The sequence below is a fragment of the Amycolatopsis sp. NPDC023774 genome (assembly GCF_040639695.1).
In the GTDB taxonomy this organism is placed as follows: Bacteria; Actinomycetota; Actinomycetes; order Mycobacteriales; family Pseudonocardiaceae; genus Amycolatopsis.
In genome coordinates, this window is the sequence record NZ_JBFAAJ010000011.1 from 119326 (window position 1) to 167755 (window position 48430).

General features: G+C 71.6%; 42 protein-coding genes and 1 riboswitch (1 of these 43 cut by a window edge). Of the genes, 28 read left to right on the top strand and 14 right to left on the bottom strand.

Going from position 1 to position 48430, the window contains the following annotated elements:
* Positions 1–445, top strand: partial view of a folylpolyglutamate synthase/dihydrofolate synthase family protein gene (locus AB0F91_RS23440; RefSeq protein ID WP_360600656.1) — the 3' end only. It extends 1208 nt beyond the left edge of the window; 445 of the gene's 1653 nt are visible here — the last part of the coding sequence; its start codon lies off the left edge, out of view; its stop codon occupies positions 443–445.
* Positions 442–849, top strand: a complete 408-nt coding sequence (locus AB0F91_RS23445) for a DUF4233 domain-containing protein (protein ID WP_360600418.1) — start codon at positions 442–444, stop codon at positions 847–849. The genes AB0F91_RS23440 and AB0F91_RS23445 overlap by 4 nt, the downstream gene beginning before the upstream one ends.
* Before the next feature lie 497 nt (positions 850–1346).
* Here AB0F91_RS23445 and AB0F91_RS23450 read toward each other — a convergent pair whose 3' ends face one another.
* Positions 1347–1721 carry a hypothetical protein gene (locus tag AB0F91_RS23450; protein WP_360600420.1) on the bottom strand — a complete coding sequence of 125 codons (375 nt, stop codon included), beginning with the start codon at positions 1719–1721 and terminating at the stop codon, positions 1347–1349.
* Positions 1722–1731: 10 nt separating this feature from the next.
* On the opposite strand from AB0F91_RS23450, the gene AB0F91_RS23455 reads away from it, so the two are divergent.
* The 8 genes from AB0F91_RS23455 (at position 1732) to AB0F91_RS23490 (ending at position 11767) form a co-directional block, all read left to right on the top strand.
* The gene (locus tag AB0F91_RS23455) at positions 1732–2364 is read left to right on the top strand and encodes an alkaline phosphatase D family protein (RefSeq protein WP_360600422.1); all 633 of its coding nucleotides are present in this window, start codon (positions 1732–1734) and stop codon (positions 2362–2364) included.
* 80 nt (positions 2365–2444) lie between these two features.
* Positions 2445–2855, top strand: a complete 411-nt coding sequence (ndk, locus tag AB0F91_RS23460) for a nucleoside-diphosphate kinase (protein ID WP_220242889.1) — start codon at positions 2445–2447, stop codon at positions 2853–2855.
* 77 nt (positions 2856–2932) lie between these two features.
* The gene (locus tag AB0F91_RS23465; protein ID WP_360600424.1) at positions 2933–3649 is read left to right on the top strand and encodes a maleylpyruvate isomerase family mycothiol-dependent enzyme; all 717 of its coding nucleotides are present in this window, start codon (positions 2933–2935) and stop codon (positions 3647–3649) included.
* A gap of 111 nt (positions 3650–3760) precedes the next feature.
* The gene (locus AB0F91_RS23470; protein WP_360600426.1) at positions 3761–7120 is read left to right on the top strand and encodes a phosphodiester glycosidase family protein; all 3360 of its coding nucleotides are present in this window, start codon (positions 3761–3763) and stop codon (positions 7118–7120) included.
* A 53-nt stretch (positions 7121–7173) separates the two neighbouring features.
* On the top strand, positions 7174–8115 hold the full coding sequence (locus AB0F91_RS23475) for an ABC transporter ATP-binding protein (protein WP_360600428.1): 942 nt from the start codon (positions 7174–7176) through the stop codon (positions 8113–8115).
* Positions 8115–8918, top strand: coding sequence for an ABC transporter permease (locus tag AB0F91_RS23480; protein WP_360600430.1), 804 nt, complete (start codon positions 8115–8117; stop codon positions 8916–8918). Before AB0F91_RS23475 ends, AB0F91_RS23480 begins: the two co-directional genes overlap by 1 nt.
* On the top strand, positions 8918–9751 hold the full coding sequence (locus AB0F91_RS23485; RefSeq protein ID WP_360600432.1) for an ABC transporter permease: 834 nt from the start codon (positions 8918–8920) through the stop codon (positions 9749–9751). The genes AB0F91_RS23480 and AB0F91_RS23485 overlap by 1 nt, the downstream gene beginning before the upstream one ends.
* A gap of 84 nt (positions 9752–9835) precedes the next feature.
* Complete coding sequence (locus AB0F91_RS23490) at positions 9836–11767, top strand: hypothetical protein (protein ID WP_360600434.1); 1932 nt, start codon at positions 9836–9838, stop codon at positions 11765–11767.
* 55 nt (positions 11768–11822) lie between these two features.
* Here the strand turns inward: AB0F91_RS23490 and AB0F91_RS23495 are convergent, their stop codons facing one another.
* Together AB0F91_RS23495 and AB0F91_RS23500 are read right to left on the bottom strand one after the other, a co-directional pair.
* Positions 11823–12785: a helix-turn-helix domain-containing protein gene (locus tag AB0F91_RS23495; RefSeq protein WP_360600436.1), complete on the bottom strand. Its 963-nt coding sequence runs from the start codon at positions 12783–12785 to the stop codon at positions 11823–11825.
* 62 nt (positions 12786–12847) lie between these two features.
* Complete coding sequence (locus AB0F91_RS23500; protein WP_360600438.1) at positions 12848–14290, bottom strand: S8 family serine peptidase; 1443 nt, start codon at positions 14288–14290, stop codon at positions 12848–12850.
* A 506-nt stretch (positions 14291–14796) separates the two neighbouring features.
* On the opposite strand from AB0F91_RS23500, the gene AB0F91_RS23505 reads away from it, so the two are divergent.
* The 5 genes from AB0F91_RS23505 to proB all read left to right on the top strand — a co-directional run bounded on the left by AB0F91_RS23505 (position 14797) and on the right by proB (position 21396).
* A complete protein-coding gene (locus AB0F91_RS23505) occupies positions 14797–17859 on the top strand; it encodes a translation initiation factor IF-2 N-terminal domain-containing protein (RefSeq protein WP_360600440.1) in 3063 nt (1020 codons plus the stop codon).
* Between the two features lie 181 nt (positions 17860–18040).
* Positions 18041–18355: a 50S ribosomal protein L21 gene (rplU, locus tag AB0F91_RS23510; protein WP_009081084.1), complete on the top strand. Its 315-nt coding sequence runs from the start codon at positions 18041–18043 to the stop codon at positions 18353–18355.
* A 40-nt stretch (positions 18356–18395) separates the two neighbouring features.
* Positions 18396–18662: a 50S ribosomal protein L27 gene (gene rpmA, locus AB0F91_RS23515; protein ID WP_360600442.1), complete on the top strand. Its 267-nt coding sequence runs from the start codon at positions 18396–18398 to the stop codon at positions 18660–18662.
* Between the two features lie 119 nt (positions 18663–18781).
* On the top strand, positions 18782–20293 hold the full coding sequence (gene obgE, locus AB0F91_RS23520; protein WP_360600444.1) for a GTPase ObgE: 1512 nt from the start codon (positions 18782–18784) through the stop codon (positions 20291–20293).
* Positions 20290–21396: a glutamate 5-kinase gene (gene proB / locus AB0F91_RS23525; protein WP_360600446.1), complete on the top strand. Its 1107-nt coding sequence runs from the start codon at positions 20290–20292 to the stop codon at positions 21394–21396. Before obgE ends, proB begins: the two co-directional genes overlap by 4 nt.
* Positions 21397–22704: 1308 nt before the next feature.
* Here proB and AB0F91_RS23530 read toward each other — a convergent pair.
* Complete coding sequence (locus AB0F91_RS23530) at positions 22705–23319, bottom strand: TetR family transcriptional regulator (protein WP_360600448.1); 615 nt, start codon at positions 23317–23319, stop codon at positions 22705–22707.
* Positions 23320–23409: 90 nt separating this feature from the next.
* Between AB0F91_RS23530 and AB0F91_RS23535 the strand changes: the two genes are divergently transcribed.
* Positions 23410–24603 carry an NAD(P)/FAD-dependent oxidoreductase gene (locus AB0F91_RS23535; protein ID WP_360600450.1) on the top strand — a complete coding sequence of 398 codons (1194 nt, stop codon included), beginning with the start codon at positions 23410–23412 and terminating at the stop codon, positions 24601–24603.
* A gap of 28 nt (positions 24604–24631) precedes the next feature.
* Here the strand turns inward: AB0F91_RS23535 and argS are convergent, their stop codons facing one another.
* From argS to AB0F91_RS23550, 3 genes are all read right to left on the bottom strand, one after another.
* Complete coding sequence (argS, locus tag AB0F91_RS23540; RefSeq protein WP_360600452.1) at positions 24632–26359, bottom strand: arginine--tRNA ligase; 1728 nt, start codon at positions 26357–26359, stop codon at positions 24632–24634.
* Positions 26360–26429: 70 nt separating this feature from the next.
* Positions 26430–27719 (bottom strand): MFS transporter, encoded by a 1290-nt coding sequence (locus AB0F91_RS23545; RefSeq protein ID WP_360600454.1) that lies wholly within the window; start codon positions 27717–27719, stop codon positions 26430–26432.
* A 533-nt stretch (positions 27720–28252) separates the two neighbouring features.
* Positions 28253–30361, bottom strand: a complete 2109-nt coding sequence (locus AB0F91_RS23550; RefSeq protein ID WP_360600456.1) for a RecQ family ATP-dependent DNA helicase — start codon at positions 30359–30361, stop codon at positions 28253–28255.
* A 413-nt stretch (positions 30362–30774) separates the two neighbouring features.
* On the opposite strand from AB0F91_RS23550, the gene nadD reads away from it, so the two are divergent.
* Genes nadD through AB0F91_RS23575 form a run of 5 tightly spaced genes read left to right on the top strand, consistent with a single transcriptional unit; the run spans position 30775 to position 34035 of the window.
* Positions 30775–31374 carry a nicotinate-nucleotide adenylyltransferase gene (nadD, locus tag AB0F91_RS23555; protein WP_360600458.1) on the top strand — a complete coding sequence of 200 codons (600 nt, stop codon included), beginning with the start codon at positions 30775–30777 and terminating at the stop codon, positions 31372–31374.
* Positions 31375–31419: 45 nt separating this feature from the next.
* Positions 31420–31839, top strand: coding sequence for a ribosome silencing factor (rsfS, locus tag AB0F91_RS23560; protein WP_360600460.1), 420 nt, complete (start codon positions 31420–31422; stop codon positions 31837–31839).
* Positions 31836–32450 (top strand): histidine phosphatase family protein, encoded by a 615-nt coding sequence (locus AB0F91_RS23565; RefSeq protein ID WP_360600462.1) that lies wholly within the window; start codon positions 31836–31838, stop codon positions 32448–32450. The genes rsfS and AB0F91_RS23565 overlap by 4 nt, the downstream gene beginning before the upstream one ends.
* Before the next feature lie 3 nt (positions 32451–32453).
* Positions 32454–33182, top strand: coding sequence for a diglucosylglycerate octanoyltransferase (gene octT / locus AB0F91_RS23570; RefSeq protein ID WP_360600464.1), 729 nt, complete (start codon positions 32454–32456; stop codon positions 33180–33182).
* A gap of 4 nt (positions 33183–33186) precedes the next feature.
* The gene (locus AB0F91_RS23575; RefSeq protein ID WP_360600466.1) at positions 33187–34035 is read left to right on the top strand and encodes a DegV family protein; all 849 of its coding nucleotides are present in this window, start codon (positions 33187–33189) and stop codon (positions 34033–34035) included.
* Positions 34036–34057: 22 nt separating this feature from the next.
* Here AB0F91_RS23575 and AB0F91_RS23580 read toward each other — a convergent pair whose 3' ends face one another.
* From AB0F91_RS23580 to AB0F91_RS23590, 3 genes are read right to left on the bottom strand one after another with little or no spacing between them, the layout of a single operon-like run.
* Positions 34058–34621, bottom strand: a complete 564-nt coding sequence (locus AB0F91_RS23580) for a helix-turn-helix domain-containing protein (RefSeq protein ID WP_360600468.1) — start codon at positions 34619–34621, stop codon at positions 34058–34060.
* A gap of 13 nt (positions 34622–34634) precedes the next feature.
* Positions 34635–35459, bottom strand: a complete 825-nt coding sequence (locus tag AB0F91_RS23585) for an oxidoreductase (protein ID WP_360600470.1) — start codon at positions 35457–35459, stop codon at positions 34635–34637.
* Positions 35460–35498: 39 nt separating this feature from the next.
* Entirely contained in the window at positions 35499–35945 is a 447-nt protein-coding gene (locus AB0F91_RS23590) for a nuclear transport factor 2 family protein (RefSeq protein WP_360600472.1), read from the bottom strand.
* A gap of 182 nt (positions 35946–36127) precedes the next feature.
* On the opposite strand from AB0F91_RS23590, the gene AB0F91_RS23595 reads away from it, so the two are divergent.
* A complete protein-coding gene (locus tag AB0F91_RS23595) occupies positions 36128–36877 on the top strand; it encodes a ComEA family DNA-binding protein (RefSeq protein WP_360600474.1) in 750 nt (249 codons plus the stop codon).
* Entirely contained in the window at positions 36877–39273 is a 2397-nt protein-coding gene (locus tag AB0F91_RS23600) for a ComEC/Rec2 family competence protein (protein WP_360600658.1), read from the top strand. Before AB0F91_RS23595 ends, AB0F91_RS23600 begins: the two co-directional genes overlap by 1 nt.
* A 24-nt stretch (positions 39274–39297) precedes the next feature.
* On the opposite strand, the gene thrC is transcribed toward AB0F91_RS23600, so the two are convergent.
* Entirely contained in the window at positions 39298–40563 is a 1266-nt protein-coding gene (gene thrC, locus AB0F91_RS23605; RefSeq protein ID WP_360600476.1) for a threonine synthase, read from the bottom strand.
* Between the two features lie 13 nt (positions 40564–40576).
* A riboswitch (SAM riboswitch) is annotated at positions 40577–40710 on the bottom strand.
* A gap of 133 nt (positions 40711–40843) precedes the next feature.
* Between thrC and holA the strand changes: the two genes are divergently transcribed.
* Positions 40844–41815, top strand: coding sequence for a DNA polymerase III subunit delta (gene holA / locus AB0F91_RS23610; protein ID WP_360600478.1), 972 nt, complete (start codon positions 40844–40846; stop codon positions 41813–41815).
* Between the two features lie 416 nt (positions 41816–42231).
* Here the strand turns inward: holA and rpsT are convergent, their stop codons facing one another.
* Positions 42232–42492 (bottom strand): 30S ribosomal protein S20, encoded by a 261-nt coding sequence (gene rpsT, locus AB0F91_RS23615; RefSeq protein ID WP_220242854.1) that lies wholly within the window; start codon positions 42490–42492, stop codon positions 42232–42234.
* Between the two features lie 367 nt (positions 42493–42859).
* Here rpsT and AB0F91_RS23620 point away from each other — a divergent pair, with 367 nt between their 5' ends.
* Together AB0F91_RS23620 and AB0F91_RS23625 are read left to right on the top strand one after the other, a co-directional pair.
* Positions 42860–43723, top strand: coding sequence for an EamA family transporter (locus tag AB0F91_RS23620; RefSeq protein WP_360600481.1), 864 nt, complete (start codon positions 42860–42862; stop codon positions 43721–43723).
* A 22-nt stretch (positions 43724–43745) separates the two neighbouring features.
* Complete coding sequence (locus AB0F91_RS23625) at positions 43746–44120, top strand: VOC family protein (protein ID WP_360600483.1); 375 nt, start codon at positions 43746–43748, stop codon at positions 44118–44120.
* Here AB0F91_RS23625 and AB0F91_RS23630 read toward each other — a convergent pair.
* The gene (locus AB0F91_RS23630) at positions 44117–44713 is read right to left on the bottom strand and encodes a class I SAM-dependent methyltransferase (RefSeq protein ID WP_360600485.1); all 597 of its coding nucleotides are present in this window, start codon (positions 44711–44713) and stop codon (positions 44117–44119) included. The two genes, AB0F91_RS23625 and AB0F91_RS23630, sit on opposite strands and share 4 nt — an antisense overlap.
* Positions 44714–44830: 117 nt before the next feature.
* On the opposite strand from AB0F91_RS23630, the gene lepA reads away from it, so the two are divergent.
* Complete coding sequence (lepA, locus tag AB0F91_RS23635) at positions 44831–46681, top strand: translation elongation factor 4 (RefSeq protein WP_360600487.1); 1851 nt, start codon at positions 44831–44833, stop codon at positions 46679–46681.
* A gap of 45 nt (positions 46682–46726) precedes the next feature.
* Here the strand turns inward: lepA and AB0F91_RS23640 are convergent, their stop codons facing one another.
* Positions 46727–47173, bottom strand: a complete 447-nt coding sequence (locus tag AB0F91_RS23640) for a pyridoxamine 5'-phosphate oxidase (protein ID WP_360600489.1) — start codon at positions 47171–47173, stop codon at positions 46727–46729.
* A gap of 74 nt (positions 47174–47247) precedes the next feature.
* Here AB0F91_RS23640 and AB0F91_RS23645 point away from each other — a divergent pair, with 74 nt between their 5' ends.
* Positions 47248–48297 (top strand): nitronate monooxygenase, encoded by a 1050-nt coding sequence (locus tag AB0F91_RS23645; protein ID WP_360600491.1) that lies wholly within the window; start codon positions 47248–47250, stop codon positions 48295–48297.
* Positions 48298–48430: the final 133 nt, after the last annotated feature.

Below are 48430 nucleotides of genomic sequence, written 5' to 3' on the forward strand. Positions count from 1 at the left end.
GGGCCGGCTGGAGCGCGTTCGCGCCGCCCCGACCGTGCTGCTCGACGCGGCGCACAACCCCATGGGCGCCCAGGCGCTCGCCGCCACCGTCACCGACGAGTTCGCCTTCCGCCGCCTGGTCGCGGTCGTCGCGGTGATGGCAGACAAGGACGCGCGCGGCATCCTCGACGCGCTCGAGCCCGTCGTGTCGGACATCGTGGTCACGCGCAACTCGGCCCCGCGGTCGATGGAGCTGGCAGACCTCAACGAGCTGGCCATCTCCATCTTCGGCGAGGACCGCGTGCTCGCCGAGCCCGACCTGGAGACGGCCGTCGAGACGGCCATCGGCCTCGTCGAGCAGTCCGACGACCCGGAGGAACCCCTCGCCGGCGGCGGTGTGCTGGTCACCGGCTCCGTGGTCACCGCGGGCGAGGCCCGCACCCTGTTCGGGAAGGAACCGGTATGAGCCAGACGCCTCCACCTCCTCCCAAAGACCCCATGAAGGGCTTCCGCGGCGTCCTCTCGGGCACGCTGATCATGGAAGCCATCACGGTCGCCCTCGCCCTGCCGGTCGTCAACAAGCTCGGCGGCGGCATCACGTCGGCGACGGGCTGGACGGTCATCGGCATCGCCGTCGCGCTACTCGTGCTGTGCGGCCTGCTCAAGCACGTCTGGGCGGTGCCGGTGGTGCTGGTGCTGCAAGTCGCGCTGATCGCGATGGTGTTCGTGTTGCCGGCGATCGCGATCATCGGGGTGCTGTTCCTGGCCGCGTTCGTGTGGTTCCTGTACCTGCGCCGCGAGGTGGCGCGGAGGATGGCGGCGGGGACGTTGCCGAGTCAGCAGCAGCAGTCTTCGCAGCAACAGCGCTGAGACAGCTGCACCTCGGCAGCTACTCTGCGTCGTTCCACACGACCGGCAGCGCGCCGCGCGTATCCCGTGCCGAGCCGTGCTGACCGCGTCGGCAGCGTCGACCCAGTTCACCGCCACGTCGCCGAGAGCTGTCCGACCAGCCGCCGCGGCGGGTTCGAACGTCCGGCATGACCGAATCGACCCACTCCCGCCGCACGCTGTTCGAGGCTGGTTCCGCCGCGTCGGCCGTCGTGGGCGGGGCGTTGCTCCTGCCCGAGGGCATTTCGGCCGCGTGATGTGGCCCCGGGTCCGGCATCCTCTGGTCGCGGACCGACCGGCCGGCGCGGTTGGTCGCCGAGATCGTGCGCGACGAGTCCTTCCGCCACGCCCGCAGAGTCACCAGGGACATCACCACCCGACACCGGCGGCACCGGCAAAGGTGCGCGTCGCCCGCCTGCCGCCGGGACCGAGTACCACATACCGCGGCACAACCGTGGCCCTCGACGGCCACGCCAGAACTACGGCATCAACCCCGCGTTCGGCGGCATGACCATCTCATCCACCATGGCCTGCACAGCGGCGACACGGTTCACGCCGACGGCCCGCTCACCGACACCGTCACGCCGCCCGGCGACGGCGGCACCTGGCACAACATCGTCTCGCCGGAGAAGGCGAAGATCACCGAGACCATCGACGAGTTCCGGGGCCGGCGCTCCTACAACCGCGTCGACAAGAGCTTCCTTGGGCTTTGCCGCGCAGGTCCCATCTACGTCTAATGGGACGACCACGAGGTCCTCAACAACTGGTACCTCGGGGAAATCCTCAACGACCGTCCCGAATACACCGAGAAGCGCCTCGACGTGCTGGCCCCGCAGGCGTACCGGGCCGTCCACGGGCGGGTGGGTGTTCCGCAGCTTCCGCTACCGCAGCCGCGTCGAGGTGTTCGGGCTCGACTTGCGCAACTACTGCAACGCCAACACCGCGGACCAGACCAAGCCCGGCTACGTCCTCGGCGACAAGCAGGCCTGCTGGCTCGCCAACGCGCTGGACCGCCGCACCGCGACGTGGAAGATCGTTCAGGCGGACCTGCCGGTCGGCCTGGTGGTGCCGGACGGCACGGCCATCGAGGCCGTCGCCGACAACCTGCCGGGCGCGCGCCGGCGGCCGCGAGGCGGAGCTGGCCTGGGTGCTGCGCGAGGTGGCGCGCCGGCGCGTGCGCAACGTCGTGTGGCTGACCGCCCGATGTCCACTACTGCGCCGCGCGCCACTACTCGCCCGACCGCGCGGCCTTCAAGGACTTCGACCCGTTCCCGGAGGGTCCGGCCCGCTCACTGCGGGCGCGTTCGAGCCGTGCGCCCTCGACCCGACGTGCGGCCCCAAAGCGGTGTTCGTGCACGCGCCGACGACGCAGAACTCCTCGTCCGCGCAAGGGTTCAGCACTTCGGCGAGCTGCACGTCGACGGCGGCAGCGGAGACCTGCGCGACGCCACGGGCAAGTCCCGGTGGTCCAAGACCCTGCACCCGCAGGGCCGCTGACCCCGCCGAAACTCCCCGCACGCGCGGGTCGGCTAGGCTCGCGCCCGATAACACGAATCCGCACAAGGAGAAACACCGTCGTGACTGAACGCACGCTGGTCCTCGTCAAGCCCGATGGCGTCGCGCGCGGCCTCGTCGGCGAGGTCGTCTCGCGCATCGAGCGCAAGGGCCTGAAGCTGGCCGCCCTCGAGCTGCGCACCGTCGAGCGCTCGCTGGCCGAGGAGCACTACGCCGAGCACAAGGAACGTTCGTTCTTCGGCGACCTGCTGGAGTTCATCACGTCGGGTCCGCTCGTCGCGATCGCCGTGGAGGGGCCGCGCGCCATTGCCGCGTTCCGTCAGCTGGCCGGCGGCACCGACCCGGTCGAGAAGGCCACGCCGGGTACCCTGCGCGGCGACTTCGCGCTGGAGACCCAGTTCAACCTGGTGCACGGCTCCGACTCCCCGGAGTCGGCCGAGCGTGAGCTGAAGCTGTGGTTCCCGGACCTGTGAGCCGGGCTTGAGAGCCGGGGCAGAGCCGCGCGGCTCCGCCCCGGCTTTTCCCTTTTCCGCCAACACTTCGAGGTGTCATGACCCTGTCCGCCGAGGACTGCCTGGCGCACCTGCGCACGCTCACGACCGAGTTCGCGCAGGCTGCGAACTCCGGTGCGGCGAACGCGTCGGTGCCGGACTGCGCCGGCTGGACGCGCGCCGACCTCGTGACCCACCTCGGCGAGATCCACCGCTGGTCGGCGGAGATCGTGCGCACCGGCGAGCCGCAGCAGCGCGCCGCCGCGGAGGTGCCCGGTGATCTGGCCGCGTGGTACGCCGAGAGCGCCGCGGTGCTGCTGGCCAGCCTCGAAGCAGCCAACCCCGCCGACAAGTGCTGGCACTTCGGCGGAACACCCAAGACCAAGGCCTTCTGGTTCCACCGTCAGCTGCACGAGACGGCCGTGCACCTGATCGACCTCCACAGCGGCGCGGGCACCACACCGGTCCTTGACCCGCTCGTGGCCGCCGACGGCGTCGACGAGGTGCTCACCGCGCTGCTGTCGCGCATCACCCGCTGGCACGACGTGCCGCCGCTGCCCGCGCCGCTCACGCTGCGGGCCACCGACACCGGGCACGAGTGGACGGTCGTGCCGGGGGAGCCGCCCGCGGTGGGCGAAGGCGAGGCCGTCGCCACCGTCGAGGCGAGCGCGCAGGAGCTGCTGATGCTGTTGTGGAAGCGCGGCGACGTCACGCCGCGCGTCACGGGCGACGAGGAGCTGGCACGCGCCTTCCTGAAAGCGCCGCTCACCCCCTGAGCGGAACCGCCCGTTCTGAGCCATTCAGGCGGCGTTCACCCCGAATCCTTCCGCCGGCCGCGCTGCTCCACTTTGCTGGGCGAAGTCCCTCACTCGATACTGGGGTACCTGGTGAAGAAGTCACGCTCCGTGCTGCTCTGCGCCCTTTGCGCACTGGTCGCCACTGTCGTCACCGCGCCGGCGTACGGCGATCCGCTCACCGCCCCGCTCGGCACGCGGCCGGTGGAAGGCGCGCCCGCGGCGTCGTCGGCCCGCGAAGCGCCGGTCACGGCCGCGGCGACGGCCGACGACGGTCTCGAGACCAGCAGCGCCACCTCGGCCATCGCGCCGGGGTTGCGGCTCACGCAGTTCGACCGGTTCGACCCGGCCGGCTGGATTCGCGGCGACACCCTCAGCGTCGACCTCACCAGCAAAGTCCTCGAGCCCACGTACCTGAGCCCTGGCACGGTTTCCGCGCGCACGCCGCTTTCGCAGCAGGTGACGCGCACCGGCGCGGTCGCGGGCGTGAACGGCGACTTCTTCGACATCAACGCCACCGGGGCGCCCGAGGGCGTCGGCATCTCCGAGGGGCAGCTGCAGACCGCGCCGGCCGCCGGGCACAACACCACCGCCGCGATCACCGACGATGGCCGCGCGAAGCTCGCCGACATCTTCCTCGAAGCGTCGGTGCGGCTGCCGGACGGCCGCAGCGTGCCGGCCACGAACTTCAACAGCCCCGTGCTGGGCAAGGACGCGCTCGGCGTCTACACGCCGCTGTGGGGCGCCTCCGCCCGTGCCACTTCGGTGGCCGGGGCCGCCCGCGTGGCCGAGGCCGAGGTACGCGACGGCGTGGTCACGCAGGTCCGCACGCAGCCGGCCGACGGGCCGATCCCCGCGGGCAGCACGCTGCTGCTGGGCCGGGAAGGGGGCGCGGACACGCTTTCCGCGCTGAAGATCGGCGACCACGTCGGCGTCTCGTACGCGCCGCGCTCGGACGCCGGGAAGATCGCCGTGGCCGTCGGCGGAAGCGAGGCGTTGCTGAAGGACGGCCGGCTGCAGCCGGTGGACGACACCACGCTCGCCCCGCGCACCGGCGTCGGTCTTTCGGCCGACGGCAAGCACCTGTGGCTCATGACAGTCGACGGCCGGCAGGCCGACAGCCGCGGCATGACCGAGGCCGAGCTGGGCCGCCGGCTGAAAGCCCTGGGTGCCGACGATGCCATCAACCTCGACGGCGGCGGCTCCTCCACGCTGCTCGCGCGTGGTGAGGGCGAAGCCGCACCGAGCGTGCGCAACGCCCCGTCCGACGGCGGGGAACGGCTGGTGCCCAACGGGATCGGCATCAAGACCGTGCCCGGCAGCGGGCGGCTGACCGGCTTCGCACCGGCGCCCGCGCAGAACACGAAGAACGCCACCCGCGTCCTTTCCGGACTGTCGCGCGTGCTCGTCGCCGACGGCCACGACGAGACCGGCGCGGCCGTCTCGGCGCACCCGCGGTGGAGCACGTCGGACCCGGGCCGCGCCACCGTGACGGACAACGTGCTCACGGCTCACGCGGACCGGAGACACCCGGACGCGCGCGAAGACATTTCCGTGGTCGCCCGCGACGGCAAGGCGTCGGGCAAGGCGGCCGTGTCGGTGCTCGGCACGCCGGTGCGGCTGGGCACGAGCACCGATCAGGTCGCACTGTCCGGCGCGGGCGCACACAGCATGTTCCAGGTCTTCGGCTACGACGCCGACGGCTACGGCACCTGGGTGGAACCCCGTGATGTGGAGCTCGCCTACGACCCCGCCGTGGTGGACGTGAAGCCCGCTGCCGACGGGTTCGAGGTCACGGCGAAGGCTGCTTCGGGCGCCTCCGCGATCACGGTGCAGGCGGGCGGGCTGACCGAGCACCTCGCGGCGTCCGTGGGTACCGAGTCGCAGGTGGCGTCTCCGTTGGACGGTCCGGCCGGCTGGAACGCGAGCGTGTACCCGGCGGTGGTCGGGGCCGCGTTGTCGCCGGCCGAGGGGCGCGACGGCGGGCAGGGCCTCGCGCTCGACTACCGCCTCGCCGGCACCACGGCCACGCGCGCCGCGTACGTGACCGCCGTGACGCCGCTGCCCGTGCCGGCCGGCACGCAGCAGATCGGCCTGTGGGTCAACGGCGACGGCAAGGGTGCCTGGCTGCGCGCGGAGCTGCGCGACGGGGCCAACGTGGCGTCCATTGTGGACCTCTCGCTCAGTGTCGACTGGACCGGTTGGAAGTACGTGACCGCCGCCGTGCCGGCCGGGTTGCCGGACGGCCAGCGCCTCACCCGCTTCTACGCCGTGGAGAACGTGCCGGACCAGCAGTACGAAGGTCGCCTCGTGTTCGACGACCTCACCTTCGAGGTCGCGCCGTCCACGTCCGTGCCCGCCGACCCGGCCGTGCCCGACCCCGCCCTGGTCACCGACGGCACGCTCGGCACCGGCGGCCTGCGGATCGCGGTGATCAGCGACGCGCAGTTCACCGCCGACGCGCCCGACGGCCCGCTGGTGGCGCAGGCGCGCCGCGCGATGCGGGAGGCCGTGGCCGCGAAACCGGACCTGGTGCTGATCAACGGCGACCTCGTCGACCGCGGCACGGCACCCGATTTCGTGCTGGCGCGCAAGGTGATCACGGAAGAGCTCGACGGCAAGGTGCCGTGGTACTACGTGCCCGGCAACCACGAGGCCGAGGGCGGCAACGGGCTCGCCGACTTCCAGTCCGCCTTCGGTGTGCCGCACCAGGTCGTGGACGTGCACGGCATCCGGCTGGTGCTCATGGACTCCTCGCGCGGCTCGCTGCGCGCCGGCGGGTTCGACCAGGTGCGGATGCTGCGCGACGCGCTCGACGGCGCCGCCCGCGACCGGGCGATCCACGGTGTTGTCGTCGCGATGCACCACCCGGTGAAGGACTCGAGCCCCACGGGCAACTCGCAGCTGGGCGACCGCAAGGAAGCCGACCTGCTGCAGACGTGGCTCACGGATTTCGAGCAGTCCTCGGGCAAGCAGGCGGCCGCGATCGCGTCGCACGCCGGCGTGTTCAGCCTGGCGCGCACAGACGGCGTGCCGTACCTGGTCAACGGCAACTCGGGCAAGACACCCGCGGCCGCGCCGGGCGCCGGCGGGTTCGTCGGCTGGACGCTGCTCCGCGTCGACCCGTCGGCGAGGGACCAGCCCCTGCGCTTCGAGACGCGGCCGAACGTCGACGCGCTGACGCTGACCGGGCCTGCTTCGCTGCGGCGGGGAGCGAAGGCGCATCTGACCGCGACGCTCACCCAGGCCGGGCGCGCCGTGCCGGTCGCGTACCCGGTGAGCGCGGACTGGAGCGGCTTGTTCGCGCACGTCGGCGCGGGGCGTCCGGCACCTTGGGACGTGGTGTCGTACGACCCGGCGAGCGGCGTGCTGACCGCATTGCACCCGGGTGCCGCGCGGATCTCCGTGACGGTAAACGGCGTTTCGAGGGACTTGACGGTCACCGTGCGCTGACCGATCGGGAAACCGGTCGAAAATTGTCGGTGCCCGCGCCTAGTGTCGTCCGGGTGGCAGAGGCAACGGCGGAACCGGCACTGGTGCAGGCGAAGGCACTGGTGAAGCGGTTCGGTGAGTTCGAAGCGGTGCGCGGCATCGACGTCGAGGTGCGGCCGGGGGAGGCGTTCGGCTTCCTCGGGCCCAACGGCGCCGGGAAGTCGTCGACGATGCGGATGATCGCGTGCGTGTCGCCGCGCACCGACGGCGACCTGCGCGTGCTGGGTATGGACCCGGACGTCGACGGTCCGCGCATCCGCGCGCGCCTGGGCGTGGTGCCGCAGGAGGACAACCTCGACGTCGAGCTCACGGTGCGGCAGAACCTGCACCTCTACGGGCGGTACTTCGGGCTGTCGCGGGCGCACGTGCGCGCGAAGGCCGAGGAACTGATGGAGTTCGCGCAGCTGACCGATCGTGCGGAGAAAGCGGTCGATTCGCTGTCGGGCGGCATGAAGCGACGGCTCACGATCGCGCGATCGCTGGTGAACGACCCGGAGCTGCTGCTGCTCGACGAACCGACCACGGGCCTCGACCCGCAGGCCCGGCACCTGCTGTGGGACCGCCTGTTCCGGCTCAAGGCGCGTGGCACCACGCTGATCGTCACTACTCATTACATGGATGAAGCCGAACAGCTGTGCGACCGGCTCGTGGTCATGGACGGCGGCCGGATCGCCGCCGAGGGTTCGCCGGCGGAGCTGATCGCGCGCTACTCCACGCGGGAGGTCGTGGAGCTGCGGTTCGCGCCGGGCGAACAGCACAGCGCGGCTTCGGCGGTCGAGGACCTGGCCGAGCGCGTCGAGGTCCTGCCCGACCGGGTGCTGCTCTACACGATGACGGGCGAGGCCACTCTGGAACGCGCCCACGAGCGCGGCCTGCGCCCGGTCTCAAGCCTGGTGCGGCGCAGCTCGCTGGAGGACGTGTTCCTCCGGCTCACGGGCCGGACGTTGGTGGACTGATGACGGTAGCGTCGACCGGCCGCGTCGTGGGTCCCTGGCGCGGCGCGTGGCTGCGCGTCGAGGGCCACTGGATGTGGTACCGGCGCCACTGGGTGAGCACGCTGTACTCCACGGGCCTGCAACCGGTGCTCTTCCTGGCCGCCATGGGCCTCGGCTTCGGCTCCCAAGTCCAGGCAGGCCCGGCGACGGGCGGCGTGTCGTACCTCGTCTACGTCGCCCCGGCATTGCTCGTTTCGGGTGCGGCGCAGCTGGGCGTCGGCGACTCGACGTACCCGGTCCTGTCGGGCTTCAAGTGGCAGAAGGACTACGTGGCGGTCACGGCCACGCCCGTGTCCGCCGGCCAGCTCGTCGGCGCGCACTTCATCTGGACGGGCCTGAAAATCACCCTCGCCAGTGCGATCTACGCGCTCATCGCCGTGTTCTTCGGCGCGTGGCAGAACTTCGGCGCCCTGGCGGTGATCCTTGTCGGCACCCTCACGGGCCTGGCGTGCGCGGCCCCGATGACCGCGCTGGCCGCGAAGACCTTCGACGAGGGTCAGCGCTTCGGGCTGCTCTTCCGCTTCGTGGTGATGCCGATGACGCTGTTCTCGGGCACTTTCTTCCCGATCACGCAGATCCCGCTGTACCTGCGCTGGCTCGCCTGGATCTCTCCGCTGTGGCACGGCACACAGCTCGCCCGTGCCAGCACGCTCGGCGGCGTCGGTGGTCTCGCGGTTCTCGGGCACGTGGCGTACCTGGTCGCTCTCGTGGTGGTCGGCTGGGCCCTGGCCCACCGCTGGTTCTACCGCCGGCTGGTGGCGTGATGACCGACGTCCGAGCTCCCGAGTTCCAGCGCCGCGGCCTGCTCATCCGCGTTCTCCCACCGGGCATGTACAGCGGCCGCGCCGGGGCGCTGATCGAGCGGGCGATCACCGTCTACGGCCGATCCTGGACGATCCTGTTGTCCGGAGCGCTCGAGCCGCTGTTCTACCTGCTCGCGTTCCAGGTCGGGTTCGGCAAGCTGGTCCAGACCGTGCCGGGCCCGGACGGGCGGCCGATGAGCTACGTCGCGTTCGTGGCACCGGCGCTGCTGGCGTCGTCGGCGATGAACGGGGCCGTGTTCGAGAGCACGTACAACTTGTTCTTCAAGCTGCGCTACGCGAAGACCTACGACGCGATGCTCGCGACCCCGATCGGCCCGCTCGACGTCGCGCTGGGGGAGATCGGCTGGGCCATGGTGCGCGGCGGGCTGTACTCGGTGGCGTTCATGGCCGTCACCGGCGCGATGGGGCTGCTCACGTCGTGGTGGGCGTTGCTGCTCCTGCCGGTGGCGCTGCTGGTGTCGTTCGCGTTCTCGGCCATCAGCATCACGCTCGTGAGCTACCTGAAGTCGACGTCGCAGTTCGACTACATCCAGCTCGTGCTGATGCCGATGTTCCTGTTCTCCACCACGTTCTTCCCGATCACGGTCTACCCCGAGGCGCTGCAGTGGCTGGTCCGGTGTTTCCCGCTGTACCACGGCATCGAGCTCATGCGCGGCCTCGCCGTGGGCTTCTTCTCGTGGAGCATGGCGGGCAACCTCGCCTACCTGCTGGTGCTTGCGGCGATCGGGGTCTGGGGGTCGACGCGGCGGATCGCGAAGCTCCTGCTGACCTGACGCGGGTGTCCAAAGTGCGACCTGTCGTATTTCGGCCACGGCGAAGATCGTGACGCCGTGCCCGGACTGCCCCAGGCTGACCGGATGCACGGAAGACCTCTGAAGCTGGCCGCGGTCACCGCCGGCTTGTCCCTCGCCCTGGCCGTCCCCGCCTCGGCCGAGCCCGCCCACGCGCAGCCGTGGCAGCTCGTCGGCCCGAACAGCGCCGGCGGGCACCTCGCGTTCACGCCCGCCGCCCCGGCTCGCCTGTACGTGCTGCCCGACAGCGGCCGCGCCGTCTACCGCACCGACGACCACGGCGACACCTGGACCACGCCAGGTGCGTTGGGCGCCAATGGCACCGCGATCACGGCCGACCCGCGCGACGGGTCCGTCGTCTACGTCGCCGCCACCGACCCGGCCACGGGCACCGGCGAGGTGCTGCGCAGCGACGACGCGGCGCGCACTTTCCGCGCCGTCGCCGCGAGTCCCGGCCTGCTCACGTCCATGGTGGTCTCGCCTTCGGGCGAGGACGTGTTCGCGGCGGGCGACGACGGCGTGCTCACCAGCACAGACCGCGGCGGCCACTGGGTGAAACTCCCGGGCGCGCCGGCGGGTGTCACCGACCTCGCCCTCGACGACGACCACCTGTTCCTGGCCACCGGCAGCGAAATCCATGTCGTCGACAACGCGCTGGCCCACCCACGCGCGCCGCGCAAACTCTCGGTGCCCGGCACGCCGTACCTGTCGAACCTGGCCGCCGCGGACGGCATGGTGGTCGGCTCGGGTGTGCTCGGCAGCGCCGTGTTCTCCACCGACGGCGGCCGGACGTTCCGCACGCTGACCGGCCCGTGGGGCGCCGACGACGCGATGGCGTTCACCGGGTTGACCCCCGACGGTGAGCTCGAGGTCCAGTCCATCGCCTCGCCGCGGCCCGACGGCAGCGCGGGCGCCCGCGACGTCTGGGTCAGCCGCGACCGCGGCCGCACGTGGACCGACCGCCCGGCCGCGACCGGTGCGATCGACCTCTACTCCGAGATCGGCAGCTTCCCCGACCGCCCGCGCGAACAGGTCGTCGCGGCGGCCGCGGGGATCTTCACCACGCGGGACTCGGTGACGTTCCGGCGCATCGGCGTGCCCGACACCGAGGTCAACGCGCTCGCGAGCGTCGGCCCGGCGCTCGTCGCGGCCACGCGCAGCGGCACCTACCGCTCGACGGCGCCGTTCGCGGCGCACCTCCCGCGCGGCTACCAGGACTGGGGTTGGACCGGCCAGGCGCCGGACACCTTGGGCAACTCCATCGGTGCCCTCGCGACCGTCTCGGCGAAGGCCGTGCTGCGCGTGCGGCAGGGCTACTGCGAGGTCGACTGCTTCACCGTCGAACGCTCAGGCGACGGCGGCACGACGTGGCAGCAGTTCGCGACCGTGCCGGGCAACTCCCGCGCGCTGGCCGTGGATCCGCGCGACCCCGGCACGGTGTACGCGGGCAGCTACCTCACGCCCGCCGTCTACACGAGCCACGACGGCGGCCGCACGCTGACGCAGCACGCGCTGGCCGGCCTCGACGGCGTGCAGTCGATCGCCGTCGACCCGCGTGCTCGCGGTGCCGTGTGGATCGGCGACGTCACCGGTCTCTATCGCAGCACCGACGGCGGCGCCACCGCGCGGAAGCTCTTCGACGGCGAGGTCGCCCATGTGACGGTCGACCCGCGCGACGCCGGCCACGTCGTGGTCACTGGCGCCGGCTTCGTCAAGGTCACCACCGACGGTGGGGCCACCTTCCACCCGGCGGCCGGGCTCGACACCGCCGGCTACTCCGACGCCACCTTCACCCGCGACGGCACCCTGTACGTCTCCTCCGCCGACAAGTACGAACCCGGCGCAGGCGTGCTCCTCAGCCACGACGGTGGCCGCCACTTCACAGGGCTGCCCACCCAACCGGCCGACCACGACGTCCGCACCCTCCTGCCCTCCGCCGACGGTCGCTGGCTCCTCGCCGGCACGGGTGCGGGCGTCTACCGATTGCCCCTGCGGTGATCCACGGGGCCGGGTGTCCGCGGCGGACACCCGGCCCCATGTCCTCAGTGGACAGTCAGCCGTCGAGCCAGCCGAGTTTCGCGACCTGCCACGCCAGCTGCATCCGGCTCTGCGCGTCGGCCCGCTGCATGAGGTCCTGCAACCTCCGCTGGACCGTCCGGTGGCTCACCCCGAGGTGCTTCGCTATCGACTTGTCGCTCACCCCACCGACGAGGAGCGACAGCAGCCGGCGCTCGTCGGCCGACAGCGGGGCGTCGGCGGGGACGCCGTCGACGCGGAGGGGAGACGCGCGTTCCCAATAGCTCTCGAACAGTGCCACCAGCCCGGTCACCAGGCTGCTGCCCAGCACGAGCGCGGCGGTCGGTTCGCCCGTGGCCTCGTCGTCGGCGAGCGGGCACAGCGCGAGCGCCCGGTCGGCCACAGCGAGGCGAATGGGCAGTTTCGCGATGGTCCGCGCCCGTTCGCCCAGCCGGACGCCCTCGGCGAGGCCCGCGATCGCGCCGGGTTCTTCGAGCAGCGCGGTCTCGTAGAGCACCCGGAAGCGCACGCCGCGGGCCAGGGCGCGGAACTCCTCGTCGTTCTCGGCGGCCGGCATGGCGATGGGCGCCTCGCGACAGAACCACAGCACCTCCTCGCGCGCGTCGCGCTGGAGGCTCAGCGCCTGCTGCCGGATCGCCTCCGCGCCGGTGACGACTTCGACCAGCCGCGACGAATCGCGCCGCCGCGCGCTGTCGCGGTACTGCTCGGCCAGCTCCGTCACGGCGGCGCGGGCGCGTTCGAGCTCCGACTGGCCGTGGCGCAGCAGCGGTCCCAGCGAGACATCGGGCGGGGCCGGCACGTAGTGCTCGCCGGTGCGGCTCACGAGACGCTTGGCCACGAGCGAGCCGAGCACCCGCTCGACCTCCGCCACGGCGAGCCCCAGCCGCGTGGCCACCTCGCCGGCCGCGGCGCGATAGCCGCCCACGAGCACGCGGAACACCCGCTCCTCGTCGGCGGTCAGGCCGAGCGCTTCGAGCACCGGACCTCCTCTAACCCGTCAGCGGAACCGCGTCCGGACATCCAACCCGGGGACGCGAGCGCCTAGCGCGCGGGGTTCGGCGGAGCCGTTTCCGGCGGGGTCACGGCGGCGAGCGCGTCGACGAGGCCGTGGCCGTAGAAGCCGTTGTAGCTGTCGTAGCCGGCGCAGTAGGCGTCCTGGGTGCCGTCGCCGGTGAGGTCGTAGTCGTCGGGGCACGGCATGGGCGTGGCCCGCGTTTCCAGGGCGCGGCGCAGGTCCGCGGCCGACATGCCAGGGTGCGCCGATTTCAGCAGTGCCAGCACGCCCGCGACGTGGGGCGCGGCCATCGACGTGCCGCACAGCGGCGCGTAGCCCCCGGGCACGGTCGACACCACGCAGCGCCCGGCCTCTCCGCCGGGTGCGGTGACATCCACCACACCGAGGCCGTACGAGCTGTAGCCGGCTTTGACGCGGTCCGCGCCGACGGCCGACACCGCCACGATGTCACGCAGGCCCGCCGGCAGCGCTTCACACTTCGCGGCACCCGCGGTCCGCACGCCCGAGTGGGCCGACGGCGTCAGGTTCACAGCTTCGTTGGTCGCCGCCGCGACGTTCAGCGTCCCGGCCGACGTGGCGTACTCCACGGCGCGCGCCAGCACCTCGTGGACCACCCCCCGGTCGTCGCCGCGCACGCAAGACAGGGACCACGGATTCACGAACCAGCTGCTGTTGGTCACGGGCAGGTGGTGCGCCGCCGACCACATCAGCCCGCACACCGCGGCCTCGGGATCGGCGTAGCCGCGGTCGTCGATCACCTTCACCGAGGCGATCCGCACGCCGGGCGCGACGCCCGTCACGCCCTTGCCGTCGTCGGCCGCGGCGATGATGCCGGCCACATGCGTGCCGTGCACCGACGTCGTCGGCTGCCAGGCCTCCGGCCGCGGGTCGGCGACACCGGTGAGGCAGCCCGCCGAGTCGGCAGGGTCCATCGCGGCGGCGAGGTCGGGATGATGCGGGTCGACGCCGGAGTCGAGCACGCCGACCACCACGTCACGGCTGCCTTCGCTCACCTGGTGTGCGAAGGTCGCGTCGAGGATCTTCATGTCCCACTGCTCACCCGACAGGTCGGCCGTGGGCACCTGCCCCGGGTTACTGAGGTGCAGCTCTGCCCGCGCGGGCTGCGGCGGCACGGCGTCGCCGCTCGCGCGCTGCGCCGCGCGGCGGGTGCCCTGCGCGCTGAACGCGCGATCGAGCCCGATGTGCGATCCGAAGTCCGGATCGTCCGAAGTGACGACCCCGACGGCGATCTGCGGGTAGTACCCGGTCGAGTGACCGCAGGCGGCCTCGACCTGCTCGCGTGCGGAGTCTTCGGAGGTGCCCCGGTCGAAGGCGACGACGTAGCGCAACGTCCGCCCGGACGGGTGGCAGTTCGGCTCGTCCGCGCTCGCCGGCCCGGCGGCGAGGCACCCGGAGAGCACCGCGACAAGGCACACGGCCGCGCGCAGCGGCCGCGCCAGCAGGGACACCGGACCTCCTACCGGATGCAGGAAACGCCGGGCACCCGCGCGCACGCGTGCCCGAGCCGCACGGTAACCAGGCTGGGGCGGCGGGACAAGCGGAACGGCCGAGTTCGCACCACGACGGCACGCCCGGGCGGCTGCGCAAGGCACCGACTACACCGGGTGCACCCCCGGGTGTGGGATACTCACGTTGACCGCCCCGACGACGGGCATCCTGCCTGCGTCGTGAGTGGTCCGGAGGAGTGCCGGACCGGCACCACTCGCGTCGCCCCCGGGAGGCCGGGCAGCTCGACGTGGTGGGGCTGGCCCGCGAGGGGTCGGAGCCAGGCCGGCGCGCCGCCGAGGAGACCTGACCGTGCCCGGTTCGCCGAACCCGGCGGACCGCACGGTTTGCCACGCAAGGATTCCCGCCGCTGGTTACCACCACGGCGGGCACGAACAGAAAGGGCCCCTGCGCGGCCGCGTCGTGACCGGTGAGAACCGGCAGACGCGCCCGGGGGCGGAGGAGACACATGTCGAACGCGGACACACCCGCCGATCAGACCGGCGGGAATACCGCCGCACCCGTGACCAGTCAGCTGGGTGAGCTGCCGCCGCGCATTCGCGTGCACGCGCTGGCCAAGCTGCTGGGCTCCAGCAGCCGCGACCTGCTCGCCAAGCTGGCCGAGCTGGGCGAGAGCCCCCGCAGCGCGCAGTCGAGCGTGACCCGCGAGGTCGCGTTCAAGGTGGCCGAGGCGCTCGTCCCGGCCGAAGCGGCCGAGAGCGCGCCCGAGGTCACCGCGGCCACCGAGAGAACTGCGGCCCCCGAGGCCACCGAGGTCACTGAGCAGCCGGCTCAGCCCGAACCCGTCCAGGCCGAAAGCGCCGAGACCACCGAGACAACCGAGACTGCCGCGGCCACCGCGGCCACCGAGCAGCCCGCCGAAGAGCAGGCCGCCCCCGTACAGCGCGAGCCGCGCCGCCGCGTCCGCCGGGCCGCCGTGCCCGCGGTCGTCGTGAGCGACCCGCCCGCGGAGGTCGAGTCCGAGGAGCCGGCGCAGGCCAAGCGCCCGGTGCACGTGCCGGTGTTCGCCGCGCCGTCGCCGGTCTTCCTGCCGCCGGAGCCCGAGCCTGCTGGCGAGCGGCCCACGCGCAGCCGGCCCGAGCCGGTGTTCGGCGTCGGCCCGAAGCCGGTCACCGAGGAAGCGCCGGCCGAGGACGAGCAGGCCGAGGACACCACGGGCGAGGACGCCGACGACCGCTCCGACGACGACGAAGACGGTGCGGCCGGTCGGCGCCGGCGTCGTCGCGGCCGCCGTGGCCGCGGCCGGGGCAAGGGCGGCGACGAGGGCGGCGCCGAAGACGACGAGGCCGCCGACGAGCCGGACCGCAAGCGCGGCTCGGCGAAGCAGGACGAGAAGCAGGACGCCAAGCCCGAGAAGCAGGCCGACAAAGCCGACTCCGAGCAGGGCGAGGCGACCGAGTCCGAGGACTCGTCCGCCGATGCCGATGCCGACGCCGACGGTGGCAGCCGCCGCCGGCGCCGTCGCCGCCGTCGCAAGGGCGGGGATGACGACGGGTCCGAGGCGACCACCGACGACCCGCCCAACACCGTCACCCACGTGCGCCAGGCCAAGGCCGAGCAGCCCGAGCGCCCGGCGCGCGACGAGGTGCGCAGCGTCCGCGGCTCCACGCGCCTGGAGGCCAAGCGCCAGCGCCGCCGCGACGGCCGCGAGGCCGGCCGCCGCCGCGCCCCGATCCTGTCGGAGGCCGAGTTCCTCGCCCGCCGCGAGTCGGTGGAGCGCACGATGGTCGTCGCCGAGAAGGGCGACTCCACGCAGATCGGCGTGCTCGAGGACGGCGTGCTCGTGGAGCACTTCGTCACCTCGGCCGGCACCGGCTCGATCGTGGGCAACGTCTACCTCGGCCGTGTGCAGAACGTGCTGCCGAGCATGGAGGCCGCCTTCATCGACATCGGCCGCGGCCGCAACGCCGTGCTCTACGCCGGCGAGGTCGACTGGGACGCCGCCGGCCTGGAGGGCAAGGCCCGCAAGATCGAGCAGGCCCTGTCCACCGGCGACAGCGTGCTCGTGCAGGTCACGAAGGATCCGGTCGGGCACAAGGGCGCCCGGCTGACCACGCAGATCTCCCTGCCCGGCCGGTTCCTGGTCTACGTGCCCGCCGGCGGGGCCACGGGCATCTCGCGCAAGCTGCCGGAGAACGAGCGGCGCCGGCTCAAGGACATCCTCAAGCGGATCGTCCCCGAAGACGCGGGCGTGATCATCCGCACCGCATCGGAGGGCATCAGCGAGGAGGAGCTCGACCGCGACGTCCGGCGCCTCAAGGTGCAGTGGGACGTCATCAAGGAGAAGGCCGACGCCGGTGCCGCCAAGAAGGGCGGCGCGCCGACCATGCTCTACGAAGAGCCCGACCTGCTGGTGAAGGTCGTGCGCGACCTGTTCACCGAGGACTTCGCCAAGCTCGAGGTGCAGGGCGGCAAGGCGTTCGACACGATTCACTCGTACGTGGAGCATGTGGCCCCGGACCTGGCCGACCGGCTCAAGCGCTACACCGGCACCGGCGACGTGTTCGCCGACCACCGGATCGACGAGCAGATCACGAAGGCGCTCGACCGCAAGGTCTGGCTGCCCTCGGGCGGTTACCTCGTCATCGACCGCACCGAGGCGATGACGGTGATCGACGTCAACACCGGCAAGTTCACCGGCTCGGGCGGCAACCTCGAGGAGACGGTGACGCGCAACAACCTGGAGTCGGCGGAGGAGATCGTCCGCCAGCTGCGGCTGCGCGACATCGGCGGCATCATCGTGATCGACTTCATCGACATGGTGCTCGAGTCCAACCGTGAGCTGGTGCTGCGCCGCCTCACCGAATGCCTCGGCCGCGACCGCACGCGTCACCAGGTCGCCGAGGTCACGTCGCTGGGTCTCGTGCAGATGACGCGCAAGAAGATCGGCACGGGCCTGCTCGAGGCGTTCTCCACGCCGTGTGAGCACTGCAAGGGCCGCGGGGTCATCGTGTCCACCGAGCCGCAGCGCACCGGTGGCGGCGGCAACGGCGGCGGCAACCACAGCAACGGCGGCGGGGACACCAAGAGCTCCCGGCGTTCGCGGGGCCGCGGCAAGAGCGACGAGCAGCAGGCCGAGCACACCAAGGTCGTGGAGCCGGCCCCGGCGCCCACGCCCGAGCAGCGCGAGTCCGTGGTGTCGGCCGTGCAAGCGATGGTGAACGCGTCGAAGGCGGCTTCCCACAAGGGCGAGCACGAAGGCGAGCCGGAGCCGCACGTCGCGGACGAGCCGAAGCCGCTGGCCGAGGCCGTGAAGACGGTGGAGACGGCGCAGGAGACGGCGGCCCCGGCCGCCGAGACCCCGGCGCCGGCCGCCGAGGGAGCTGCTCAGCCGGCTGAGACGGTTGAGCAGACCGAGGTTGCCGAGACCGCTGAGGCGGCTGCGTCGACTTCGGGCACCGAATCCGAGGTCGACGTGCCGGCTCCGGCCACGCGACCCACCCGGCGCCGGTCGCGCCGGGCGGCGTCGCGTCCGGCGGGGCCGCCAGTGCACGCCTCGGAGCAGAGCTGATAGACCACGTAGGGGACCCCGGTGTCCATCCACCGGGGAACCTCACGTAACCTGTAGTACGGCCTGCCACCAGAGCAGGCCGCTGCGCGAGCACCTGGACCGCCTTCGGGCGGGCCGTCCGCGCCAGCCCCCCACCCGATTGCCTAGTAGTTACAGGGCCGAGTTAATGCAGGAGACTTCCGTGTCGGCGTACGCGATCGTCAAGACCGGCGGCAAGCAGTACAAGGTGGCCGTCGGCGACGTCGTCGAGGTCGAGAAGCTCGAGGGCGAGCCGGGCACCGAGCACACCTTCCCCGCCGTGCTGTTCGTGGACGGTGGCGAGGTCACCACGGACGCCGACGCGTTGGCGAAGGTCTCGGTCACCGGCAAGGTCGTGGAGCAGACCAAGGGTCCGAAGATCCGGATCCACAAGTTCAAGAACAAGACCGGCTACCACAAGCGCCAGGGTCACCGGCAGAAGCTGACCCGCGTCGAGGTCACCGGTATCTCCAAGTAGTTCTTCGGATCTTCGTAGTCTTCAGAAAGAGGCTTGAGCGATGGCTCACAAGAAGGGTGCGTCCAGCTCCCGCAACGGTCGTGACTCCAACGCCCAGCGACTGGGCGTGAAGCGCTACGGCGGCCAGGAGGTGAACGCCGGCGAGATCCTGATCCGCCAGCGTGGCACCAAGTTCCACCCCGGCGTGAACGTCGGCCGTGGCGGCGACGACACGTTGTTCGCGCTCGCCGCCGGTGCGGTCGAGTTCGGTACCAAGCGTGGCCGCAAGACGGTCAACATCGTGCCGACCGCTGCCGTCGAAGCCTGATTTTCAGCTTCCTCAGCACGCACGAGTTTCCGACGAGGGGTGGAGCCGGAATATCCGGCGCCACCCCTCGTTTGTGTTGTCCGACAGTTTTTTCTTCGCGAGTGAAGTGAGGCAGTGCCATGGCGTCCCGGTTCGTGGACCGCGCGGTGATCCACCTGACCGCCGGTGACGGGGGCAACGGCTGTGCCTCCGTGCACCGCGAGAAGTTCAAGCCCCTGGGGGGTCCGGACGGCGGCAACGGGGGCAACGGCGGCGACGTCACGCTCGTCGTCGACTCCAACGTCCACACCCTGCTCGACTTCCACTTCCGCCCCCACGCCCGCGCCGGCAACGGCAAGATGGGTCAGGGCAGCAACCGCAACGGTGCCGCCGGCGAACCGTTGGAGATGCGCGTGCCGTCCGGCACCGTCGTCTTCACCGAGGACGGCGAGCTCGTGGCCGACCTCGTGTCGCCCGGCACCACGTTCATCGCGGCCCAGGGCGGCCGCGGCGGGCTCGGCAACGCGGCCCTGGCGTCGAAGGCCCGCAAGGCCCCCGGGTTCGCGCTGCTGGGCGAGCCCGGCGAGTCGCGCAACCTGGTGCTCGAGCTGCGTTCGGTCGCCGACGTCGGCCTCCTCGGCTTCCCCAGCGCGGGCAAGTCGTCGCTGATCTCCGTGCTCTCGGCCGCGAAGCCGAAGATCGCCGACTACCCGTTCACGACACTCGTGCCGAACCTCGGCGTGATCACCGCCGGCTCCACCGTGTTCACGATGGCCGACGTGCCGGGCCTGATCCCGGGCGCGTCGGAGGGCAAGGGCCTGGGGCTGGACTTCCTGCGCCACATCGAGCGCTGTGCCGTGCTGGTGCACGTGGTCGACTGCGCGACGCTGGAGCCGGGCCGCGACCCGGTGTCCGATGTGGACGCTCTGGAAGAAGAGCTCGCGAAGTACACCCCGGGCCTGGGCGGCAAGCTCGACGAGCGCCCGCGCGTGGTGGTGCTGAACAAGATCGACGTGCCGGAAGCCGCCGAGCTGGCCGAGTTCGTGCGGCCCGAGTTCGAGGCCCGCGGCCTGCAGGTGTTCGAGGTCTCGACGGCCTCGCGCAAGGGCCTGCGGGAGCTCACCTTCGCGCTGGCGAAGGTCGTGGAGGAGTACCGCGAGGCGCAGCCGGTGCTGGAGCAGCAGCGCATCGTGCTGCACCCGCTGGCCATCGACGACAGTGGCTTCACCGTCTCGGCCGATCCCGAGGAAGAAGGCGCGTTCATCGTGCGCGGTGCCCGGCCCGAGCGCTGGATCCGGCAGACGAACTTCGCCAACGACGAGGCCGTCGGTTACCTCGCCGACCGGCTCAACCGGCTCGGCGTCGAAGAAGCGCTCGCGAAGCAGGGGGCGAAGCCGGGCAGCCCGGTCACGATCGGCGACGTGCAGTTCGAGTGGGAGCCCTCGTCGCCCGGCGTCGCGGTGCACCTATCCGGACGCGGCACGGACGTGCGGCTGGAGAAGAGTGACCGCGTCGGCGCGGCGGAGCGCAAGGAAGCCCGGCGGATCCGTCGCGACGGGACGGGGGAGGACGAGTCGGTCTCCGACGCGGACTCCGACGACGCCGGCTTCGCGGACGACTTCGACGACGATCTGGAGGAACTGGACCGGTGAGCGGTACGCGCGTCGAGATCGCCGAAGCTCGCAGGCTCGTCGTCAAGGTCGGTTCGTCCGCGCTCACGACCGCCGGCAGCGGCCTGGACGTCAAGCGGCTCCACGCGCTGGTCGACGCCATCGCGGCGCGCGTGGCCCGCGACTGCCAGATCGTGCTCGTGTCCTCGGGCGCGATCGGTGCGGGGTTGGCGCCGCTGTCGCTCGGCAAGCGCCCGCGTGACCTGGCGACGAAGCAGGCCGCGGCGAGCGTCGGGCAGCTCGCGCTGGCCCACGCGTACGCGGAGTCGTTCGGCCGGTACTCGCTCACCGTCGGCCAGGTTCTGCTGACGTCGGACGACGTGGTGCGCCGCGCGCACTACCGCAACGCGCAGCGCACCTTCTCGCGGCTGCTCGCCCTCGGCGCCGTGCCCGTGGTGAACGAGAACGACACCGTGGCCACACAGGAAATCCGCTTCGGCGACAACGACCGCCTCGCCGCCCTCGTCGCCCACCTCATCGGCGCCGACGCACTGATCCTTCTGTCCGATGTGGATGGTCTCTACGACGGCGACCCCCGCGACGGTGCCACGCGCAAGATCGCCGAGGTGCTGAGTGAGTCCGATGTGGAGGGCATCTCCGTCGGCATGTCCTCCTCGGGCCTCGGCACGGGCGGCATGGTCTCGAAGCTCGCGGCCGCCCGCACCGCCGCGGGCGCCGGCATCCCCGTGCTGCTCGCGGCCGCCGTCGACGCCGCGGGCGCACTCGGCTCGGCCGACGTCGGCACGGTCTTCGCCCCGGCCGACACCCGCCTGTCCGCGCGCCGCTTCTGGCTCGGCTACGCCGCCGACTCGTCCGGCCGCCTCCGTCTCGACGACGGTGCCGTGGCCGCGATCCTGCGCCGCCGTTCGCTGCTGGCGGCCGGCATCACCGGCGTGACCGGCAAGTTCGAGGCGGGCGACGTCGTCGACCTCGTTGACGCGAAGGACGTCCCGGTCGCGCGCGGCGTGGTGGCGTTCGACGCGAGCGAGCTGCCGGACCTGATCGGCCGGTCGAGCCACGAGGTCCCCGTGGAGCACCGCCGTGAGGTCGTCCACGCGGACGATCTCGTGCCACTTCGCCGTTGAACGACACGGACGCGTCGATACCTGCCGCGACGCGTGCCCGGTGTGACCGCGTTTTCGGCGGCACCGGGCATTGCCAGGGCGCGGGCCGGCCCGATCGCCGCGAACAAGCGCGCCATCTGCGACTACTTGCGGGAGCACGGCGGAGCCGTTCGACGCCCGTCGTGATCGAGCGCCTGCTGACGGGCATGGAAACTGGGAAGACCTGGGCCCGCTTCGCCGGCGCGGTCTTCGACTACTACGCCTGGGACCGCGACCGCGCCCAGGCTCACGCTCTGGCGGCAGCTGGAAAGCCCTGAACCGACCGCCCGCGATCGGGAGTCCTTCGGCGCCAGCTCGCCGAAATGCGCGCTTCGCCTCCCGACCGACGACGCGATCGAGTCCACGAACCCTCAGCCCTGATCCGAGCCCTCCACTACACGGCGATCCTCTACCCGGCGCGGCGCTCGGCTTCCACCACCGACCCGGCGCGACTACAGGCCGCCGTCGTGGCCGCGGTAGGGCAGCCGAGCCCGCCGTGGCGTGGGGACCGGACTGACGGCGGCCCGGCGTTGCGGGGAGGCCTCCCTTGTCGAGTCGGCGCGCCTCCGGGCCGTGGTGGGGTGGCTGCCTGTGCTGTGGCACGGGAGGCGGACTGACGCCGCCGAGTCCGGTTGACCGAAGGGCGGTCAGGGGATTGCCGAGTGGCTGGGTGTTCCTCGCGCAGATCTCCGGCGCGGGGCCGTGTCGGCTGTCGTGGCTGCGGTGGGGTGGCTGAGCGTGCCGTGGCGCGGGAACCCGGGCTGACGGTGCCGGTCGGTGCGGTGAGCCGGTGTTCGGGCGGGGTTTGCCGAGTGGCTGGGTGTCCCTTGTGCATTGTGGGAGATCTCCGGCGCTGGCCGCGTCGGCTGTCGTGCCGCGGTGAGGTAGCTGAGCGTGCTGGGGCCGAAACCCGGGTTGACTGAGATTCCGGTGGGCTGGGAAGCAGGGGCGGGGCCGCGCAGCTGGGCATCTCACTCTCCGAGCCCGACCACGAAGCGCCGCGGCCGTCTGACTGCCGTGGAAACCCGCGCCACGGCGGGACTTGGGCCATGATCACGGCTCAAGTCCCGCGGGGCATCAGAGCGTGATCAACCGCGCGCCGCCGTCGGTTCCAGGACGGTGCCGGTCGTGGTCCGGTTGGTGGCCGCGAACACCACGGCTTCGGCCACGTCGTCGGCGGGCGCGACCTGCCGCGTCGGCAGGGCGGAAGCGACCTGCGCGCTGCTCGCCTGCTCGCCGCCCGCACGCCGGTGGGCCCGGAGGTGGCCGACGAGCTGGTGGCGCTGATCGTCAGGGCTTGAGCGCCCGCACGATGCGGGCGAGCTGCTCCGCGTAGCCGTCGGCGAACTCCGCCGAGCCCGGGTCCTGGCCGGTGAGTGCTCGGACGACGCGCGGGAACGCGAGCGATGCGCTGGCCGCGGCCATCAGCGCGAGCATCAGCGCCGCCGGGTCGACGTCGGCCGGGAAGTCGCCGGCTGCCTGACGCGCGCGGACGTAGCCGAGCTGACGCTGCAGGAACTCGCGCTGGGCTTCGACGCCGACGGCGTCCGGCTCGCCGTCGGTGAGGTTCTCCCAGAGGAACAGGCGGCCGAGGTCGGCGTCGGCGAGACCCGAGCGCACGAACTCGGCGGCGACGTCCGCGAGCTCCCGATCCGGTGCGGCGATCGTGGTGAAGCTGTCGAATACCGGGCGGTTCAGCTCGGTGTACAGGCCTTCCTTGCCGCCGAAGTAGTACGAGATCAGCTGCTTGTTCACGCCCGCCCGCGCGGCGATCTCGCCCACGCGCGCCGCCGCGTAGCCCTTGCTGCCGAACTCCACCTTGGCCGCCTCGATGATGCGCGCCTTTGTGCGCTCGGGGTCGCGCTGACGTTCGCGCGGCGCACGGCGAGGGCTGTTCTCGGGCACAGGATCAGCCTAGCCGATGACTCAATCATCCTTTCGGTTGACTTAATCATCTCTACGGATAATTATGGGATGGTCCGAGAGGGGAAGACCATGAACTTGCGAGTTGCCGTCGTCGGCGGCGGGACGGGTGGCCTGTGCCTGGCCCACGGCCTGGTCCGCGCGGGCGTAGAGGTGGCCGTGTACGAACGCAGCCGCACGCGGACCGAGCGGCTGCAGGGTTATCGCGTGCACATCGATCCACACGGGGCGGCCGCGTTGCACGAGTGCCTGCCGCCCGACGCGTGGCAGAGATTCCTTTCGGTGACAGGGGAAAGTGCCCACGAGTTCGCGTTCGTCACGGAGCGGCTGCGTGAGCTCGCGGTGGTGCGCGAACCCGCCGCCGCGGATCCGGCCGCCGCGCACCACTCCGTGAGCCGGATCTCGCTGCATCAGGTGCTCTCGACGGGACTCGACGGAATCCTTTGGCACGACAAGGAGTTCGTGCGGTACGAGGCCGGGCCGAAGGCTGTGACGCTGTCCTTCGCCGACGGCACGACAGCCGAGGCCGACCTGGTGATCGGCGCGGACGGCGCGAGCTCCCGCGTCCGCGCGCAGCTGCTGCCGCACGCGCGGCGGGTGGACACCGGCATCGTCACGATCGTCGGCAAAACCCCGGTTTCCGAGGCGGGGGACCGCTTCAAGGCCGGACCGGTCTACGTCGTGGCGCCGCCCGGGTGCGGCATGTTCACGGCGCCGCACCTGTTCCCCGAGGTCGCGGTCAACGACGAAACGGCCGAATTGGACTCCGTGCTGTTCGACAACTCCCGCAGCTACGTGATGTGGGCGTACGGCTCCCGCCGGCTGTCCACATCGGACACCAACCTGCGCGACGCGGCGCTGTCCTCGATCCACGGCTGGCATCCCGACCTGGTCCATCTGGTCGAGAGCTCACCCGAAGCGTCCGTGAGCCGGCTGCCGATCCTCACGTCGGTGCCGGTCAAGCCGTGGGAGGCCGGCCCGGTGACGCTGCTCGGCGACGCGGTGCACAGCATGACGCCGTTCCGCGGCATCGGGGCCAACACGGCGCTGCGCGACGCGCAGTTGTTGTGCCGCAACCTTTCCGCAGGCAGTGACGTGCGTGTGGCCGTGGGGGAGTACGAGCGCGAGATGCGGAAGTACGGGTTCAGGGCCGTCCGGACGTCGGCGCGCAGTGCCGAGCAGTTCGTGTCGGAGAGCCGGCTCGGCCGCGTGGCGGCGCGGGGAATGTTCCGCGCGATGGGTGCGGTGGCGAAGCTGCGGGGTTGAGGCTGGGGTGCCCCAACCCCGCCACGGGTCAGAGCCGGCGCGGCGCTTCGATGCCGAGCAGTTCCAGGCCGAGCACGAGCGTGCGCGAAGTGAGGGCGGCCAGCTGCACCCGCGAGGCCCGCAGCTCCGGTGTCTCGGCGGTGAGGACCGGGCACTGCTCGTAGAAGCGGGAGAATGTCACGGCCGTCTCGTAGAGGTACGTGCACAGCTTGTGCGGCGCGTACGCGCTGGTCGCCGAGCGGAGTGCCTCACCGAACCGCAGCAGCGTGAGAGCGAGGGCGCGTTCGGCCGGCTCGGCCAACGTGGCCGGCGCGCCGGTGCTCTGGTCACCCGCCTTCGCGAGGATCGACTCGATCCGCGCGTGCGCGTACTGCAGGTAGACCGACGTGTTGCCGTCCTTGGCCAGCATGCGATCCCAGTCGAACACGTAGTCGCGCTCGCGGTCGCCGGAGAGGTCGGCGTACTTCACCGCGCCGATGCCGACGGCACGCGCCACCTCGCGTTGTTCGGCCTCGCTGAGTTCACTGCGTTCGGCGACGACCTCGGCGGCCTGCGCGACGGCCTCGGCCAGCAGGTCGGCGAGCTTGATCGTCTCACCGGCGCGGGTGCGCATCACCTTGCCGTCCGCGCCGAGCACGGAGCCGAAGCCGATGTGTTCGGCGTGTACGCCGTCCAGCCAACCCGCGGCGCGGCAGACCGCGAAGAGCATCGCGAAGTGCTGGGCCTGCGGCGTGCCGACGACGTAGAGCAGGTCGGTGGCGCCGCGTTCGGTGGTCCAGTACTTCGCGGTGGCGAGGTCGGTGGCCGCGTAGCCGTAGCCGCCGTCGCGTTTGCGGACGATCAGCGGCAGCCGGTCACCTTCGCGGTTGTGGAAGCCTTCGGGGAACACACAGACGGCGCCGTCGCTGAGCTCGGTGAGCCCGTCGGCCTCGAGCTCGTCGACGACCTTGGCGAGGTAGGGGTTGTAGAAGCTCTCGCCGTAGATGTCGGCGTCGGTGAGCGTGATGCCGAGCAGGTGGTAGACCTCGTTGAAGTGGCGGGTGGACTCGTCGACGAGCCCCTGCCACGTGGCGAGCGTCTCGGCGTCGCCGCTCTGCAGCTTCACGACGCGCTCGCGCGAGCGGGTGGCGAACGCTTCGTCGGAGTCGAACTTTCGGCGCGCGGCTTGGTAGAACTCGTTGAGGTCGCCAATGCCGCTGGGCCCGGCGGGCGGTTCGTCGAGCAGGTGCTCGATGAGCATGCCGAAGGGGGTGCCCCAGTCGCCGAGGTGGTTGTGGGGCAGCACTTCGTGGCCGGCGAAGCGCAGCAGCCGCACGATCGCGTCGCCGATCACCGACGAGCGCAGGTGACCGACGTGCATTTCTTTCGCGACGTTCGGGCTGCTGTAGTCCAGTGCGATGCGCCGCGGTTCCGTGGCGGGCTCGACGCCGAGCCGCGGGTCGCTGCCGAGCGCGTTGACGCGGTCTTCGAGCCATTCGCGGCGGAGCACGAAGTTGAGGAAGCCGGGTCCGGCGATCTCCGGCGGCTCGGCGAGGTCGGTGATCTCGAGGTGCTCGACGATGGCCGCGGCGACTTCGCGAGGCGGGCGGCCGAGGCGTTTGCCCAGGCTCATCGCGAGGTTGCACTGGTAGTCCACGCCGTCGCGGGTCGAGACGGCGATGAGCGCGTCGGCCGGGGCGATGTCGACGTCGAGCGCGCGGTGGAGGGCGTCCACCACGCGTCGTGCGAGTTCCTCACTAACCTCGGGCTTGCGCACGGTGTCCCTCCTTCTTCGCGTAGTCGATTCGCCGCAGCGTAGCGACTCGGCCGGAGCGGGCTCGAAGGGATTACCGCAGTTCGCTGCCCTTCGTTTCGGGCAGGCGCAGCACCACGAGGAACGCGATGGCCGCGGCGACCGCGACGTACCAGAAGAACGCCGTGGCCGCGCCGGCCGCGGACAGCGCGCTGAGCACCAGGGGCGCGGTCCCGCCGAAGAGGGCGACGGTGAGGTTGTACCAAGCTCCGATGCCCAGCCCGCGCAGCTCGGTGGGGAAGAGCTCGCTCATGATCGCGGGCGCCAGCGACGTCATCGCCGTGTAGAGCCCCAGCCCCACGCAGAACACCACGAGCAGCCCGCCGAGCCCGGGCCGCACGAGGAACGACAACGGCACGATCACCAATGCGGTCGCACCCGACCACACGAGCAGCTGCGGCCGGCGTCCGGCGCGGTCGGCGAGCGCGCCCATCGGGTATTGCAGCGCGACGAACAGCGCGGTGGCGATCGAGAGCGCGAGGAACACGTCGACGTCGCTCGCCCCGCGCGTCTTCACGGCGAATGAGGTGAGGGCGCTGAAGAAGGTGTAGTAGCACAGCGTGGACAGCATCGTGAAGCCCACGAGCTGCCCGACGGCCTTGGGGTGGTGCGTCAACGTGGTCAGCAACGGCCGCTCGACGCGTCGCGCCTGCTCCTTCTTCTGTTCGAACAGCTCGGTTTCCGCGAGACTCCGCCGCAACCACAGCCCGACCAGCCCCAGCACACCGCCCAGCAGGAACGGGATCCGCCAGCCGAACGACGCGAGCTGCGCCTTGTCCATCGTCCGCGCCAGCACGAACCCCAGCACGGTCGCGATCAGCACCGCCGACCCGGTGGAGATGTAGAAGAACGACGAATACCGGCCGCGCCTCTTCGCCGGCGCGATCTCCCCCAGGTACGCCGACGCGTTCGACACCTCGCCACCCAGCGAAAGCCCCTGCGCCACCCGCGCCACGAGCAGCAGCACCGGCGCGAGCCAGCCGACCTGCGCGAACGTCGGCAGCACCCCGATCGCCACCGACCCGCCCGCCATGAGCGCGATGGTCAGGATCATCGCGGGCTTACGTCCGTGCACGTCCGCGAACCGCCCGAGCAGCACCCCGCCCAGCGGCCGGAAGAAAAACGCGAGCGCGTAGGTGGCGAACGTGTTGATCAAGGCCAGCGCTTCGTTGCCGGAGGGGAAGAACGCGCCCGCGAAGTAGATGCTGAACGTCGCGTAGATCGTCCAGTCGAACCACTCCAGCGCATTCCCGGCACTGGCGGCGAACAACTTCCGCACCGGCAACCGGTGCCTCGTCGCGACCTCCGCCGTCGATCCGGCCATGGCGACCTCCACCTCCCGCTCGGGTGGAAGGGCACTGTGCCAGAAATGCCCGGAGATCGGTAGTTCTTCACCGACTGGAAGTGGATTTGGTCGGACGGCCTGGGTGGCCTGGACCCGTGGTCGCGGCCGTGCTTCCCGGGTCAGGCGGTGCTGGCCGAATCCAAGCGCAACGCTGCGTTCGCGCGCTCCGTCAGCCCGGCCGTGGCTATTGGCGGTGGTGGTGGCCGCCGGCTGCCGACTGCGGGCCGGTTGCCCCGTGCGCGTGGGCAGCCGTTGTGGGCAGGCGGCGACTTTGTGTGTCTCGGGCCCGCGTGGTTCGTCCGGGTTGTGGGCGGGTCAGGAGGTGCTGGCGGAACCGAAGGCCAAGAGCGCCTTCGCGCGCTCCGTCAGCCCCGGCCGTGGCTGCTGGCGGCGGTGGCTGAACGGCTGCCGGTTGCGGGCCGGTTGCCCCGTGCGCATTGCTGCCGTCGCGGGGCAGGCGGCGACTTTGTGTGTCTCGGTTCCCGCGCGGCTCGTCCGGGGCGTGCGGGAGGTCAGGAAGTGCTGGCCAAACCGAAGGGCAACACCGCCTTCGAACCGGCCTTGCGGAGGAGGCGGGCCGCCAGGGTCATCGTCCAGCCGGTGTCGATGACGTCGTCCACGAGGAGGATGGGGCCGGGGGTCTCGGCAATGCGGGTGGCGACGTCGCCGGGCAAGGAGAGACGCTGCCAGAGGTCGGCGAGGCGCTGGGCGCTGTTGGCCTGCCGCGGGGGCGGGCCGGCGGAGTCCAGCGTGCCCAGGTGCTCCAAGCGGCCGATGGTGGCGAGCCGCTCCGCCAGGTTCGCCACCAGCACCGGCCGCGTTGCCGAGGGCACGGCCACGACGGCCGTCGGGCGCTCCGCCCACGGCCACGCCGCCAGGACCTTCACGCAAGCCTGGAACACCGACTCCGGGACCACGTCGTCGACCGCGCCCGGCCCGACTAGCTCGCGCAGCCGCGAGCCCCAGCCGACGTCGGTGAGGCGGCCCAGCACCTGGCCCGGCTCGGCCTGCTCGGTGGCGGCGATGCGGCCCGACAACGGCACGTCGAGTCGCTTCATCCCGCTGGGCCACTGCTTGCGCGGAGCCACCTCGACGCCCGGCCGGTCCAGCCGCTCGCGCGTCGCGCCCACGACCTCCTCCGACACCGCCGTGTCCCAGTGCTGCCCGGTGCAGTTGTCGCAGCGGCCGCACGGCGCCGCGTCCGGGTCGTCGAGCTGGCGGCGCAGGTACTCCATGCGGCAGCCGGTCGTGGAAAGGTAGCCGAGCATCGCCGACTGCTCGGCCTCGCGCGCTTTCGCGACCCGGGCGTAGCGGTCGCGGTCGTACTGCCACTCCTGGCCCGTGCTCTCCCAGCCGCCGCGCACACGCCGGACCGCGCCGTCGACGTCGAGTACCTTCAGCACCATCTCCAGCCGCGAGCGCGACAGTTCCACGGTCGGCTCCAGCGCGGCTGTCGACAGTGGACGGTCGGCGTACGCGAGCGAGTTCAGCACCTGCGACACCCGCAGCTCGTCGGGGAAAGCCAGCGAGCCGAAGTACGCCCAGATCGCCTTGTCCTCGCGGCCCGGCAGCAGCACGACCTCCGCACGCTCCACGCCCCGGCCGGCGCGCCCGACCTGCTGGTAGTAGGCGATCGGCGACGACGGCGCGCCCAGGTGAACCACGAACCCGAGGTCCGGCTTGTCGAAGCCCATCCCCAGCGCCGACGTGGCCACGAGCGCCTTGACCCGGTTCGCCAGCAGGTCGTCTTCCGCGGCCTGGCGGTCGGCCGGGTCGGTCTTGCCGGTGTAGGCCGCCACCGGGTAGCCGCGCTCGCCGAGCAGCGCCGCGACGTCGTGCGCCGCCGCGACCGTGAGGGTGTAGATGATGCCGGACCCGGGCAGCTCGGCCAGGTGCTCCGCGAGCCAGGCCAGGCGCGCCTGGTCCGTCGGCAGCTCGGCCACCGCCAGCCGCAGGCTCTCGCGGTCGAGCGGACCGCGCAGCACGAGCGTGTCGCCGCCGGTGCCGATGCCCAGCTGGTCGGCGACGTCGGTGGCCACGCGGTCGTTGGCCGTCGCCGTGGTGGCCAGCACCGGCACGCCATCGGGCAGGTCGCCCAGCAGCGTGCGCAGCCGGCGGTAGTCGGGCCGGAAGTCGTGGCCCCAGTCGGAGATGCAGTGTGCCTCGTCCACCACGAGCAGCCCCGCGCTCGCGGTGAGCTTCGGCAGCACGGCGTCGCGGAAATCGGGGTTGTTGAGCCGTTCGGGACTCACCAGGAGCACGTCGACGTCGCCGGCGACCACCGCCGCCTGCACCTGGTCCCACTCCTGCGCGTTGGCCGAGTTGATCGTCGCCGCGTGGATCCCGGCGCGCGCGGCCGCCGAGATCTGGTTGCGCATGAGCGCGAGCAGGGGCGAGACGATGACGGTCGGACCGGCACCCTGCTCGCGAAGCAGGGCCGTGGCCAGGAAGTACACGGCCGACTTGCCCCACCCGGTGCGCTGCACGACGAGCGCGCGCCGGTGGTGGGCGACGAGGGCCTCGATCGCCGTCCACTGGTCTTCGCGCAGGGTCGCGGTTTCGCCGGCGAGCGCACGCAGCAGGGTCTCGGCGCGCTCGCGAAGGGCTTCGGTGGTGTCCACGTCCCCGGTCTACCCCATGCGGCCGACAGAACGGGAGCCGGACGTGGCACGAACGGACCGCTCGCGACCGAATACCTACAGTTATGTGACTCAAGTCACAATCGAGACTCGCGTCAGGCACCCCGCGTCCCCGGCGCAATCGGTGCCTCTCGGGGGAGGTGACCGGTCACCCGGCGATGCCCCCTTGACCGCCGGAGCGCGGCGCGCGGGCCCGGCCTCCACGTGGGGAGTGGGAAGGCCGGGTTCGCACGTTGCCGATCCGACCCGATGCAGGCGGGCACCCAACCGGACGCTGCCGCGTCCGGCGCCGTTCCCGCCGTTCCTGTGGTCGGATTGGTAACGAGCAGCACAGTACGCACGTCGCAGGCGGAACGGGGAGCCCTCGCGCGCCCGCGCGTATAGGCTCACCGGCTATGTCACCACGCCGGATCGGGGTCATGGGCGGCACGTTCGACCCCGTGCACCACGGTCACCTCGTTGCGGCCAGCGAGGTCCAGTCGCGCTTCGCGCTGGACGAGGTCATCTTCGTCCCCACCGGGCAGCCGTGGCAGAAGTCCGAGCGTGTCGTGACCCGCGCCGAGGACCGCTACCTGATGACGGTGATCGCCACCGCGTCCAACCCGGTGTTCTCCGTGAGCCGCGTCGACATCGACCGCGGCGGCCAGACCTACACCGTCGACACGTTGCGGGACCTGCACGAGGAGTATCCGAACGACCAGCTGTTCTTCATCACCGGCGCCGACGCGCTGGAGCAGATCCTGACGTGGCACAAGGCCGACGAGCTGTTCGACTTCGCGCACTTCATCGGCGTCACGCGCCCCGGCTACCGGCTCAACTCGCACCACCTGCCCAGCGGCAAGGTCAGCCTCGTCGAGGTCACGGCGATGGCGATCTCCTCCACCGCGTGCCGCGAGCGGGTGGAGCGGGGCGAGCCCGTCTGGTACCTCGTGCCCGACGGCGTGGTCCGCTACATCGCCAAGAAGGACCTGTACCGCAAAGACCGAGGTGAGTGACCGGGTACCCTCGTCCGGGCGTACCCCGAACCCTGAAGGAGCACTGTGGCAGCGACGTCCGAGGCACGAGAGCTGGCCGTCGCGGCCGCGCACGCGGCAGCCGACAAGCTGGCCAGCGACGTGGTCGTGCTGGACGTGTCCGACCAGCTCGTGATCACCGATGCTTTCGTGATCGCGTCCGCGCCGAACGAGCGGCAGGTCGGTGCGATCGTCGACAACGTCGAGGAGAAGCTGCGCATCGGCGGGCACAAGCCGGTGCGTCGCGAAGGTGCCCGCGAAGGCCGCTGGGTGCTGCTGGACTACGTCGACGTCGTCGTCCACGTGCAGCACCAGGAAGAGCGCTCGTTCTACGGCCTGGAGCGGCTGTGGAAGGACTGCCCGCGCATCGAGGTCGAAGGGCTCGAGCCCGCCGCCGCGGCCGATCGCGACGCCGCCGCGGACAGCGTGGACGGCCTGGACGCGTGAGCCTGAAGCGGCTGCTGCTCTGGCGGCATGGCGAGACGGACTACAACGCCGCCGGCCGCATGCAGGGTCACCTCGACTCCGCGCTGACCCCGGTCGGCTGGAACCAGGCGCGCTTCGCCGTTCCCGCGCTCGCGCGGTTCTCACCCGACCTCGTGATCGCGTCGGACCTGCACCGCGCCACCGACACGGCCACCGTGCTCACCGAAGCGATCGGCGTGCCGCTGCGCATCGACAAGCGCCTGCGCGAGACGCACCTGGGCGAGTGGCAGGGCATGACCGGCCCCGAGGTCGACGCCGCGTACCCCGGTGAGCGCGACAAGTGGCGCACCGACGCCGCGTGGGCGCCGCCGGGTGGTGAGTCCCGGGTGGACGTCGCCGGGCGCGCGGGCGAGGTCGTGAACGACCTGCTGCAGCCGAATTCCGACGCGGGCGAGTCGGTACTGCTCGCGTCACACGGTGGCCTCATCGTGGCGCTCACGGCGAAGCTGCTCGGCCTGCCGATCGAGATCTGGCCGTCGCTCGGCGGGATCATGAACTGCCACTGGGTGGAGCTCGGCCGTCGAGACGACGCTTGGCGGCTGTACGCGTACAACGCGGGGATCACCGGCTGATCGATGGGCCCGCACCTGCTCGTTTTCGGTGATTCGCTGAGCTTCCACGGTCCCGAGGGCCCCTGTGCTGCCGACGAACCACGCCTGTGGCCCAACGTCGCGGCCACCGCGCTCGACGGGCGCGCCGACGTGGTCGCCGGTATCGGCTGGACCGCGCGTGACGTGTGGTGGTCACTGACCGGAGATCCGCGCGTGTGGGCCGATCTGCACCACGTGGACGCCGTCGTGCTGGCGATCGGCAGCATGGACACGCTCCCGTCGCCCCTGCCGACCTACCTCCGCAGCGGCTTGCGTTACCTCCGTCCCGACGGTGTGCGTCGCGTCGTGCGCGGCGCGTATCTCGCCGCGCAGCCGCGGTTGTCCGTCGTGCTCCGGGGCCGGCCAGCGGTGCTGCCCGCGAAGCTGACCGTGCACTACCTCGACCTCGCCGTGGAGGCATTGCGCGTGTTGCGGCCCGAGCTGCCGATCTTCGGCATGCTGCCGTCGGTGCACCGCGCCGACGCGTACGGCCGCGTCCACACCGCCCGCCCCGCCGCGGCCGCCGCGATGGCCGCGTGGGGCGCGCGGCTGGACGTGCCGCTGCTCGATCTCCCCGCCGTCGTGGGTGACCACGTGCTCGGCGGCGCGGGCAACCCCGACGGCATGCACTGGGGCTGGGCAGGACACGAAGCAGTCGGCACGGCCATGGCGAAGCTGATGACACCGGCTTTGCGCCCCGGCCACGTAGGCTGACGGCGTGTCGGTCGCCGTGGTCACGGACTCCACCGCCCATCTGCCGGAGGGCTTCGCCGACCGGCACTCGGTGCGCGTGGTGCCCCTGCACGTCCTCGTCGACGGTGCCGTCTCCTACGACGGCACCGAGATGGGGCCCGCCTCGCTCGCGGAAGCGCTGGGGGAGCGCAAAATCGTCACCACGTCCCGGCCCACTCCCGCCGAGTTCGCGACCGTCTTCCGCGCCGCGCTCGACGACGGTGCCGAGTCCGTGGTGTCGGTGCACCTGTCCAAAGAGCTCTCCGGCACGTGGGAGGCCGCCGTGCTCGCCGCGCAGGAGGTCGGTCCGGACCTCGTACGCGTGGTCGACTCGCGCACGACCGCGATGGGGCTCGGGTTCGCCGCGCTGCACGCCGCGGTCGCCGCCACCGCCGGCAAATCGGCGGTCGATGTCGAGGCGGCGGCGGTCGACGCCGCCGGGCGCTCGTCCACGCTCTTCGTGGTCGAGACCCTCGAGCACCTCCGCCGCGGTGGCCGCATCGGGCCGGCGGCGGCGCTGCTGGGCACGGCGCTCGCGGTGAAGCCGGTGTTGCACATGTCCGAAGGGCGCATCCTTCCGTTGGAAAAGGTCCGGACCATGAACCGGGCCATGGCGCGGCTGGTCGAGCTCGCCGTGCAGGCGGCCGGCGAAGGCCCGGTCGAGCTCGCCGTGCACCACCTCGCCTCGCCGGAACGAGCCGTCGAGCTGGCCAACCGCCTGGAGGAAGCCGTGCCCGGCTGCGCCGGCGGCTGCGTGGTCTCGGAGCTGGGCGCCGTGATCGGCGCGCACACCGGGCCGGGCGTGCTCGGGGTGGTCGTGCAGCGGGAGCGGTGATCCTCCCTGGCCGGTAAGAGTTTCAGCTTTTGCCGGTGGTGAAGCCCGCAAGGAACAGCTCAAGCCACCGCGCCCGCACCGCCGGCTGAACCTCCGTCGGCGCAGTCAGGATGAGCAGGTAGAAGTCGTCGGCCGTCACGTCGTCGCGCAGCCGGCCGTTGCGCTGGGCGGCTTCGATCATCCGCGTCGTGGCCGCTCGGCTGCGGCTCTCCTGCTCGGGCGTGAGGTACTCCGCCCCGACGTTCTGCGCCGCGGCCTTCACCGCCCGGTCGGCGGCCGCCGCCTCGACGATGTGGCTCATCAGCGCCGAGATCTCGGTCATCGCGTCGGCGCCGCCGGCCACCCGCTCGGCCGCCGCCTCGATCGCCTCGGTGATCAGTTGGCTGTGCTCGCCGATCACCGCCGTGACGAGGTCGGTTTTCGTCGGGAAGTGCCGGTACAACGTGCCCACGGCGACCCCCGCGGCCTCGGCGATGGTGTCCATCGGGACGTCGGGGCCGAGCCGGGTTATCTGCTCCCGCGCCGCGTCGAGGATCTTCGTGCGGTTGCGCACCGCGTCGGCGCGCAGCGGGCGGGACGGGTCCATCGGTTCTCCGGGGTCAGCTCGCGAGGCCCCTCATGATCAGGGTGTCGAAAGCGCGGTCGGGCAGGACGCGGCGCAGGAAAATCAAGGGCTTCGCGCCGAAACCCGCAGCGTAACGGGTGCGAGGGCGCCGGGCGGTCGCAGCCTTGGCGACGGTCTTCGCGATCACGGACGGCTGGGACATCAGCCGCGCGTTGATCCCCGAGTTCATGCCCTTCGCCAGCTTCCCTGCCAGGCCCGAATAGGCGCCCTCGCCGGAGACCTCCTTCAGGTGGTCCACGGCAATGCTGCCCCACTCCGTCGCGATCGCTCCGGGCTCGACCACCACCACGTCGATCCCGAAGGGCCGCACCTCCATCCGCAGCGCGTCGGAGAACCCTTCCAGCGCGAACTTCGTGCCGTGGTACCAGGCGCCCAGCGGGGTGTAGATCTTGCCGCCCATCGAGGAGATGTTCACGATCCGGCCGGAGCGCTGTGCCCGCATCACGGGCAGCACGAGCTGGATCAGCCGCGCGGCCCCGAACACGTTCACCTCGAACTGGTAACGAGCCTCCGACAGGCGCACGTCTTCGACCGCGCCGTACGAGCCGTAGCCGGCGTTGTTCACCAGCAGATCGATCCGGCCGGACTCCGCGACGATCGCTGCCACGGCTTTCTCCACCGACTCTTCGTCCGTCACGTCCAGCGCGATCGTCCGCACCCCACGTTCGGCGAGGTCCGCCATCCGCTCCACCCTTCGCGCGGCGCCATAGACCGTGTACCCACGCTCCAGCAGCTCGCGCGCGGTGGACTCCCCGATACCTGACGACGCGCCTGTGACCAGGGCGACCTTGGGGACCAAGACCAACACCTCCTGAAAGTGAACCAGGACTCAGGTTTATCATGAGTCATCGTTCACTTTCAATCCGGGGGGATCTACCGGGCCGTTTTCGGCAGTGTCGGCGTCGACGGCGGCGAACGAGTGGTGCTCGTGCGTCACCACCCAGCGGCCCTGGATTTTGCGCAGGCCGATGGTCAGCCGCAGATGGTGGTCCGGTGGGTCGGCGGGGCTGCCGCATCGCAGGAGCGCCCAGGCGAACGCCACGTCGTCCCCCGCGGTCACGTCGAGCTCCAGGATGGTGAACGTCGCGCCTTCCGCCTGCCAGACGAAGAACGGCGGCCAGGTCTCGCGGTAGGCGTCGATCCCGCGGACCCCTTCGTGGGGCGGCGGGACGTCGAACATCACGATGCCGTCGGAGTGGTCGGCGAGGACGCCGTCGAGATTTCCCGTGTGGACCGCAGTGGCCCAGTTTCCGATCAGGGCGCGGATCTCGGCTTCGTTGGTCATGGTGGGGTCCCTCCTGTGGCGCGCCGTCGAGGGCGGCGATGGGCGTCAGCATGGCACCGGGCGCCGACCGGAACCGGCGTTCGGCCACCGCGGAGGCCGAGTTGTCCACAAGGGGGCAGTTATCCACAGGCGGCCGGATTCGGCCTGGTGGCCGGTGTCGATCAGCGCCTAGCGTCGCACGTGTGTTCGAGCAGACCGCCCGTGATCCGGGCACTCCCGTGAACGCCAGGCTCGCCTGGCTGGCCGATCAGTTGGCGGCGGGCCCACGCACCGTCGGGCCCGGCGGCCGGCTGGTTCGGCGCTGGCTGCCCGGCGGCGCCGACCCGGCCCATCCTGGTCTGCCCGGCGTGCTGAAAAGCCCTCGAGTCCTCGTCGTACTGGGTCTCGTGGTTGTGGCCGTACTGATCGCGGCGGGGTTCGCGGTGTTCAGCGGATCGCCCGCGACGGAAGTGGCACCGTCGCTGCCGAGCGCGAAGGCTCACCCGTCCGCTGCGGCGCCGGCGTCTTCGACGTCCGCGAAGCTGGTGATCAGCGTGATCGGCCACGTCCGCGCGCCCGGTCTCGTCACCGTTCCGGCCGGCTCGCGCGTGGCCGACGCGGTGCGGGCCGCCGGTGGCGCCGACCCCGGCACTGATCTCTCCGGCTTGAACCTCGCCCGCAAGCTCACCGACGGCGAACAGCTCGCCGTCGGCATCGCGGTCGCGTCCTCGGTCCCGGCAGGCGCCGGCGCGGCACCGGGAAAGCTTGACCTCAACTCGGCCACGCCTGAGCAGCTCGACACCCTGCCCGGCGTCGGCGAGGTCACCGCCGGCCGCATTCTCGATTGGCGCACCCAGCACGGCGGCTTCTCCAGCGTCGAACAACTTCGCGATGTGGAAGGCATCGGAGAAAGCAAGTTCGAGAAGCTGCGCGAGCAGGTGACGGTCGGATGATGTTCGTCCAACCGGAAGCCGCGCCCTCGTGGCGTGACCACGACCTTCGGCTCGTCCCGGCAGCACTGGCTGCCTGGGGTGGCACCCTGGCGGGGCTGCGGCTCGGGTGGTGGGCGGCCGAGGTTTTCGGGGTTGTGGCCGCGGTTTTGTCGGCCGTATTGCTCGCGCGGCGGCGTGGGAGGTGGCTCGGAGCGGCCGGCGCGCTGCTGGTTCTAGGGCTCGTCGTGGCGCTGCCGACGGCGTGGCGCATCAGGGGACCGGAGCAGGACGCACTCGGACAGGCCGCCGTGCACGGGGGAACCGGCACAATCCGCGTGGAGGTCACAGAACGACCACGGCCGATCCACAGCGCCGGCTACGCCGATCAGCAGGCGGGCACGAGGTCGGTGGCCATCGACGCCCGGGTGGAATCGGCCACTGTGGAATCAGCCACTGTGGACGGTCGGAAAGTGAGGTCCACCGGCCGGGTCCTGCTGCTCGCGCCGGTGGCCGGGTGGGCTGATCTTCTGCCGGGCCAGGAGGTCACGGCATCGGGTCGCCTGGCGCCGGCGCGCGGGGGTGAGCTGACGGCCGCGGTCGTTTACGTGCAGGGCGCTCCGGCCGGGGTCACGCGGGCGCCGTGGTGGCAGCGGGCGGCCGCGGCGTTGCGGGCGGGGCTGCACGAGTTGTGCGCGGTGTTGCCGGAGGAGTCGGCGGGGCTGTTGCCCGGACTGGTTCTGGGCGACACGAGTGCGTTGCCAGAGCAGGTCGAGCAGGAGTTCACGGAGTCGGGACTCACGCACTTGATGGCCGTCAGCGGGGGAAATCTGGCGATCCTGTGCGGCTCGGTGTTGTTGTTGTGCCGGTTGCTGCGCATCGGGCCCCGGGTGTCGGCGGCCGCTGCGGGATTGTGCTTGGGTGGCTTCCTGATTCTCGTCGGTCCGGCACCGAGCGTGCTGCGCGCCGGGGTGATGGGCGGGGTGGCGCTGCTGGCGCTGGCGTTGGGCCGGCGTGGATCCGCGTTCCCGGCGCTGGCGTTCTCGGTGTGCGTGCTCGTCGCGTGGGATCCGGTGATGGCGGCGGACTTCGGGTTCGCGTTGTCGGTGTTCGCGACGGCGGGGCTGGTGCTGCTCGCGCCGCGGTGGGCGGATTCGCTGGTACGCCGGGGGATTCCGCCGGGATACGCCGAGGGCATCGCGGTGCCGTTGGCGGCGTTCGTGGTCACCGCCCCGGTGATCGCGGGCATGGCGGGCACCGTGAGCCTCATCTCGGTGGTGACCAATGTGCTGGCGGCGCCCGTCGTCGCGCCGGTCACGGTGCTCGGGGTGCTGGCCACGGTGGTCGGGCCGTGGTGGCCCGGAGCCGGGCACGTGCTGGTGCACCTGGCCGATCCGGAGGCTCGCTGGCTGATCACCGTCGCGCGGCACGGGGCCCGCGCGCCGGGTGCGGTGCTGACCTGGCCGGGTGGCTGGTGGGGCGGGGTGTGCGCGGCGGGGGTGCTGGTCGTGGTGGTGGTCGCGTTCCGGTTCCGGCGCGCTCGGCTGCTGGTGGCGATGGGGCTGGTGGCGGTGCTGCTGATCGTGGTGCCGCCGCGGGTCCTTTCGCCCGGCTGGCCGCCGAAGGGTTGGGCGATGGTGGAGTGCGACGTCGGCCAGGGCGACGCCGTGGTGCTGGCAACAGCGGAGCCCGGGCGGGCGGTGGTCGTGGACACCGGACCGGAGCCGGGGCCGGTGGACGAGTGCCTGCGGCGGCTCGGCGTGGAGCGGATCCCGCTGCTGGTGCTCAGCCACCTGCACGCCGACCACATCGGCGGGCTGTCGTCGGTGTTCGACGGCCGGGCCGTGGGTGCGATCGCCGTCGGCCCAGGACGGGCGCCGGCGTGGGCGTGGCAGCAGGTGTCGCAGGAGGCGGCGACGCACCACGTTCCGGTGCTGGAGCTGAGCGACGGGCAGCGGCTCGATTGGCCGGGGCTGTCGCTGGACGTACTGGGGCCGCGCTACGTCACGGTGCGGGCGGCCACCCTGCAGGACGGCACGATGATCAACAACAGTTCCGTGGTGCTGCGGGCGACCACGGCCGCGGGGAAGGTGCTGCTGACCGGTGATGTGGAACTGGCCGCGCAGGCCGACTTGCTGGCCGAGGGGGTGGATCTGCACGCCGACGTGCTGAAAGTGCCCCACCACGGCTCGCGCTACTCGTTGCCCCAGTTCCTCGAGGCGGTGGGCGCGCGGGCGGCGATGATCAGCGTGGGCGCGGGCAACAGCTACGGGCACCCGGCGAAGTCCACAGTGGACGTGTTGGGCACGTTGGGTGTGCTCGTGACGCGGACCGATGTGGACGGTGACACGGCCGTGCTGCCCGGTGACGGCGGCCCGGCGGTGGCGCGCCGGGGCGAGCCGCGCGGGCCGCCCCGCTAGGGAAGCGGCCCGCGGGCCCGGCGGTCAGAGGCCGAGGGCCTTGCTCACGGCCTCGGCCGACGGGGGCACGGTCGCCTTGGGGCCGATGCGGCCTTCGAGGGCGTCGAGCGTCTTGAGGCCGTCGCCGGTGATGAGCAGCACGGTCTCGGCGTCGGGGTCGATCTTGCCGGCCTCGATGAGCTTCTTCGCGGTCGCGACGGTGACGCCGCCGGCGGTCTCGGTGAAGATGCCCTCGGTGCGCGCGAGCAGCCGGATGCCCTCCACGACCTCCTCGTCGCTCACGTCTTCGATCGCACCGCCGGTGCGGTTGACGACGTCGAGCACGTAGGGGCCGTCGGCGGGGTTGCCGATCGCGAGCGAGCGGGCGATGGTGTCGGGCTTCACGGGCTGGACCACGTCGTGGCCGGCGCGGAACGCGGCCGAGACGGGGGAGCAGCCGGTGGCCTGCGCGCCGAACACCTTGTAGGGGCTGGCCTCCACGAGGCCGAGCTGGCCGAGCTCGCGGAAACCCTTGTCCACCTTGGTCAGCTGCGAGCCCGACGCGATCGGCACCACGATCTGCTCCGGCAGGCGCCAGCCGAGCTGCTCGGCGACCTCGTAGCCGAGCGTCTTGGAGCCTTCGGAGTAGTAGGGGCGCACGTTGACGTTGACGAAAGCCCACGTCGGGTGCTCGCCGGCGAGCTCCGTGGCGAGGCGGTTGACGTCGTCGTAGTTGCCGTCGACGGCGATCAGGTCACCGTCGTAGACCGCGGTGGTGAGGATCTTGGCGCGCTCGAGCGACTTCGGGATCAGCACGACCGACCGCCAGCCGGCGCGGGCCGCGGCGGCGGCCGTCGCGTTGGCCAGGTTTCCGGTCGAGGGACACGCGAGGACCTCGAAGCCGAACTCGCGGGCCGCGGCCAGCGCGACGGCGACCACGCGGTCCTTGAAGGAGTGCGTGGGGTTGCCGGTGTCGTCCTTGACCCACAGGGACTTGAGACCCAGGGCCTTGGCCAGCCGGTCGGCCTTCACCAGGCGGGTGCCGCCGGGCTCGGTGTTCGGGATCTCCTCGACGGTCGAGGGGACAGGAAGGAGCTTCTTGTAGCGCCAGATGTTCTTGGGGCCGGCCTCTATGTCTTCGCGACGCACGCGGCCGAAGTCGTAGGCGACCTCGAGCGGCGAGAAGTCCTCCGCGGACACGAACTCCGGGGCGAGTGGCTGCCGGTGGCCCTCTTCCTTCGACACCAGTTCGACGGCCGGACCGAGGTCCAGGGTCTTCTTGGTGGAGGTCGTGCCGAGGGTAACGGTCATCGCGAGGTTCCTTTCCTCATCTGCCCCGCAAAAGCGGGCCGGAATTGGCACCGTGGTCGTCAGCTATCCCGCAAATTCGGGAAGACAGGCTGTACGCCGGTTGCCGGGGCTTCGTCGGGCCGTTCCCTCTGCCCCTCTGGATGAGCGGTGTTCAGTTGTCGGCGTGCCTCGTGGGGCGCGGCCTCGGGTACACCGTACGACATGGCGATCACCTCGTGCCACGGTGGCGGCGCACATCACCGGAGCGGGCGCGGGGCGGCGCGGGTGAGAAGATGGCGGGGTGACCACCGCACCTGCGCCGCTCCACCTCGTCCTCGGTGAGGAAGAACTGCTCATCGAGCGGGCTGTCCGTGCGTCGCTGGACGCCGCGCGGGCCGTGGACTCGACGGCCGAGATGACGCGCAGCCGGGTGTCCGAACTCACACCGCCCGTGCTCGCCGAGCTGGTGAGCCCCTCGCTGTTCAGCGAGGGGCGGGTCATCGTACTCGACTCCGCGCAGGACATCTCGCAGGAGCTGGCGGACGCGGTGATGGCCTACCTGAAGGCGCCCGCCGACGGGATCGTGCTCGTGGTCGTGCACAACGGCGGCGGGCGCAGCAAGGCGGCCAAGGCGCTGCCCGCGGCGCTGAAAAAGGCGGGCGCGGAAATCACCGAGTGCCCGAAGCTGACGAAGCCCGCCGAGCGGGAGTCGTTCGTGCGCAACGAGGTGCGCCGGGTCGGCGGCAAGATCGACGCGGCGGGTGTGATGGCGCTGATGGACACCGTCGGCTCCGATCTGCGCGAGCTCTCCTCCGCGGCGACGCAGCTCGTCGCAGACACCGGCGGCGTGGTCGACGAGCAGGCCGTGCGCCGCTACCACACCGGTCGCGCCGACGTGACCGGCTTCGCCGTGGCGGAGAAGGCCGTGGGCGGCGACCGCGCGGCGGCCCTGGAGTCGCTGCGCTGGGCCATGCAGCTGGGCGTGCCGCACGTGCTGGTCGCCGACGCCCTCGCCGACGCGGTGCGCACGATCGCCCGCGTGTCCGCCGCCGGCCGCGGCAACCCGAACCAGATGGCGGGCGAGCTGGGCATGCCGCCGTGGAAGATCCGCAAGGCGCAGGGCCAGTCACGTGGCTGGGGCCAGGACGGCCTCGCCACGGCGATGCGCGTGGTCGCCCGCCTGAACGCCGAGGTCAAGGGAGTGGCGGCCGACGCGGACTACGCCTTGGAGCGCGCGGTCGTCGAGGTCGTCGCCGCCAAGGGCGAACGCTGACGCTGCTCGGCCGGGCATAGTTCGACCCGCTGAACGGCGCGGCCGAAGCCGGCGCTCGGGAAGCAGTGAAGCGCCCGACGGTCGCCACTGCACGAGGCGACCCACGCGGTCGCTGGGTACGCTGCGATCCGGCGCGTGGTTTTGAGCGGGCTCTAGCCGCACGAGACTGGGTGCGCAGCGGCGCCTCGATTTCGGTGCGTGGCTGGTGAGCGGGTCCTCGGCGCGCGAGGTGACCCGGGCGGTCGGTGGTGGGTGCGCAGACTCAGCAACAGGCATCCGCCAGCCGAGCGGCCGTCGCCGCGGCTCCTCGAGGGGAACGCTGCTCGCAGGGGGGTGCGGGAGTGCGCACGAAAAAGCCCGGCGACCGAGCGGTCACCGGGCTCTTTCAGGTCTGGCGGGGTGGTGCTGCGATCAGCTCAGAGCTGGTTCGCGCGCTTCGCGAGAGCCGACTTCTTGTTGGCGGCCTGGTTGGCGTGGATGACGCCCTTGGTGACGGCCTTGTCGAGCTTGCGGGCGGCGTCGCGCTGGAGTTCGAGGGCCTTGGTCTTGTCGCCGGAGTCGGCGGCCTCACGGAACTTGCGGATCGCGGTCTTCACCGAGGAGCGGATCGCCAGGTTGCGCTGACGGGCCTTCTCGTTGGTGGTGATGCGCTTGATCTGGGACTTGATGTTGGCCATGAAGGCATCCTGCTTTCGTCTCGGTGAAGGTCGCTGCCGCGTCGAAGTGGCTCCGGGCGCCTGGAGTACAGACAGGCGCGGCCGGGTTTCCTCCCTGACGGAATGCCGCACGGCAACGACGGGAAAGCCTAACAGGCCTGCTCGCGGCCCCCTCGGGCGGCCCGGAGTGGTCGGTTCGGCTACCGTGGAAACCGCAGTGCCTAGGGTTCCGCTGCCGGCCCGCCGCACCGCCACGCAAGACAACCAGGGCCGGCGGGACAGGTCCGAGCGGCACCATCGGCGCGGCCCGACGCCCGCCGTTCATCTGACGGGACAAAAGCCTGGAGGACCCGGCCTTCCGTGTGCGCGGAAGACCCGAGGGGGTCCGGTGAACACCACAGCTCTGTCGTTCGTCCTCATCGCCGCCGTCGTGCACGCGGGGTGGAACCTCGCCGCGAAGCGCGTCACCTTCGGCGGGCCGCGGTTCGTGTGGCTTTACTACACCGTGTCGGCCGTGGTGCTGCTTCCCGTCGTCATCACTGCGCTCCTGATCGAGAACGAACGTCCACAGTGGACGTGGCTGCTCGCCGCCGCGGTGACGGCCGTGCTGCACGTGGCGTACGGCACGGTGCTGCAGCGCGGGTACGGCGTCGGCGACCTGTCGATCGTCTACCCGCTCGCGCGAGGTACCGGGCCGCTGCTGTCCGTGCTCGCGGCGGTGCTCGTGCTGCACGAGCACCCCGGCGTGCTCGGCCTGATCGGGGCGTTCCTCGTGGTGGCGGGCGTTCTGGTGATCAGCCTCGGCGGCAGCAAGGCCGACGTCAAAGCGCGCCGCGCCGGCGTGTTCTACGGCGTGCTCACCGGGGCGACCATCGCGGCCTACACGCTCTGGGACGCCCACTCCGTGACGACGCTCGCGGTGCCGCCGCTGGTGTACTTCGGCGGCGGCGCGCTGGTGCAGAGCGTGCTGCTGGCGCCCGCGGCCCTTCGTGACCGCGCCGAGGTCGGCGAGCTGTGGCGCGAGCACCGCAAGGAGACGCTGATCGTCGGGATCGCCTCGCCCGCGGCGTACCTGCTGGTGCTCTACGCGCTGCGAATGGCGCCCGTCAGCCTGGTCGCGCCGGCGCGGGAGCTGTCGATCGTGCTGGGCGGGCTCGCGGCGTGGTTCGTGCTCGGTGAGCGGAACGCGGCACGCCGGCTGGTGGGCTCGCTGGTGGTGCTGGCCGGGATCGCCGCGATTGCGGTGGCCTGAGCCACTCGGGTAGGCAGGACGCATGGACGTACTGAGCAGCCGCGTGCTGATCCACCCGCGCGACCTGGAGGCCTCGACCGCGTTCTACCGGGACACGCTCGGGCTGGCGATTCGCCGCGAGTTCCCCGGTGGCACGGTCTTCTTCGCGGGCGGCGGTTCGATCGAGGTCGTGGGCGGCAACGATGCGACACCCTCGGCGGCCGTCGACCTCTGGCTGCAGGTCCGTGACCTGCCGGCGACGCTCGAGGAGCTGGCCGCGCGCGGCGTCACGCCGGTCCGCGGGGCGCGCCGCGAGCCGTGGGGGCTCGACGAGGCCTGGATCACCGACCCGGACGGCCTGCGCATCGTCCTGGTACAGGTGCCGGCCGACCACCCGCTGCGGAGGGACTCCCGCTAGGGCTTGCGGGCCCGCAGCTGCGCCGCCAGGGCGGCGAAGCCCGGCGGCTGCCAGGTCCACGTCTGCAGGTCGATGAAGCCCGCAGCGGTGACCTCGGCGGCCAGATCGTGCCGGGGAACCGGCAGCCACTTCTCGTGCGCCGACAGCAGCAGCCGGCCGCCGGGACCCAGCACGCGGAACAGCTCGGCGAAGCCGGCCGCGCGGTCGTCCCAGAGCTGGACGTTGTTGACGCTCAGCACGACGTCGACGGAAGCGTCGGCGCAGCCGGTCGACGCAGCCGTGCCGTCGCGCAGCTTCACGCGGTCGCCGCAGCGTTCCCGGCACAGGGCGCGCATCTCGGCCGACGGTTCGACGCCGACGACCTCGCCGGCCAGGCGGCTCGCGGCGTCGAGGCCGACGCCCGGGCCGGGACCCACGACCAGCACGGTTTCGTCGGGTTCCAGCCGCGCGAGGTCGACGAGCCGGTGCTCGGTGGCGGCGTTGCCGCGCGACATCAGCCAGCCGCCGACGCGGCCCAGCAGGCCGCTGGGGTGCCCGAACGCCCGGTCCAGCGCGGTGTCGAAGGTCCCCGGGGGAGGGTGTGGAGTGCTCATCCTTCGAGGTCACCACGAGCCCGGCGCGCTCGCATCGGGGATGACCCCCAACCGCACCCGGAGGTCCATGGGACGATAGGAAGCGGCCACCCCCGACCTTTCCCGAGGACCACACGAGTGACAGCGCCCAAGACGTTCGCCGACACCACCTTCACGCCGCCGGAACTGATCCGCAACTTCTGCATCATCGCCCACATCGACCACGGCAAGTCGACGCTGGCGGACCGCATGCTGCAGCTCACCGGCGTCGTCGAGGAACGGGCGATGCGCGCGCAGTACCTCGACCGGATGGACATCGAGCGTGAGCGCGGCATCACGATCAAGGCCCAGAACGTCCGCCTGCCCTGGCAGGTGGAGGGCCAGGACCACGTGCTGCACATGATCGACACCCCCGGCCACGTGGACTTCACCTACGAGGTTTCGCGCGCCCTGGAGGCGTGCGAGGGGGCGATCCTGCTGGTCGACGCCGCGCAGGGCATCGAGGCGCAGACGCTGGCCAACCTGTACCTGGCGCTGGAGAACAACCTCCAGATCATCCCGGTGCTCAACAAGATCGACCTGCCTTCGGCCGACCCGGACAAGTACGCGGCCGAGCTCGCGCACATCATCGGCTGCGAGCCCACCGACGTGCTGCGCGTCTCGGCGAAGACGGGCGTCGGCGTCGGCGCGCTGCTCGACGAGGTCGTGCGCCAGGTCCCGGCGCCGGTCGGCGACGCGGACGCCCCGGCGCGCGCGATGATCTTCGACTCGGTCTACGACACCTACCGCGGCGTCGTCACCTACATCCGTGTGGTCGACGGCAAGATCACCCCGCGCGAGAAGATCCGCATGATGTCCACCGGCGCGACCCACGAGCTGCTGGAGGTCGGCATCATCTCGCCGGAGCCCAAGCCCAGCAAGGGCCTCGGCGTCGGCGAGGTGGGCTACCTGATCACCGGTGTGAAGGACGTCCGCCAGTCGAAGGTCGGTGACACCGTCACGTCCGAGCGCCACGGCGCCACCGCACCGCTGGCCGGTTATCGCGAGCCGAAGCCGATGGTCTACTCGGGCCTGTACCCGGTCGACGGCTCCGACTACCCGGAGCTGCGCGAAGCGCTGGAGAAGCTGCAGCTCAACGACGCGGCGCTCGCCTACGAGCCGGAGACGTCGGTCGCGCTGGGCTTCGGCTTCCGCTGCGGCTTCCTCGGCCTGCTGCACCTGGAGATCACGCGCGACCGCCTCGAGCGCGAGTTCGGCCTCGACCTGATCTCCACCGCGCCCAACGTGGTCTACCGCGTGGTGCTGGAGGACCGCAGCGAGGTCGTGGTCACCAACCCGTCCGACTGGCCGAGCGGGCTGAAGATCTCCGAGGTCCACGAACCGGTGTCGAAGGTCAGCATCCTCGCGCCGAGCGAGTTCGTCGGCACGATCATGGAGCTGTGCCAGAGCAAGCGTGGTGTACTGCTCGGCATGGACTACCTGTCCGAGGACCGCGTGGAGCTGCGCTACAACATCCCGCTCGCGGAGATCATCTTCGACTTCTTCGACACGCTGAAGTCGCGCACGCGCGGGTATGCCTCGCTCGACTACGAGGAGGCGGGCGACCAGGTCGCCGAGCTCGTCAAGGTCGACATCCTGCTGCAGGGCGAGACCGTGGACGCGTTCTCGGCGATCGTGCACAAGGATGCGGCCTACGGCTACGGCAACCGGATGGCCACGCGGCTGCGCGAGCTGATCCCGCGCCAGCAGTTCGAGGTGCCGATCCAGGCGGCCATCGGCTCGCGCATCATCGCGCGCGAGACGATCCGCGCGATCCGCAAGGACGTGCTCGCCAAGTGCTACGGAGGTGACATCTCGCGCAAGCGCAAGCTGCTCGAGAAGCAGAAGGAAGGCAAGAAGCGCATGAAGACCGTGGGCCGGGTCGAGGTCCCGCAGGAAGCCTTCGTCGCGGCTCTGTCCACTGAGGACAGCGGCAAGGCCAAGAAGTAGCCACGGCGAAGCCCGCGGCGGACAGCACGGGCTCGCCGCCGGGCTTCAGCGGTTGCCGATGATCTTCTCGGCCGCCACGAACACCGCGACGCGGCGCTCCGCGGCCATCACCCGGTCGTATTCTGCCCAGTCGTCGTGCGTTCCGGTGGCGGCCTTGAAGACGTCACGCAGCAGCGTCGGCAGGCCGGCCGGGTCGAAGGCCGCGTCGGGGTCGTCGGGGCCGATGAGGTGAGTTTTCCCGGTCACCGACAGCCAGTCCCAGCCCCGGCGGAACGTGAGCGTCGCGTGGCCGGTGGCGCGCAGTAGCTTGAGCTTGTACGCGCTGCCCAGCGCCACGAGGGCGACGCCGGGTTTGCCGGTCACGGGGTCGTCGAAGACTCCGGCGTTGACGACGGACGAGTGCACCGTCCCGTCTGCGCGGGTGGTCGAGATGGTCGCGAGGCCGTTCTCCTGCAACGACAGCGCGCGGACGTGTTCCAGATCGGCGGTCATGTCGCACACTAACGCCGCGGCGGGTGGGGGGTCTTCCCGTCTCACCCGCCGGAGCGAATCACTAGGCTCGGCGCATGTTCGATGATCTCGAGTTCCCCGTGATCGTGGCGCCGATGGCGGGCGGCCCCACCACACCTCAGCTCATCGCGGCGGTCACGGCCGCCGGCGGCTTCGGCTTCCTCGCAGCGGGGTACCTGTCGGCGGAGACGCTGGAGGCGAAGATCGCCCACACCGCGGACCTCACCGGCGGGAAGTTCGGCGTGAACCTGTTCGTGCCGGGCAGCCGCTCGACCGTGGACGTCACCGCCCACCGCGAGCGGATGCTCACCGAGGCCTTGCGCTACGGCGTCGAACCGGGCGAGCCGGTCTGGGACGACGACGAGTACCCCGCGAAACTCGATGTGGTCGTGCGCCACCGCGTGCCGCTGGTGTCGTGCACCTTCGGCGCGCCGACGTCCGCGGAGGTGCACCGGGTCCACGAGGCGGGCGGCAAGGTGGCGGTCACCGTCACCAACCCCGAGGAAGCCGACCTCGCGGCGGCCCGCGGGGCCGACGCGCTCGTGGTGCAAGGCTTCGAGGCGGGCGGCCACCGCGGGTTGTTCACCGACAACGCGACGAACCCGGCCGGTGGCGAGCAGTACGGCCTGCTGGCCCTGCTGCGGCTGATCTCCGCGCGCACGAGCCTGCCGCTGGTCGCCACGGGCGGGCTGGTGCACGGCGCCGACGTGGCGGCCGTGCTCGCGGCCGGGGCGTCGGCGGCCCAGCTGGGCACCGCGTTCCTGCAGACCACTGAAGCGGGCACGCCGTCGGCGCAACGCCGGGCGCTGGCCGAGGCAGGCCGGCTGACGGCGTTCACGCGCGCTTTCAGCGGCCGCCCGGCGCGAGGCCTGGTCAACCGCGTGCTGAGCGATCTCTCGGCGCACGCGCCCGCCGCGTACCCACAGCTACACCACCTCAGCAAGCCCATCCGCGCGGCCGCCGCACGCGCCGACGACCCCGAGGCGATGTCGCTGTGGGCCGGGCAGACCTACCCCCTCGCCGACGACGGGTCCGCCGCGTCGGTGGTGGAACGCCTGCGCGCGGAAGCCAAAGCGGCAGCCGCCCGCCTCGACCGCCTGCGCTGACCGCACCCTCACCCGCAGCCCCAATGCGGCGTGGGGGGGGTTATATGCAACGCAACCCCCAAATTGGGGGTGTTGGCCCCCGCCCACAAAAATGGGAGAGGGGGGGGGGGGGGTAGTGGGGGTGATGGGGGGT

What these genes read in the sequence shown, in the direction of transcription:
- AB0F91_RS23445 (WP_360600418.1), top strand. Translation starts at nt 442, where the DNA reads ATGAGCCAGACGCCTCCACCTCCTCCCAAAGACCCCATGAAGGGCTTC.
- AB0F91_RS23465 (WP_360600424.1), top strand. Translation starts at nt 2,933, where the DNA reads ATGACCCTGTCCGCCGAGGACTGCCTGGCGCACCTGCGCACGCTCACG.
- AB0F91_RS23480 (WP_360600430.1), top strand. Translation starts at nt 8,115, where the DNA reads ATGACGGTAGCGTCGACCGGCCGCGTCGTGGGTCCCTGGCGCGGCGCG.
- AB0F91_RS23485 (WP_360600432.1), top strand. Translation starts at nt 8,918, where the DNA reads ATGACCGACGTCCGAGCTCCCGAGTTCCAGCGCCGCGGCCTGCTCATC.
- AB0F91_RS23490 (WP_360600434.1), top strand. Translation starts at nt 9,836, where the DNA reads ATGCACGGAAGACCTCTGAAGCTGGCCGCGGTCACCGCCGGCTTGTCC.
- AB0F91_RS23505 (WP_360600440.1), top strand. Translation starts at nt 14,797, where the DNA reads ATGTCGAACGCGGACACACCCGCCGATCAGACCGGCGGGAATACCGCC.
- rpmA (WP_360600442.1), top strand. Translation starts at nt 18,396, where the DNA reads ATGGCTCACAAGAAGGGTGCGTCCAGCTCCCGCAACGGTCGTGACTCC.
- obgE (WP_360600444.1), top strand. Translation starts at nt 18,782, where the DNA reads ATGGCGTCCCGGTTCGTGGACCGCGCGGTGATCCACCTGACCGCCGGT.
- AB0F91_RS23535 (WP_360600450.1), top strand. Translation starts at nt 23,410, where the DNA reads ATGAACTTGCGAGTTGCCGTCGTCGGCGGCGGGACGGGTGGCCTGTGC.
- AB0F91_RS23545 (WP_360600454.1), bottom strand. Translation starts at nt 27,719, where the DNA reads ATGGCCGGATCGACGGCGGAGGTCGCGACGAGGCACCGGTTGCCGGTG.
- nadD (WP_360600458.1), top strand. Translation starts at nt 30,775, where the DNA reads ATGTCACCACGCCGGATCGGGGTCATGGGCGGCACGTTCGACCCCGTG.
- octT (WP_360600464.1), top strand. Translation starts at nt 32,454, where the DNA reads ATGGGCCCGCACCTGCTCGTTTTCGGTGATTCGCTGAGCTTCCACGGT.
- AB0F91_RS23580 (WP_360600468.1), bottom strand. Translation starts at nt 34,621, where the DNA reads ATGGACCCGTCCCGCCCGCTGCGCGCCGACGCGGTGCGCAACCGCACG.
- AB0F91_RS23590 (WP_360600472.1), bottom strand. Translation starts at nt 35,945, where the DNA reads ATGACCAACGAAGCCGAGATCCGCGCCCTGATCGGAAACTGGGCCACT.
- AB0F91_RS23600 (WP_360600658.1), top strand. Translation starts at nt 36,877, where the DNA reads ATGTTCGTCCAACCGGAAGCCGCGCCCTCGTGGCGTGACCACGACCTT.
- thrC (WP_360600476.1), bottom strand. Translation starts at nt 40,563, where the DNA reads ATGACCGTTACCCTCGGCACGACCTCCACCAAGAAGACCCTGGACCTC.
- rpsT (WP_220242854.1), bottom strand. Translation starts at nt 42,492, where the DNA reads ATGGCCAACATCAAGTCCCAGATCAAGCGCATCACCACCAACGAGAAG.
- AB0F91_RS23625 (WP_360600483.1), top strand. Translation starts at nt 43,746, where the DNA reads ATGGACGTACTGAGCAGCCGCGTGCTGATCCACCCGCGCGACCTGGAG.
- AB0F91_RS23630 (WP_360600485.1), bottom strand. Translation starts at nt 44,713, where the DNA reads ATGAGCACTCCACACCCTCCCCCGGGGACCTTCGACACCGCGCTGGAC.
- AB0F91_RS23640 (WP_360600489.1), bottom strand. Translation starts at nt 47,173, where the DNA reads ATGACCGCCGATCTGGAACACGTCCGCGCGCTGTCGTTGCAGGAGAAC.
- AB0F91_RS23645 (WP_360600491.1), top strand. Translation starts at nt 47,248, where the DNA reads ATGTTCGATGATCTCGAGTTCCCCGTGATCGTGGCGCCGATGGCGGGC.